A 57,671-nucleotide genomic window follows, 5' to 3' on the forward strand; every position below is an offset into this window, starting at 1 on the left:
CAACTGGCATCGGCCCGCAGTGATCTGGTGCCTGTGTATAGTTTCAATGATGAAGACCTGTGGCTGGCCAGCGGCAACACCCGCAAGGGTGGCGCATCGACGGTGCGTTTATGGAAAGACGTGATAGACAAGATGGAAAAAGAAAAGCGCATGTAAGCTATCTCAGGCACCTGCGCTTTTCTGTTTTCAGTTATGAGGTCAACAGGTCTAAGATTTTTCCGTCACTATTTTTTCTGGCACACCAAAGTAAAAACCCTGACCACAATCGATCTGGTCTGCCAATAACAATTGCAGTGATTCTTCGCTTTCCACATTTTGCGCTATCAGCGGTATCCCCATGGACTGGGCAAATTTGACGATGGCACGCAGGTGGGCGTGGCTGCTTTCGTTGCTGACAATCTGCTGTATCAAACCGCCATCGAGCTTGATATAGTCAGGTGGTATTTCGCGGATGACATTCAGTGAATGCGGGTCCAGGCCAAAGTGATCCACACCAAAGCGGATGCCGGCATCGTGCAGCAAGCTCACAAATTTTTTGGTGACTGCGTGATCTCTGGCACAACCATATTCACTCATTTCCACCGACAGGCGACCTGACAGCTCTGGTGAAAATTTCAACCGTGCCAGCAGCCAGTCACAAAAATCCTGACTCTCCATCGATTGCAACGAGACATTCACCGCAATATGCTTGAATGCCGGGTTGGGCGTCAGCAGCATGTCGATGATCAAGGTGATGACGGCCTGATCAATTTCTGGCATCAGTTGGTGGCGCAGGGCCATGGGTAAAAATTTATTCGCCGGTACCAGATTGCCGTGGGTATCCAGCAGACGGGAAAACACTTCATGGTGTACCAGTTGGCGCAATTGCAAACGCATGACGGGTTGGGCAAACAACACCCAGCGGTTTTCTGCCAGCGCATTACGGATCAGCATGCGCCAGCCATGTGAACCGGCGATATGGGTTTCGCTTTCTTCCAAACGGACGACATGGATTTGACCGGTGCCAGACTGGCGCATGGTTTCTATGGCCAGATCTGCCCGCGAAAAAATATCGGTTCGATTATGGGCAAGCCCAAATACGACCGCCCCTGCCGCCAGGCTGACCTGCCTGGATGCGCGTAGCAATACCTGGTTCAGCCTGTATTGCAACACGTCGACCAGTTGGCTGATGCCTTTCTCATCGATATCGATGCAAACTGCGGCAATCGAAGTGCCGCCTATGCGACCCAGTATGCTCGAATATTTGCTGACGACTTCACGTACCACGGTGGACACGTCGGCCAACAAGGTGTCTCCCTGCTGATAACCATATTGATGATTGAATTCTTTAAGCCCATCGAATTCAAGTACAAAAATCACCGCAGTATCGAAGCGGCCATCTTCTGATAGCAGATGATTGAAACGCAGATCGAAACCATGGCGGTTTTCCAGGCCGCTGATCTTGTCGATAAAGGCTTCACGCCGATAGGTTTCAGCTTTGGCAATTTCTTCATCAAGCAAGGCAGAAATGCGGTCTGACATATGATTCATGGCGACTACCACGCGCTGCAATTCACGCGCCTGTGGCAAAACATCGATATGCAGAAAACGTTTTTCCTGCACGGCGATGGCGACTTCTTCAATTTTTTCCAACGGACTGAGGATGATTCTCAGCAGCAGTACGGTCAGTCCCCAGACAATCAGGTACATGACCAGCATCCACAGTGCTGTATCTTTCATGGAACGCCACAGGTATTCATAGGCATAGGCCGGGTGACTGATGACGACGACCTTGCCCAACTGACGCCAGCCGGAAGAGATGAACGCTTCCCCAGGCGGAGTCTGCAAATCGAATAGCACCGGCATCCAGGTTGGTACTTTTTCTTTATTGACTGGGAGTTCTTTGCTGATGATGGCCTTGCCGGTTGGGTCCAGCACTGCTATTTTTTTGTAATAGCCGCGATCGAACAAGGTCGTGATCTGTATGTCTGCCAGAGTCTGGTCATTTTTTGCCATCGCATCTTCGAGCGGTCGAGACAAGGCGGTTGCCGCATCTTGCGCATGGGATGCCAGTTGTTGTTGCAGATAATCCCTGGTAGTCAGTACCGATAAAACCTGCAAGCCTATGAACACGGCAAAAAATATGACCGAAATTGCAAGAAGTAATTGTCGCCTTAATGTCATGTTGTCTCTTTTGGCATGGATCAAAATTTTCCGTGAAATAGCTTTACTTCATCTTGACCTGTTTTTTTACAAAAAGAACAAGAAAATAGCATTCCCTGCCAATTTGTTTTAATCAAATTGCAGATTTACTTGCAACGCAAATATTAACTGAATCGAAGCTAAACATCGCCGTATTTCCGTCGTCACAAACGGCAAAGCAGATCATCAGCGCAAAGCAACACGCCAGCTTATGATCATGCTTGGGTAAAATACGCTTTTTCAGTATTGTTTGCTGCACGCACGAAGCAACAGACTTTTCATTCAAGCCATTATTTATGTCAAACACCGATATTTTGCGCACGAAAATCAATCTGGAAACCGCCAGCTTTCCCTGGAGTGAGCTGTTACGCCACTTCGCTGGCGGCACCGTGCTGGTGGTGGCGGGTGACCAGGACCTGGTCGAAGTGGCCCTGCATATGGCAGAAGACCAGGCAGAACAGATTGCCGCCCTGCTTAATAGCGGGCAACTGGCCAGGGTCAGTGATGAGCAGGCCAAAGAATGGCTGGAACAGGACAGGCAGCTGTGGACCGTGGTGGTCAAACCCTGGATATTGGTACAGCACCGCGCTGACAGGGTATAGGGTACGATGAACTTTTAGCAAGCTCACCTTGTCTGAACCATCGTCCATTCAAGCAAAGGAGCATTATGCAATTTTTAACAGCATCAGCAAAACCCCGGTCCAGCCATGCGCTGACGGTGCTGTTGATCACGCTGTTGCACTTAGCATTATGGCAAATAATTCGCCATCCGACCTTATCTGGGAGGGCATCGGCCAGAGATGACGTGGTTCTTTATCTGAATGTGCTGAACATTATGTCTCCACGTCCCACGCCACCAGTTACGGACACCCCACCAGTCCGGATTGTCACTAGTGTCACTCCCACCAAGCCAGTTGCAGTACGTAATGCCAGACAAACACCACTGACCAGGATACCGTTGACTGCCGGGCCAACAGAAAACCCAGTCACCATGTCAGCCCCGAATGCCGGGGCTGACAATAACATTGCTGGCAACAATGACAATGCCCCCAGTCTTGACCTGAATGCCTTGCGTAGTTCTGCTGTGGCACTGGAGCGTCAGCGCAAACCTGCAGAAATTGAACAGATGCAAGCCAGCCACTGGCGTAGCAATACTCTGGAAAAGCGCCTGGGTGAAGGTACCAAAAGAGCAGAAAAAAAGGAATGCCTGAAAGCCTTTTCCGGCCTGGGTTTACTGGCTGTCATCCCACTGGCGGTGAGCGCAGTTGCAGACACAGGGTGCAAATGGTAATGCTGGCCGATGCTCGGCTATAATGCGAAATTCCGCAGCTTCACTGTGAACGGGATTTGAACGGAAAAGGACTGATGCAAAAGACTTTCCGGCATGAATTGGCGACAAGGCAGCGCATTACGGCTGCTTGCAGAGACGGTGCCAGCCTGCCATTTTGCCTGGTCCTGGGCAGGCATTTCATTGTGTCGTGCTTATCCTGATGCGGCAATTTTCAATTTTTTATCTGGATCATTCATGAAAAAAATCTCTTACCTGTTCGCCGCCATGATGCTGGCAGCATTCGGCTCTGGCTTCTCTACTGTGACCGCTGACACTGCACATGCCCAAGCTGCAGAGCCTGCTGATCCAACCAAGCAGCAAACCGTACGTGCAGAAATGGGCAAGCCGCTCAATGAGATTCAGGAATTGCTGAACGCCAAGCAATATCCGCAGGCATTGGAAAAAATCAATGCACTCGATGCGCTGGAAAAGAAAACGCCCTATGAGACGTTTGCCATCCATCGTTTGCGCGCCGTGGTTGCTTCCGGCACCAATGATTCGACCATGATGGCCACGTCGTTCGAGAACATGATCAATACCGATTTTCTGAAAGAACCAGAAAAACTGCGCCTGATCGAAGCCATGGCCGGCACCATGTTCAATGAAAAGAAATACGAACAGTCCAGGGTCTGGGCCAATCGTTATCTGGCGAAAGAGCCAGGCAACCAAAGTATGAACAATCTGGTTGCCCGCTCCTACTACCTGCAAAATGATTTCGCCAACACTATCAAAGTGCTGAACACCCAACTAGCTGAAGATGACAAAGCCAAACGTACCCCTACCCAGGAAAACCTGCGTTTGCTGGGCGGTGCCTACCAACAGTTAAAAGACAACAACGGCTATGCGATGGTGCTGGAACGCCTGCTGGCCAGCTATCCGCAAAAAGAATACTGGAGTGACTTGCTTTACCGTATCGAAAAAAGGCCTGGTTTCGCAGAGCGCCTGCGTCTGGACATGTACCGCTTGCTGCTGATCACAGATAATCTGGACGACGCCTCACAATACGTAGAAATGGCAGAACTGGCCTTGCTGGCTGGCTTGCCTGCAGAAGCCAAGAAAGCCGTGGATGCGGGCTATGCCGCCAATCTCCTGGGTGTTGGCAAAGAAGGGGCCAAGCACAAGCAATTGCGTGACCGTGTCTACAAACAGGCGGCTGATGATATCAAAAACCTGGACGCAGGCGAAGCTGCCGCAAAATCGGCAAAAACAGGTATTGGTATGCTCAACATAGGCTACAACTATGTCATTAATGGTCAGCAAGAAAAGGGGCTCGCCCTGATGGAGCAAGGTCTTGCAAAAGGCGGCCTGAAGTCTGTTGACGAAGGCAAACTGCATTTGGGCATGGCCTATCTGCAAGCTAAAAACCGTGAGAAAGCAGCAGAAATCTTTAAATCCATACAAAGTACAGACGGCGCAGCCGATTTGGGTCGTTTGTGGCTGCTGGTACCACAAGACGGCAGTAAACCTGCTGCTGCACCGGCCAAGTAACCAGTCATCGGTGGCTATGGCTGTCATGCAGCCAAAGAAAAACGCGCAATCCGCAAGGATCAGCGCGTTTTTTTACACATGTCGCATCTGCAAAACAGAAGCAGTGATACAACAAAGTTACAGCATTGCCTGCTGTAGTAATGATAAGGCCACTGCAAAATCAAGGTAAGCCAGCAACGCCGTCCACGCTGTCTCACACAGTCTCTTAATAAAAAAAGGCTGCTCTGCGGTTAGCAGAACAGCCTGTTAAATTCAGTACTGCGAGCTCTGATTACGGTACTGACACACCTTTGGAAACTGTTACATTTTCAAATTGATTTTTATTTGTAGTGATTAAGAGTGATAAGCAGATTCACCATGGCTGGTGATATCCAGACCTTCACGTTCTTCATCTTCTGGTACACGCAAGCCAATCACCAGATCAACCAGTTTGTAAGCTACCAGGGAGACAATGCCTGACCACAGGATCGTGACGCCAACAGCAGTTGCCTGTGTCGTGACCTGACCCAGGATGTCGTAAGGATCTGCAGACATTTTGTTGGTGACATAATCAAAAATGCCCTGACCGCCGAGGGATGGAGCAGCAAACACACCAGTCAACAAGGCACCCAGGATACCGCCAACGCCGTGTACACCAAATACGTCGAGGGAATCATCTGCCCCCAGCATGCGTTTCAGACCATTCACACCCCACAGACAGATGATACCTGCCAGCAGACCGATGATCAGCGCACCCATAGGGCCAACGAAACCGCAAGCTGGCGTAATCGCTACCAGACCTGCTACCGCACCGGATGCGCCACCCAGCATGGAAGGTTTGCCTTTGGACATCCATTCACCAAATACCCATGAAACGGTAGCTGCTGCTGTTGCCAGCAAGGTGTTGACGAATGCCAGTGCGGCTACGTCGGCTGCTTCCAGCGCGGAACCTGCATTGAAACCAAACCAGCCGACCCACAACAGGGATGCGCCAATCATCGTCATGGTCAGGGAGTGTGGAGCCATCGATTCTTTACCGTAGCCAACACGCTTACCAATCAGATAGGCACCCACCAGACCGGCGACCGCTGCATTGATATGAACAACTGTACCACCTGCAAAATCGAGTGCGCCTTTTTGTTGCAGGAATCCGCCTTTAACCAATTCAGTTGCCGCTGTAGCTGCATCTTTGATGGTATCTGGACCTGTCCAGAACCAGACCATGTGAGCAATGGGCAGGTAGCTGAATGTGAACCACAAGACCACGAACAACAGGACTGCAGTGAATTTTGCACGTTCAGCAAATGCACCGATGATCAAGCCGCAAGTGATGGCTGCAAATGTCGCCTGGAAGGCCACATACGCAAATTCAGGAATGACTACGCCTTTGCTGAATGTCGCTGCCGTCGCAAATGTTGCCTTGGCCGGATCCCATATCCCTTTCAGGAACAGGCGATCAAACGAACCAATAAACTTGCCACCTTCAGTGAATGCCAGTGAGTAACCGTAGATACACCACAACACAATGATCACTGCGAAGATCATGAAGACCTGCATCAGGATGGACAACATGTTTTTGGAACGAACCAGGCCACCGTAGAACAAAGCCAGGCCAGGTATGGTCATCAAAATGACCAGCAAAGTGGCGACCATCATCCAGGCGGTATCGCCTTTATTAGGTGTAGGTGCCGGTGCAGCCGCAGCGGAAGCTGCAGCCGGGTCGGCAGCAGCCGCTGGCGCAGCTGGTGCCGATGCAGGGGCCGCCACTGCCGAAGCGGCAGGTGCAGACGCTGGTGCTGAAGCGGACGCAGATACTGCGGCGACGGATGCTGCTGCAGCCTCAGGTTTGGCTGGTGCGTCTTCGGCGATTGCCATCGATGCAAAACCCAGACTGACCAGTATGGCTGTCCCTGCCACTACATTTTTTAATAGTTTTTTCATATGAGCTCCCTGGTAGCAGATCAGAGTGCGTCGTTGCCGGTTTCACCGGTACGAATACGCACAACTTGTTGCAAGTCATAGACAAAAATCTTGCCATCGCCGATTTTTCCGGTACGTGCAGCGGTTTCTATCGCTTCGATCGCACGGTCAACAATGGCATCATCCACAGCTGCTTCAATTTTTGTCTTTGGCAGGAAGTCAACGACATACTCTGCGCCACGGTACAGCTCGGTATGGCCTTTTTGACGGCCAAAGCCCTTCACCTCAGTCACGGTGATGCCCTGTACACCAATGGTGGACAGCGCCTCGCGGACTTCATCGAGTTTGAAAGGCTTGATAATTGCAGTAATCAGTTTCATGCTAGCCTCAAATATTTAAAAAGTTTTGACTGCAGACAATACCACCGTGGTTTTGCCTGTGAACTTGCCTGCCGGAGTCACGTATAGTCTCCTGTCTGCATTGGTGCCCAGTGCTGCCAGACCAAAGTTGACGCCGAAAAATTCTTTATTGACGCCAATTTTCCAGTCAGTGTAAGAATAAGCACCGTTGTTTTTGATGATTTGGCGGCCAACATGCAAACCCAGTGTATAGCCTTCTGTCACTTCAACATTCGCACCCAAATCAAGATAACCACTGTTCTTACTATTGACGAAACCGAACAGGTTGGTCACGGAATGCGAATATTTTGCGTACACTGGACCTGTGCCGATCTGACCATAAATTTCAGTTGTGTTGGCGTCAGCAAAACCAGGTACCTTGTTCAGACCATTGGATGGGTATACATAAGACAGTACGCCGACATCATAAGAAACGTCCTTGACGATCTCGCCTTTTTTACCGGCATACAGATCCCATTCGACGTCGCCGCTACCACCAGCATCCTTGGTCCATTTGATGGTTGACAACCAGGTACCAGCGTAAAAACCACTGGGATTGTGTACATAATCAGCGCCGCCTTGCAGTGCTGGATCAAGGCGAGATTGCGAAATGGCACGATAGCGGTATTCACTGACTACGCCAACGTTGAAGCTGACTTCATTATCTGGCTTGGCTTCTTCTGGCTTGGCATCTTCTGCCTGGGCAAAACCACCAAAGAACGACGTAGCAACAGCAGCGGCCAATACTAATTTTTTCATTGCGCTTCCCCCATAGTTGATTAAGATTTGAATCGGATTAAACCTTGTTGCATTCATCGCATACTTGCAGATACCACTGCCATGAACGCCTGAATTTTCTTTTCATATCCCTGTTAGCAGGAGTCGTGCCAACTACGCAATTTTTCAGGCACAGATTGAAATACCTCCGGCAAAACCAATAGCCATCGGGGGCAGATGCGCTATCATTGCCTTATGGGTAAAATGGCAAGCGAAGTGTGCGGCATCAATGCACCAATAAAATGCACTGATTTTTCTGCACAAAATTGATGCATTGAAAAATATGCACCGTTAAAGTGCACATTCAAGATAGAGGATAATAAATGAACAAGCAAAATTTCTTTAGCGACATGCAGGCCAAAGTAAATCAGGTCCTGGAAAATTCTCCCGCAAAAGACCTGGAAAAAAACGTCAAGGCCATGATGAGTCAGGGATTTTCCAAACTCGACCTGGTCACCAGGGAAGAATTTGATATACAGGCACAAGTACTGGCAAAAACACGCGCCAAGCTGGAAGCATTGGAAGCCAGGGTAGCCGCCCTGGAAGCACAACAAAACGACGAATAATCAGGTTCAGCAAACCGATGTCGCTCGCCGTCCTTAAAAGCCGCGCCCTGAATGGTATGGATGCACCACAAGTTACCGTGGAAGTGCATCTGGCCAATGGCCTGCCAGCCTTTACTATCGTCGGTTTGCCAGAAACCGAAGTCAAAGAATCCAAGGACAGGGTCAGGGCTGCGCTGCAAAATGCGCGCTTTGATTTCCCAGCGAAGCGGATTACAGTTAATCTGGCCCCGGCTGACCTGCCTAAAGAATCGGGGCGTTTTGATTTGCCCATTGCGCTGGGCATACTTGCCGCGTCTGGACAAATCCCGGCGGATGCCCTGGATCAGTATGAATTTGCCGGTGAACTTTCACTGTCGGGTGAACTAAGACCCATACGCGGCGCGCTGGCCATGACCTTTGCCATCTGCAAAAGCCAGCAACACAGCAAACAAGTACCAGCCTTTATCCTGCCACGTGCCAATGCTGATGAAGCTGCATTGGTCAGCGATGCAGCCATTTACCCAGCCGATTCATTGTTACAAGTGTGCGCTCACTTCGCCGCGCTGGGTAATGATAGCAAGCTGGTACGCCACCGCGCCCATTCGCAGGTACAGCGTCCACGCTATGCCGACTTTGCTGAAGTCAAAGGGCAATTGCAGGCCAAGCGTGCACTGGAAGTCGCCGCAGCTGGCTCTCACTCAGTCATTATGGTGGGGCCGCCTGGCACCGGTAAATCCATGCTGGCGGCACGCTTTCCCGGTATTTTGCCAACCATGACTGATCAGGAAGCGCTGGAATCGGCCGCCGTACTATCGCTGACATCAGGCTTTGCAATAGAGCGCTGGAAAGCAAGACCTTACCGGGCACCCCATCACACAGCCTCTGCAGTTGCACTGGTTGGAGGTGGTGGCACACCACGTCCGGGTGAAATTTCTCTCGCCCATCGTGGCGTACTCTTCCTCGACGAACTGCCAGAATTTGACAGGAAAGTATTGGAAGTATTGCGGGAACCGCTGGAGTCAGGCCACATTACCATTTCAAGAGCAGCACGACAGGCGGATTTCCCGGCCAGTTTCCAGTTAATAGCAGCGATGAACCCCTGCCCTTGTGGTTATTTTGGCCACAGCAACGGCAAGTGTCGTTGCACGCCGGACAACATCGCCCGCTACCAGGGCAAAATATCCGGCCCCCTGCTTGACCGTATAGACCTGCAAATACAGGTCGGTGCCCTGCCCCATGCTGATTTATTGAAACAGGCTAACGGTGAGGCCAGCGAGCATATCCACGCCCGGGTTGAGAGCGCATTTGCTCACCAGCAGCAGCGCCAGGGTAAAGCCAATAACCTGCTGTCCACCACTGAAATAGACGAATACTGCCGCCCCGACAGCGGTGCCGAACAGTTACTGCGCAATGCCATGAACAAGTTTAGTTGGTCTGCCCGCGCCTATCACCGCGTATTAAAAGTCGCCCGTACCATTGCCGACCTGGCGGGTGTCAGGCAAATAGCGGCAGCACATGTAGCTGAAGCCATACAGTATCGACGGGCTTTGAGAGAGCATTAAAAACATGGTGAGCGTATTTCATCAACAGGGGAACATGCATCTACCCTCTGTTGATGAAATGCGCTGGAATGCCCCCTGCTATTCCACATGAAAGGCGTGGCCGTGGCTGAATCCAGTTTTCAAAACAAGGCTGCTCCCGCAACAGCGGAAGCCAGGACGGGCTTGGCGGCAGAAAACAGCTTGCAAGACAATCAAAGTCTGGCAGCAAGAGGAAATTCCGTACCCAATCTCGCCTCCAATCCATACATCGCTGGCACAAATACCGCACAACTTGTCGATCAACGTCCGGTAGCCAGGCAACTCAATGCCTACAGCGACATGGCGCAAAACAGCCAGCGCGCTACCCAGCTCAAGGCCATGCAGACAATGATGGCAAACAGCGCGGGCGCAGTACAACTCAAGACCATGCAGGCGATGCTGGATGGCCGTGAAAGCACAGACGAGCCCTTGCAAGCCAGGCTGGCTGGCGAAGGTACGGCACAACGGGTAGAGCAAAGCGAGCCCAGAGCAAATAACGCCGGCTTGCCCATTCAATTAAAGGCAGGCATAGAATCGCTTTCCGGCATGAGCATGGATCACGTGCAGGTCAACTATAACTCGGACAAACCCGCGCAGTTGAACGCCCATGCCTATGCCCAGGGCAGCGACATCCATGTCGCCCCCGGTCAGGAACAGCATTTGCCGCACGAGGCCTGGCATGTTGTACAGCAGGCGCAGGGCCGGGTCAGGCCAACTGTGCAAATGAAGGTCGGGGTGCCGGTGAATGATGATGCAGGTCTAGAAGCTGAGGCCGATGTGATGGGACAAAAAGCGCTCGGTGTGGGGGCGAGCGTGCAAAGAGCAGGCATTGCAAGTGCAGCCGGCGATCCGAATCATAACCGGCAAAACGGCATGGCTTCCATTCAGCGCAAGACGTATCTGGCCAATGAAGATCAAAATATTTACGAAGATGACAAGCTGGGTACGGAATTAACTTACCTGGGTGATATGGGTGATTCACCCAAATTGCCGCTGTTTATGGATTACGCCCGCTATCAAACACTGGCCGATAGACTGCTCCAGCAATTCAAGGGTGCATTCTCAAACCCGTACTCAGGTATTCACAAGCTGGTACGCGAAGGCAAAAACGGGCCTGACACGGCACTTTGGGGGGACGCCTTGAGCAAGTTCTCCCGTGGTGTCATGGAATTGATTGTCAACAGCAAAGAAGAATTACCGAAATTTCTCAAAGAAGTCGGGGAAGTGTATGTTGAAGACACCGATGGCGTACTGAAGACACTCAAAGTTGAAGACTACCTTGTGGTAATACAGGCCCGTCTCACAGGTGCATTGGCAAATGGGCCACTGTACCGCAACGTGGGTGGGGGCTCACGCAATCCGCCAGCAGAAGGAATGTTTTTTACCAATAATAAGTCGATTACCCGGGATGGCATACTGGAGGCCATAGGGGTGACAAAGGAAGATGTCGGCAAATACGATAAGGTCAAAATTGAATATGTCGGCGACTATGACAAGGCAAAGCAGGAAATATTGAAGCTTGGCGGACACGTCTGGGAAGATGGTCTTTCTCACTTACTCTATTTATCCACCGCAAAACTGATGCGCTCAAAAAATGCACGCTTTACAGCTGCCGGGGTAAGCTATTCAGAAAAATTCAGTGAACTGACATTAGATCTGACTGACAAGAAAAGATTGGAAGACTCTTTCAAAACCCTTGGTGCACCAGTGAATAAAGGATGGCAAGCAGGTACAGTACTGTCCAAGACTGATCGCGGAGATGGTCAGGCGAAGGCGATGAGCAACTGGAACGCACTCGGCGTAGCAGCTTATTCAAACGCGATATTGGGAACCAGTTACCCTCTGGCCCAAAATTGGGAATGGTTACACCTGCAAGGTGCGCAGATTGGCGGTGTCACCGATTCCACCAATCTGGTTGCCGGTACGTTTTCAACCAATTCTGAAATGATACCGCACGAAAACCGTATTGCGCACTGGGCGAACCAAGGCCCCAAAAAAATGAAAGTACGTTTCTCATCCGATCGGGGGAACGGCGTACTTTCACAATGGATTAAAATTGACATTGCGGCAGAAAATCATCCCGAATTGGGGACCGTCAGCGAATCGGATCCCCTAAGTATCGGCTTTAATGCACATTCCGCCGCCGTCGCTGATCGTCTTACAGCGAAACTGCAAGAATTTCAACAGAAAAACAAAAAAGAAAGCCTGCAGCCCCCTTTGATAGAGGAAGAAGAATATCCGGACCTTGCAGATATCGGCAACAAAACTTCTTCGGATATGAACGATGTCGATATGAATATTGGCAAAGAACATTCATGAAACAAATGACATCCAGTAACTTTTTTGGACCAGGCCTGTATCACACACAGTAGCTATATTTGCTTTGCGGGGATGAAGCCACTTGCTGAAGCATTGAATTCCCCATCTACGTAACCAGATAGGGAATAGTTAGCTACATCAGGAGATGGCCATGTCCCCGCAGGAAACCCAGGTTTTACAGAATTTTCTTGATCAGTTGGTGAAAGTGCAAGGCATCAGCAAGGATGTGCAGGCACAGAGCTTGATTAATGATGCTGTCAGCAAACAACCTGACGCCAGTTATTTGCTGGTGCAAAGGACTTTGCTGCTGGATCAGGCACTGTCGCAGGCAAATAGCCAGATCGCCAGCCTGCAGGCAGAAGTAGGTGAATTGCAGGCGGGCAAGAATAAGGGTTACGGCAATCCTGCCAGCAATTTCCTTGACCCTGCGACCAGTGCCTGGGGTAACAGTTCCAGCAGCCGTCCCTTGCAGTCAGCGACCGCTGCAACGTCGGCCACTGGTGCTCCCTTACCGGGTTATAGCGGCATTCAACCACCACCGTTGCCTGTCAACGCGATGGCGGCGACACCGGCTTCCAGTTTCTTTGGCGGTACTGGCGGCAGCATGCTTGGCACGGTTGCAGCAACGGCTGCAGGCGTGGCGGCAGGTGCATTTTTGTTCCAGGGTATAGAACATTTGATGGGCAACCAGTCACATCAGCAAATGGCTGATAGCGGCAGCGGTGCCGCACAATTGAACCAGAGTGGTAGCGACTTGTTACCTGGCTATTTTGACAAAGCCCCTGAGAGGCATGAAACGCCTGAGGTGCCGACAGTGGATGACACACAATCTGCCAGCCTGACGGATGACTTTGATGATGACATGGCGGATTTCTCCTGAAACCTTGCCGACGACCCACCTCCTCCCTGTCCTCCACTACTTCGCAAGTAACAAAGCTTGCAAATTGATTACGGCGCTGTAACAACTTCGTTGATACAGCGTCGTTCAAAACACCCCTTTTTTCTCTGCCTGACAAGGTTTGAAGTCTTGTTGTTTTTTAAAGATTTTCAGGCATAAGCATGCTGACACTACGTTTGCGGCCAGTGGCCTCGCAGACTTAAGCACATTTCCGGGGAAATTTATCCCAATGGCAACTTTCTACCGAAAGATATCGCCAGATGTGCGTTGTTACAGCGAGTTACCAATTTTCCTTAAAATTTTGTATTTCAGGTATCCCAATGCTGTGGCCAGCGCGTTAATGGCTGATATCCATACTGATTGGATAGCACCGGTATTCTTTTTGTGTTATGCGAAAGAGGGTAAAAATGAAAATTCAACAGACCATGTGGCACTTGCTGAGTGCCAGCCTGATAGTTTTGCTGGCAGCATGTAGCACCAATCCGCAACAAGCCAGCAATGGTGCCGGCAACAAATACCAGCCTCCAGTCGGCAACACCCTGACGCAGGCAGCTATCCAACCTGAACAATTACTGAACCGCATTACCTGGGGTAGTAACCCCACTGCCTTGCAAGCCTTGCAGACAGTTGGCCCGGATCGATATCTGGATCAACAATTGCGTGGACGTACGGCTGTCTTACCTGCCCCCATCCAGGCACAAGTTGATACGCTGACCATTTCCAGCCGGCCATTTGAAGACATCATGCGTGATCTGGAAGCGAAGCGCATCGCGGCAGACCAGCAAAAAGGTACGGACGACAAACTGAACAAGGAATACCAGCAAGAGTTGACCCGACTGGCACGCGAAGCAGCCACGCGTTCGCTGTTGCGTGATGTGTATTCCCCGAACCAGTTGCAAGAGCAGATGAGCTGGTTCTGGATGAATCACTTCAATATCCACAGCGGTAAACACAATGTCCGCGCTATGCTGGGTGATTTTGAAGAACAGGCGATACGTCCGAATGCGCTTGGTAATTTCCGTGACCTGCTGCGCGCCACGGTCATGCATCCTGCCATGCTCCGGTATCTTGACAATGAACACAATGCCGTTAACCACATCAATGAAAACTATGCACGCGAGCTGATGGAATTGCATACCATGGGCGTCAATAGCGGCTATACCCAAAAAGATGTACAAGAACTGGCACGCGTGCTGACCGGTGTCGGCATCAGCATGAATAAAGACACGCCGCGCATGAAGCCAGAACTGGAAAAGCTTTACTACCGTAAAGGCCTGTTTGAATTCCAGCCGCAACGTCATGACTTTGGTGAAAAGCAGATTCTGGGCAAAACCATCAAGGGTCGCGGCATGGCAGAACTGGATGAAGTCTTGCTGATGCTGTGCAGACAACCTGCCACCGCCAACTACGTCAGTCAGAAACTGGCGATCTTCTTTGTCTCTGATACGCCTTCCAAGGCGCTCATAGATAAAATGGCGAACCGCTTCCTGCAGACTGATGGCGATATTCCATCGACCTTGCGAGCCATGTTTGATTCACCTGAATTCATTGCTTCGCTGGGCAAGAAGTTCAAAGACCCTATGCACTATATGCTGGCATCGGTACGCCTGGCGTATGACGGCACTACCATCGTCAATACCGGCCCCATGCTGAACTGGCTGAATATGATGGGTGAGCAATTGAACGGACGCCAGACACCTGACGGCTATGCCCTGAATGAAAGCGCATGGGCCAGCTCCGGCCAGATGACGGTGCGCATTGATATTGCCAAGTCCATCGCCAATGGTAACCCAGCCCTGTTCAAGGCAGACAACCAGCCCGCACCACAAGAGAAGCCACCACAACCAGCACTGGCGGTATCCAATTATGTCAAAAGCTGGACCAAGCAATTCAGCCCGTCTACCCAGACGGTCCTGAGCCAGGCAAATACAACACAGGAATGGAATACCTTGTTTCTTGCCTCCCCCGAAATGATGCGCCGTTAATCTTTTCATAGAAAGATCAAGGATATGAACCGCCGTGACCTGTTGAAAGCGATGGCCTTGTTGCCATCCACCGCCATGCTGGGTATGAGCAGCCATGTAATGGCAGCACCCGCCACCCAAAACCGCCTGCTGCTGGTGTTTTTGCGTGGTGGCTATGATGCCAGCAATTTGCTGATCCCCACTTCCAGCAACTTTTATTATGAAGCCAGACCAAACATCGCCATCCCCCGGCCCGGCTCCGCACCTGATTCAGCACTGGAACTGACTGCCGACTGGGGTCTGCATCCGGCGCTGAAAGACACTATCTACCCCATGTTCCAAAACGGAGAAGCCAGTTTCATCCCGTTTGCCGGCATTGACGACCTGTCACGCAGCCATTTTGAAACCCAGGACAGTATAGAACTGGGACAACCATTGACCGGTAGCCGTAATTTCCATTCTGGGTTCATGAACCGCCTGGCAAAGATATTGAGCAACAACAGCAAAGTTGCCGCCATGTCCTTTACTGATCAATTGCCTATCGCCATGCAAGGCACTGCCCGCATCGCCAATACCGCTTTACGCAACGTCAACAAGCTCAATGTTGATCAGCGCCAGCGCGACATGATCTTGCAGATGTATGGCGATACCAGTCTGTCACAAACCGTCAAGGATGGTTTTGCCATGCGCGAAGAGGTTGCCAAGGACTTGCAGGATGAAATGAACAGCGCCAATCGCAATGCCATTTCCACCAAGGGTTTTGAGTTGGAGGCGCAAAGAATAGCCAAGCTGATGCGGGATAAATATGCACTGGGTTTCATCGATGTGGGTGGCTGGGACACCCATGTGAATCAAGGTGGTGTCAACGGTACCCTGGCCAGCAAATTTGAAGAACTGGGACGCGGCCTGGCTGCCTATCGTACTGAAATGGGCGATGCCTGGCGCAACACCACAGTGGTGGTCATTAGTGAATTTGGACGCACTTTCCGTGAAAACGGCAAGCACGGTACAGACCATGGCCATGGCAGCGTATATTGGGTACTGGGTGGCGGCGTTAAAGGTGGTCGTATTGCCGGTGAACAGATCGCGCTGGAGCAAGGCAAGCTGTTCCAGAACCGTGATTACCCCGTGCTGAACGAATACCGCGCCGTGCTGGGTGGCTTGTTCACCAATATCTATGGGCTGAGTACGGCGCAGGTAAACCAGATATTTACGGGTGTCAAAGCGCGTGATCTGGCTTTGGTGTAATGGTACCCATGTCAGTAATCACTTCTTCATGCAGGGGCAGGTCGATATAAAAATGGGTGCCGCTTGCCTCAAATGCAGACTCCATGTAATAACCGATCTCGCCATGCATTTGCCGGATGATGGCCTGGGAAATAGCCAGGCCTAATCCGGTTCCGCCCTTGGCACGGGTATCAGAAGAATCTGCTTGCGAGAACTTCTGGAACAGGCGTTCGCGGAAATTTTCCGGGATGCCACTCCCTTGATCGACCACTTCTATACGCACGTTTTTCCCGTGGCGAATTTCGGTCAGCACACGAACGGCGGTTCCTTCTGGCGAATACTTGCAGGCATTCGATAAAAGATTCGCCATCACTTGCTGGAAGCGCCCCGCGTCGACCATCACCTGGGCATTTGTGATGTGTCCATCAAATACAATTTCTGTTCCTACGCTGTGAGCAAAAGCCTGGTTATTATTCACCGCAACCTGCAACAGCGTGTGCAAATTCAGCTGTTCAAATACAAAGTCCATCTTGCCAGCTTCAATTTTCTGAATATCCAGCAAATCATTGATCAACCTGGTCAGGCTCTCGCTGTTCTTGTGCGCCATGCCAAGCAAGGGGGCAATCTTGTCCGGTACAATTCCCACAGCGCCACCGACAACCAACCCCAGTGCGCCACGTATGGCAGTGAGCGGGGTACGCAATTCATGACTGACGGTAGAGATGAACTCGCTCTTCATACGCTCCATTTTGCGCCGTTCCGAGATATCCCGGACAATGACGATCAGCTTGCGTCGGCCTGCATGGTAATACTCGCTGATGGCCAGTTCAGCAGGAAACAGGCTACCATCCTTGCGCATTCTTTCCACCTCGGTACGCAGACACCCTGTTTCCAGAAATTCACTGCGACTCATGGCCAATCCCAACAAATCAGGTTGCCCTGGTGGCGAAAAAAACTTGCCGTTCTTGCCCACCACTTCACTGGCAGGATGCCCATAAATAGCAACGGCAGCAGGGTTCAGTGCCTCTATCTTGCCGGTATCATCAATCATGATGATACCGTCCGCCGCATTCTGGAAAATGGCTTGCAAGCGTTCCGATGAATCCTTGAGGGCAATCTGCTGTTCCGTCAGATTTTTCAACAAATGGGCCTGATTGCGGTTGATGATTTCGGCCTGCTGTTTCAATTCCGTGGTGGCGAGTAAATCCTGCTCCCTTTTTTCCAGCAAATTAACCAGCACGCTAAATGCCGCCACCAGCGCCAAAATGCCACTCATGGCAACCACTACAATACCGGTCGTGATCTTGCGCCAGTCAGATAAATATAAATCTTCATCTACTGAAAAATTGATGATCAAGGGATATTTTTGTAGCGACTGTATGGCAGCCATGCGCGTCACATGCTTGCCGCCTTCCCCCATGCGGGACGCATCAGTGATGATGACGCCAGATTTCAGTTTTTGGTTGTGCACCAGTTCATAGGTACTGCCGGTCAGGTTTTTCATGCCCATGATTTCGCCACGTTCTGGCCAACGGGCCAGATAGGTAAAGTCATTCCTGAGCAGGCTTATCGAAGCATGTCCTTCGGCACTGAGTTTTTCATAGAACTGCGAATAAAATGAAGGCGACATCCCCAGAATAACGACGCCAATAAATTCACCGTCACTGCCAGTGAGCCGATGGCTGAGGAAAAACATCCATTTACCGGTAGTCTTGCTACGTACTGAAGAACTCAGGTAGATCCCTTGCACAGGATTGTCACGCTGAATCATGAAATAGTCCCGGTCTGCCAGGTTATATGTCGGCGCGGGGAAATTGCGGGAGGTATTGATCACGTTACCATTCACATCCAGCACCGATATGACTTCGACAGCTGGCGACACACTAGCCTTCTCGCGCAGGAACTGATGAAATTCATACGTCGATAATTTAGCAGACAGGTATTCAGCATTGACGCTCCAGCGGTCCTGTATGCGTTCTGAAATACTGTCCAGCGCGGTATAAGCAAAATCCATTTGCTGGCTGACAGTTTCAGTCAAAACAATACTAAAAGTCTCAGTCTGTTTTTCCCATTTGCCGATTTCCTGCGCCCGCAACATCCATACTGCACTGGCAGCGCCCAGGACGATTGCCAACACCAGACACGCAGCAAGCGCGATGGCCAAACGACTGGTTGGTAATCCTGTTTGCTTCATTTCAATCCGTCCGCTGACGTTAAGTACGCCATATTATCCGCAATATAGGGTTCGTAAATTTTGCCACACAGACATGTTGCCTGATTTTTACGCTTGGGGGAATGCCTGACTTTGCTGCATCAGCAATTTGATCGCTTTGCTTCCCCACTATCAACGACAAGAAGTCGTCATTCTGGAGTCGTCAGTAGTGATGCTCGCATCCCCTACTTTACGCGAAAAATGTAGATGACCAATGAACGCTGCAACAGTGATAATTTCATTATCAAATAACTAATTTTATGAATTCCGTGATGTTGTTGTCGTAAAAAAGCTATACCAATTGTTAAGAAAATGCCTGGAGATTCCCTCTGCAATGCATGACTGCAGATGATTTACTACACTTTCCTGACAGAAACGAACGTATTTCTGTTAAAACCTGGCAAGAAATGTTACGGTTTTACTATCTGGCAAAAACAGAACAGTTACAACAATAATCATGACCTGGCAAAACAGCATGGAACAGGTCTGCAACATATCCGATCCAGGAAAGGGAGCAAGCAAAATGAAGACAAGCGCGTTAATAACTACTTTGGTAACTGGTTTGCTACTCTGTAGTGCCTCGGCTCATGCAGGTACCGGGATACTCAGTTGCGAAGCCTTGAAGGAAAAAATCGCAACCAAGCTTGAAGGCAAAGGTGTCAATAACTACACCCTGCAAGTCGTCCCAAAAGATACAGAAACAAAACACCGCGTCGTTGGTTCTTGCGAAGGAGACAAGAAAAAGATTATCTATAAAAAGGAGAAAGCAGGCACTAAAGCTGAAGAATAAGTAAAGCCCTGCTGTACCCAAAACGCATTGCATTCACAGAAATGCAATGCGTTTCATTTTTTATTTGTGTATCAAACTTCGGTATCCAAGTCTTTCATCATATAAAACGCCGCACCGGTATAACTGACCAGCTTTTCAGCCTGCTGCTGATCCAATTCGGTTTGCTCGACAAATCCGCAGTGTTGCCAGAATGCTCTGGTACTTTGTACCGACACCAGGCACACATGCTGCCAGTTTTGCCTGCGCGCATAGGCAAAAGCATGGGCCAACATGGCCTGCGCCAAACCCTTGCCGGCATGCGCCGGGTCAACTGCAAGATCATGCAAATACAAAGCATTGGGCTGGCTGGCAGGGTTGAATACCTGTCCGAGTGCAGAAATACGAGCGCCGATACTGGGATAAGCGGCCAAATATGCCGTGATGCAGCCGTCCTGCTCTGCCACCCATGCAGTGTCAGGTGCACTTTGCAGGCGCTCCGCCAACAACGACAACGGCTCCACCATGTCGGCTACGTAGGCCAAAGACTGGATAGCAAATACTGCGGCCAAATCTTGCGGCAGCATATTGCGCACCTGCCAATTCATGTAGCTTATTTCTCTGCCTTTGCGCTGGCCGACGCACTGGCGTCTTCGGTCTTGCCAGGCGGCTCTGATTTGGTCAGCTCTGGCTTGACCACATCTATCTTGTTTTCGCGCATATAGTCATTCATTTCTTTCCAGCCTGCATACACAGCGGCACGTGCAGCGTCAGGATTCAGAGCATAGCAGTCTTCGATAGCACGCCCGGCATGACGGCATGCGCTGCCGGTCGCTCTGGCGTCCGACTCCTTGGCGGCCGCCTCTTTTGCCGGATCAGGCAACCCCAGACGATCGCAAGCGCTCAGCGATACCAATATCAATAATGAAATTCCAAGTGTGTGGCGAAGTGACATCGTGGCACCAGAATAATGAATAAAAAACCATAGTCGAAATCAGACTTGCCCTCATGATACTCTAGTGTATAGCTGCTTTGACAGCAGTGATCACAAAGACATGTTGGTAGATGGCTTGCCTGGTACTCAAGGTTTACGGCTATTCTGTCCCGGACTTAAAAAACAGGCTAAAGCCTGAACAAAGGAATTATCATGTAGGCTTGATTGCTGACCATGCTTTGCGTTCACAATCTACAAGCACATATAATAAAAATACAATAATTTACGCCTAAAAAAACAGTAATTCCGATGAAAATTTCGATCAAAAGCATTCTCTTAAGTTCTGCCCTCTGTCTGGTAGCCTGCAGCCCCAAATTTGACTGGAGAGAAACCCGCAGCAATGACGCCCCATTTTCCATCCTGATGCCTGGCAAAGCTCTCAGCGATACCAAAACCATGCAACTGGATAGCCTGGAAGTAAAAATGAATATGCTGGCAGGTGAAGCAGGCGGCGTCAGCTTTGCCGTTGGCAGCACCCAAGTAGCCGATGCTGGTAAAGCTGGCATCATCATGGAAGCCATGAAGAAAGGCATGATACGTAATGTCCAGGGCACTGCTGACAATACCCAAGTCACCCCTTCAGGGGATGTGGAAGTGCGTGGTAAATTGCGCAACGATATCCCGGTGCTGATGGTAGGCCGTTTCGTGATACGTGGCCCCTGGGTATATCAGATTGTTATACTGGGGCCGGAAAAAGCGGTCAGTCGCGACGTCATTGATACGTTTATGACTTCGTTCAAAACAAACTGAAACAACGCCTGAGTAAATTAGGATTATGATGTAGTTATACGAACTGATTTATTGCTTTAAGTGAGTTCGTATAACTACATCATAGCTACCCATAAAGAGGAGAGATGTCCATGCTGATCACATTCAAGTCCAAAGCTGCTACAGAAATCACCATGTACAAAGAGCATGCGCGTCGCATCCTGGATCTGATACAGAAAGATGTGGAGCGCGGCGTGATTACACCGCAGGAATTGCCACAAGCCATACAGAAGATAGAAGCTGCAGTCGCAGACAGCAAAGCCCACCCGATCTCGGATGAAGTGAATCGTGACGTCAATGCGCATCACAATGAAAACGGGGATGACAACGAGCATGAAGCGCCGGAACCTGTCAGTTTTGCTACCCGTGCCTTCCCGATACTGGAGATGCTGCATGCAGCCAACAAGATGCAACGTGATGTGATGTGGGGCGTGTAAAACCATGACTTCCCATGTAGAAAATACCCGGGAATTCGATCTGGAGGCCACAGACGGCACTCCCATTTTTGTGCGTGACTGGCCATTGACCAAAGTAGCTAATTTGGCATCAGACCTGCCGCAAGGTGTGTTGATCATGCATGGCCTGGGTGAACATTGCGGGCGGTATGCCCATGTCGCACGGTTTTTCAATGCCCTGGGCTTTGTTGTCAGAACCTATGACCATCGGGGACATGGCAAATCCGGTGGCACCGTCGGCGATGTACCCGATGACCAAGCCATACTGCACGATGCACAAGTAGTGCTTGCCGACTTTCGCCAGCAACTGTCCGGCCCGCCCATTTTGCTTGGGCACAGCATGGGTGGTCTGTTTGCAGCCCGCTTTGCCCTGGAAAACCAAAGTGAACTACGTGGCCTGATCCTGTCTTCACCAGCACTGGCAATACGCATGTCAGGTTTCCAACAAGGCTTGCTGAAAACCGCATTTCGCCTGATACCGGGTGTAGGTTTACCAAACGGCTTGCAAACCCGTTATCTATCGCACGACGCAGAAGTCGTGCAAGCCTATAAAAATGATGCTTTGGTCCATGGCAAATTAAGTGCACGCTTGTTGACCAGCATGCTATCGGCCATGACCTATTGTCACGAACATGCAGCAGAACTGCATTTACCTTCACTGTTGATGGTGGCCGATGAGGACCACCTGGTCGATCCTGACGGTAGCAGACGCTTCGCGCAGAAAGTGAATGAAACCTGGCTCAGCACCCATTTTTATGCAGGCTTTTATCACGAAATATTCAATGAACTTGACGCCACCCGGGTTTTTGATGACTTGCGTACCTGGCTGGAAGCTCAGCAATTTACCCCACTCGAAATGACTCAGAAAGCAGCTTGAACCGATCATGCCATTGGTCATTGCTGTCAGCGTGGTTCGTTTTTAATCGCGGCATAAGCCAGAACTCACCTCCCCCTGTTTATGAAATGAGTTCTACATAATCCAGGTTTACCTGCGCGGGCTGTTACACTTACGTGTCGGTTCAGACCTAGCCAATTCTAAATATGCAAGAAAACACAAGAAAAACACTGGGGAAACCCCAAAAACCTGCACGCCAGGATGCGCGCCCAACCGTGCGCCCTGCTGCACCAGCCCCAGAATTTCAGCCTGTCGACATCAAGCCTGATTCGCTGGCATTTTGTCTGGTAGGTGCGGCACAAGCCGTCAGCTATGTGCTGGAAGGCACAGCCGTGCCCATGGCCCTGTCACGTGTGTTTACCCAGACCAATGCACTGCCGCAGGCACGTGGCGCTATCCAGGATATTTCTTACCGTACCATGCGCCAGGTAGGCCGGGTCGATGCCCTGATCAAGGTCATGGCCAGCAAAACCCCGGAACCGGCCTTGCTATACAGCTTGTTGTGCTGTTCCCTGACTTTGCTAATTGGCAACGAAGGGGAAGAACAAGCTGCCTATGAAGAATTCGTTGTGGTCGACCAGGCAGTTACTGCCGCCACCTCCAGCCCGCATATGGTGTTTGCCAAGGGCATGGTGAATGCCGTGCTGCGCCGTTTCTTGCGCGAAAAGGACGAATTGCTGAAGCTGGTCATGAAACAACCGGCCGCCACCTGGAATTATCCCCAATGGTGGGTAGACCAGTGCAAGGCAGCGTATCCGCAAGACTGGCAAGCCATACTGACCACCGGTAACTACGCGCCGCCCATGACTTTACGGGTCAACCGTCGCGCCACTACGGTAGCAGCCTACCTGGAGTTGCTGGCATCGAAACAAATTGCCGCCAGCCAGGTCGGCCCGTCTGCTGTCAAGTTGGCAAGACCCACGCCGGTACAACATATCCCTGGCTTCGAAGAAGGCATGGCATCGGTACAGGATGCTGCTGCCCAACTGGCAGCACCATTGCTGGACGTACAAGACGGCATGCGTGTGCTGGATGCCTGCGCCGCTCCCGGTGGCAAGACCGGGCATTTACTGGAGTTGGCCGATATTGAGCTGCTGGCGCTGGACACCGATCCGGCACGCATACAACGCATACATGACAACCTGGCAAGATTAAAGCTGTTCGCCACCATCAAGGATGGCGATGCCAGCCGCTCTGGCTGGTGGGATAACAAGCCATACGACCGTATCCTGGCTGATGTGCCCTGCACCGCCTCTGGCGTGGTGCGACGTCATCCGGACAGCCGCTGGCTGCGCCGCAAGACGGATGCAGCGCAGCTGGCCGCCCTGTCTGCACGCATCCTGGACAATCTGTGGCGCATGTTAAAGCCGGGCGGCAAGATGCTGATGGTCACCTGCTCTATCTGGCCTTTGGAATCAGAAACCCAGGCTGCCGCCTTTGTCACCAGACATGGTGCCATACGACTGGATGCACCGGGTCAAATGTTGCCAACACTGGCAACAGCGTCCGCTGGCAACAACGAACATGATGGTTTGTTTTATGCATTGTTTCAAAAACCACTGCAAAATTAACGAATGCCAACAAGTTCAAGCTATCATTAGCAGACTTTTGATTTCGTACTGATTGCATGATCCGACGCTCAACCTTCCTGCTACGCCAACTGTTGCTGACGTTTCTGTTAGCCTTGTTGGCATTGGCGGGCCCGTCCGTCAGTCATGCAGCAGATGTGGAAGTCAAATCCGCCAAGATAGAATCCAGTGAAGAAGGTTACCGGCTGGCAGCTGTGTTTTCCATAGAACTGAGCGATGGTCTGCGTAAAGCCATCAAGGAAGGTATTCCGGTATCCTTCACGACTGAAGTAGAACTGACCCGTTCACGCTGGTATTGGGTGGATGAAAAAGTCGTACGCAGCGAAAATACAGTCAAAATCGCCTTCAATGAATGGACGCAGCAATACACTGCCATTGTCAATAATGGCTTGCAACAAACCTTTCCATCCCTTGATGCCGCGTTGAACCTGGTGCTCAGGCCCAGTCGCTGGCTGATCGCTGAAAAATCACTGCTGGCCAACGGTGCCACTTATAACGTCGCCGTACAGTTGCGCATGGGTCTGTCCAAGATACCGATGCACTTCCAGATTCCGACTTTCAACGACAGCAACTGGAGCCAGAAGACGGAGTGGAAGCGCTTTTCCTTCAAGGCTGACGACAAGTGACAAGATTTTTGCGGTATGCCCTGATTATCGGCGGTGCTCTGATGAGCATACTGCTATTCTTTCTGACTACCGTTTCAGAAAATTCCTCGCGCTTCGAACGCTATTATGAATGGCTGCTGGACGCCAATGCGATTGTTGCCCTGGCGCTGCTGATCCTGGTGCTGACACTGGTCTGGCGTTTGTTCAGGCGTTTCCGCACGCGGGAATTTGGCTCACGCCTGATGACCCGGCTGGTGGTCTTGTTTGCTCTGGTCGGCATCTTGCCCGGTACCGTCATTTATGTGGTGTCAGTACGCTTTGTGTCACTGTCTATCGAATCCTGGTTTGACGTCAAGGTTGAATCGGCACTGGATTCCGGCAAAAACCTGGGTTTGACGGCACTGGATTTTTTACTGGCCGATTTGCAAACCAAGGCACGCGACATGGCGTCGGAACTATCCGACCCGACCGAAAGCTCTATGTCGATCCACTTGTCACGTCTGCGTGAAAGAATGCAGATACAAGAAGCCACCATCGTCAACGGCAAAGGCCGGCTGATCGCCACCGCCAACGAAAACGTAGGTAGCCTGCTGCCCGAATTACCTACCCCGGAAATGCTGCGTCAGGTCAAGTTGTCACGTTATTACGCCGCCAGGGATGAAAAAATCGCCCCGGCAGATTCTGAAACCGCCAGTGCCGCCAATGCCAACCGCGGTGCCAGTCACCCGACTCTTGCCGCAGAACCAGCCAGGATACTGCGCTCGCGGGTGGTAGTGCCGATACGCGGCAGCAGCTGGATTTCCCTGCAAAATGAATCACTGTATCTGCAACTGATACAGCCCGTACCTGCCAATCTGGCCATGCATGCGGAAGCGCTGAGCAGTGCCTCACGCGAATACCAGGTGCGCTCTATTGGCCGGGTAAACCTGAAGAAAATGTACATCATCACCCTGACACTGACACTGTTGCTGGCCATAGTGGCTGCCATTACCAGTGCTTTCCTGATTTCAGGTGAACTGGCCAGACCTTTGCTGCTGCTGGCTGAAGGTACCAAGGCAGTGACTGAAGGTAATTTCTCGCCACGACCGATTGTCACCAGTACCGATGAATTGGGTAGCCTGACCAAATCCTTCAACACCATGACCAGACAGCTGTTTGATGCCCGTGCAGCAGTGGAAAAAAACCGCAGCGAACTGGAAAACGCCAAAGCTTACCTGGAATCGGTATTGGCCAATATGTCAGCCGGGGTGATGGTGCTGGACCAGGGTGGCCATCTGGTAACCTGCAATGAATCGGTGGAACGCATATTGCAGCGCAAGCTGGAAAATGAAATCAACAAGCCGCTGGCCGAAATCGACGGCATGCAAGCCTTTGCCTTCGCCATTTCCAAAGCGTTTTCTGAACAACATGCGCAGTCCGCCGCAGGTGGTGAAAACGAGCGTGAGCAGCATTGGCAGCAACAGATAGAAGTGCCCCGCCCCAATACCGGAAAAAAAATCGCAACGACAGGTGATAACGCCGCCGCCGAAGAAGAACAGAGTATTACCCTGCTGGCGCGCGGTTCACATTTGCCGGTGGCGTCTGGCAGCGGCTACGTGGTGGTGTTTGATGACATCAGCAATATCATTTCCGCCCAGCGCTCTATCGCCTGGGGTGAAGTAGCACGCCGTCTGGCCCATGAAATCAAGAATCCGTTGACGCCGATACAGTTGTCGGCTGAACGTCTGCAAATGAAATTGCAGGATAAACTCAGTGACAGCGATGTCCTGATCCTGAACAAGAGCACAACAACAATTGTCAATCAAGTCACTTCCATGAAACGCATGGTGGATGATTTCCGCGATTATGCACGTACACCGCCAGCGGTTTTGATGCCTTTGAACCTGGCTGGCCTGATTGATGAAGTACTGCATTTATATATTACTGGCGACGGCAGAGACGCAATACGTGTGACGCTGGCCCCCGATTTGCCGCTGATAATGGGGGACGCAACTCAGTTACGGCAAGTAATTCACAATCTTTTACAAAATGCCCAAGACGCGGTTGCCGACAATATGAATCCCGAATTTGTGCCGCGCATCGACGTCATCACCGATGTGGTGCGTTACACAGGAACAGACCAAATCGCCCATTCTGCGGTACGGCTGTCAATTATCGATAACGGCCCGGGATTTTCGAGCAAAATTCTGAGTCGCGCATTTGAACCCTATGCCACTTCCAAGCCACGAGGCACCGGTCTGGGGCTGCCAATGGTGAAGAAAATCATCGATGAACATGGCGGTAGAATTGATATTCAAAATCGCAGCGATACAAACGGTGCAAAAGTAGCGATTTTGCTGTTAAAGTTAGCACCGGATTCAAATACAGTGTAAGACAGGGTAAGTACGCAGTATTTGAGCAAACCATCCTTCTGATGTTCCCAAAAGAGGAATGCAGACAAAAAGCAGTCGGGTCATTTTGAATTTTTTTATCCGGCAGAAGGTAGGCGGCAATTTCCGGAAACGGAATGGTGGCAGACAAGCGCAGGAAATGAACGGCAAGAAGCACCCAAGAAAACATAGAGGCAGTAATAGGGTAGATTTATGGCAAACATATTGGTCGTAGATGATGAAATGGGGATCCGGGAATTGTTGTCAGAAATTCTTGGGGATGAAGGACACGTAGTCCAACTTGCTGAAAATGCACAGCAAGCACGCCAGGCCCGACAGGAAGCGCGGCCAGACCTGGTTTTGCTTGATATCTGGATGCCTGACACCGATGGCGTGACACTGTTGAAAGAATGGCAGCGCGATGGCTTGCTGACCATGCCAGTCATCATGATGTCTGGTCATGCCACCATTGATACCGCTGTTGAGGCGACCCGTATTGGTGCCCTGAATTTCCTGGAGAAACCTATTGCCCTGCAAAAATTGCTGAAAGCAGTACAACAAGGCCTGACCCGCAGTTCAGAAACACCAAAACCGGCGGCACCAGCCCTGCGCGTGATCAGCAATGACAATGCAACCACACCAACCATGTCTGGCAGTTTTGGCAATGCAACGCCGGCTTATGAAGCGCGTCATTTTTCAGCAGCACAGCCAGTAGTGGCAACACCGAATAACCAGTTTTCCAGCCTGTCTTTTGACCTGCCACTGCGCGAAGCGCGGGATGCCTTTGAGCGTATCTATTTTGAGTATCACCTGAACCGCGAAGGCGGCAGCATGACGCGCGTCGCCGAAAAAACAGGGCTGGAACGTACTCACCTGTATCGCAAACTCAAGCAACTGGGTGTAGAGTCGATGAAATACGCCAAACGTGGTGAGTAAGTTTGAACATCGCGAAAGCACAATTACATCTGGTACATGGCGGTAGTTATACTCAAAGGGAGGCGGCGATTGCGGCCTCCCTTTCCCGTTTACCTGCATCCCCAAGCAATGCTGTGATTCTTGAAGGCTTGCCCGATGGGCAGGATATCTTGCTTCCCTCTGTCAATCTGTACATCAGCCGCATTGCTCCGGGTTGCTTTTGTTGCATAGGTAATATCAGCCTGCGTGTCACCCTGAATCGCACCCTGCGTCAAAAACCAGCCCATATCTTCCTGAGTGTCGCCAGCGATGCCCATCTGGATCAATTGAAGCTCACCTTGCAAGAACCAGCCTATGGCAACTGGTTGGAGATCAGCAGCCAGTCAGGCTTGTGAACCAATGTTAAGTACCCCTAAAGTTCAGAGGTTGCCGTGCCGTAATACTTCATGTAAGCCAGCATCACATAAAAAGAAGAGTACCCGAGGAAGCGTTACGCAGTAGCTCCATCAAGTACTATTCTTGAAATTCGCTGTCGTCAGCACCATGTCTGCTCTATGTACGGTAACCAGAGGAAAACTTCCTCCAGCCAGAAAGGATGCACAAAATGAATCTTATTTATAACAGCGAACAATATAGCGTCATCGAGTATGTCGCTGATTCCGATCACGAAGCCTTGCGCTTCGGCGGTTATGAAATCACTGACAAGGCAGTACGGCGCGAGTGGTTCATTGGTGGCCCGTTGGCGATCAATTTCCGCAAAGATGTCACTGACCTTATCGCTTCCGAACCCAGCATAGAAGAAATCGACGATTTTCTCGGTCAATTTGATGGCTATATGGGTCAGAGCGTTTTGCTGCACTAATCCAGATCCTGTGCTGCCATGGCAAATATGCATGGCAGCCTTGCCTCCTTCCTTCATCATCTGCATCAATTGCTGCCCTTTGCTCAGCGGGATTGAGCACACCGCAGCCGAATAACATTTAACGATATGCCACAGGCGATACAGGACATCATGCGCACCTGATACCTGCATCGTGATCGCAATGTTATTTTAACCAATACTTGGCTGGCATGAATGATGCATCCTCCGCTGATACGAAACGGATATTGCACTACACTGGTCGAAGCTATCCAACATTCCTTATTCTTGATTCAGGTCTGACTTATGAGTACTACGCTCCATGATTTTATCCGCGGCCTGCCGAAAGCCGAATTACATCTGCATATAGAAGGTTCACTGGAACCAGAACTGATGTTCGCCCTGGCACAAAAAAATAGCGTACAACTACCCTACGCCACGGTGGATGAAGTGCGTGCTGCCTATGATTTTGAAGACTTGCAGTCATTCCTGAACCTGTATTATGCCGGCGCTGCCGTGTTGCAGACCGAACAGGATTTCTTTGACCTGACCCACGCCTATATCCAGCGTGCACTGGCTGATAATGTACGCCATGTGGAATTATTTTTTGATCCGCAAACCCATACCGCACGTGGCATTCCCATTGCCACCGTATTTGCAGGCATCGCCCGCGCCTTGCGTGAAGCACGTGCCAGCCATGGTTTTTCTGGTGCGATGATACTGTGCTTCTTGCGTCATCTGAGTGAAGAAGACGCCATCGCCACGCTGGAAGCAGCACTGCCCTTGCGTGATCAATATGCCGACCTGTGGACAGGGGTTGGACTGGATTCTGCCGAAGTCGGCAATCCGCCAGAAAAATTTGCCCATGTATTTACGATTGCCCAGGCCATGGGGTTTCGCCTGGTCGCCCATGCTGGTGAAGAAGGGCCTCCAGCCTATATCCACGCTGCACTGGATATCTTGCAAGTTGAACGCATAGACCATGGCGTACGTGCCGAAGAAGACCCTGCCCTGATGGCGAAGCTGCAGCAAAACCGCATGCCGCTGACCGTCTGCCCGCTGTCGAATCTGAAGCTATGCGTGGTAAAGGATATGCGTGATCACAACCTGGCACGCATGCTGCGGGCCGGCTTATGTGTGACTATCAATTCCGACGACCCAGCTTATTTCGGTGGCTACATGAATGCGAATTACATCGCCACCGCCGATGCACTGCAACTCAGCAAGAATGAATTGCTGCAACTGGCACATAACGCTTTTGAAGCTTCATTTGTCACGTCTGAGCAGAAAAAGATCTGGATGGATGAACTGGATGCGTATGCTGCCAGCACACATTAATTCAAATCACATTCTTTTCCAGCAACGGGCTGCCATCGAGTAAACGTTGCACTGACAAAGGCGACAAATCCAGGCTGCTGTAAACACCGTCCACCAACAGTTCTGCCATGCCGCGCCCGACAGCGGGTGCGTGTTGCATGCCATGGCCACTGAAACCATTTGCCAGCATCAAATTCGATAACTGCGGGTGTGCGCCGATGACGGCATTCTGGTCAAACACATTGTATTCATAGTAACCGGCCCAGGCTCTTTGCATGCGTAAAGCTTCAAAAGCGGGAACGCGATTGGCCATGATTTGCCAGACCGTATCAAACTGATCGTAATCGGCTTCCAGCGGCGCATCATCGGGATCATTTTCTGGCGGCAAGCCACATATCCAATGCTGCCCCTCTGGACGTAACCACAAACCGGATGGATCAATGATAAGCGGACAAGCGGGTGTCAGCGCCGGACTGGACACCACAAATACTGTGCGCGTGCGACCAACCACCGGTAAATCAAACCCCGTGTCAGCCAACAAGGAACGCGCCCATGCACCAGCCGCGTTCACTGCCCAGTCACAGGTAATGACGGTACCGTCCCGCAAACGCACACCCTGCACTTTGCCCTGGCTGTGTTCAAACCCTTGTGCATCAGCCTGAATATAACGAACACCCAGGCTGCGTGCCTTGCGACGAAATGCCATCAGCAAGGCATAGCCGTCAAACCAGCCTTCGCCATGTAAGCCTAACGATCCCAGCGCTAAATCCTCCACGTTCAACCAGGGGAATCTGCGTTGCAGTGCATCTTGTTCAAACAGGGCAACATCAACCTGCTCTGCCTTTTGTATCCGATGATTGTCTCGCAGTGTGTCGGTACCTGCCGCCGTCGCCAGATACAGGTAACCGTGTTCTGTTAAACCCAATTCTGGCACCTCGCCATCCACTGCCAGATGCTGATGCAGTTCACGCAGGAATGTGATGCCGAACTGCGACATCTGTATATTCAGCGGGGTGCTGAATTGCTGACGTATGGAACTGGCCGACAATGCGGATGAAGCATGGGTATAAGTGGGATCCCGCTCAAGCACGGTCACCCGGCCCTGAAAATGCGAATGCACTGCAAGAAAATAGGCAATCGCACTACCGATGACACCACCGCCAACAATCACTATATGTCTGTTATCCATTCCGATTATCCCATCCCGGATGTTTAAAAACGCAGACCAAATCTGCGGCGGTAATCCTTGGGCGTCACCTGCGCCCACTGTTTAAAGATTTTACTGAAACTGGAGACATCTTCATACCCGCAGCGCGCTGTAATATCTTCCAATGACAGGCGAGTGGTTTCCAGCAAGGCCTTGGCACGTTCCACCCGCAGTTGCTGTACATAGTGAATCGGACTGAGATTGGTCGCATCCTGGAATCGCCTGAGCAAGGTACGCTGGCTGACATGACAATAGCTGGCCAGTTCTGCCATGGTCCAGCGTTGATCCAGGCGCTGGTTCAGCCAGCGACGTGCACGCTCTATCACTGCATGCCCCTGATCCTGCATCATGGCCTTGGCGATATAGGGGGCCTGGCTATTCCGGTTGGCATCCACCACCAGAATTTTGGCTGTCAACTGACGTAATTCTTCACCGGCGAAATGCGCCACCAGCCACAGCGACAAGTCGATATATGAAGTCACTCCTCCAGAAGACACCAGCTTGCCATCCTGGACAATCAGTTCTTCTGCCTCCAGCAAGACTTTGGGGAAGTGCTTGCGGAAATAGGCGCTCAACCACCAACTGGTGGTGGCACGCCGGCCATCAAGTTTGCCCGTCCTGGCCAGCAGGCTGGTGCTGGAACAACTGGAAATCAGCAGGCGATCGCGTTGCAGATATTCATGCAGCAAAGCCTGTTCTGGCCCCAGTTCTGCCATCAAGGCATCAAGTTGGCTGCTGTCCCTGTGGTCAATACCGGGCACCATCAACGCATCCAGTTTTTGTGTAGCTATGTCGCGCGCCTGAAAATGCAAGCCACCAACTTCTTGCATGATGTCACCACGGGCGCTGACCCAGAAAGCGTCGAACTGTACCGGTCTGGCACCTGCCGGGCGTATACCAGCCAGGGTATTCGCAATAGAGAATACGTCTATCGGCATCACAGCACCGCTGCGCAAACAGCCGGGATACACCAGCACACCGATACGGATAATATTGTCAGCAATCGTCATATGGCTAATTCAAACCTCTTTTTGTCGATTCAGCCAATGGTACAACTTTTCCGTGACCGCCACAATCAAGGCTCTTACTAACCGGCTGTGCACTGTGAATCACTCACAGCACACAGCCACCACCAGGAGCCAGCATGCCCTTCGTACAAATACACACCATCAAAGGAATGTTAAACGCCAATCAAAAACAGTTATTGCTCGAAAGAATTGCCGATGTCATGGTCGACATCGAGGGTGCAGGTGACCCTGAATTCAGGAAATCGATCTGGATCAACATACAGGAGAGTGAAGCAGAGAGCTGGTTCATGAGTGGCTTGCACCCTTCCACACGGCAGATCAAACAATTCCTCGCTGTCAGGAATGCATGTGCCACAATTAGCGAAGAGGTTGCCAAATGATGGCCTTCCCTGCCCTGTCCAGTTTTGTGCTGGCCTTGCTGGCCCTGTTTTTAAAAGCCAGCCTGTTAAGTGCCCTGCAGGTCATCAGCCGCATACGCAGTCGCCGCTACCTCTTGTCAGAAGATGCAGGCATGTTTGGCCTGCGTCCGGTAGAGGCCGAGTCTGAGCTGGTGCAACGCTGCGCCCGCGTGTGGCGCAACGATGTCGAAAACCTGCCGCTGTTCCTGGCGCTGGCGCTCAGCTATGTCTTGCTGGGTGGCGACGCATACAGTGCCAACTGGCTGTTCGGCAGCTATGTGCTGGTACGCTATCTGCATACCATCGTCTACCTGCGTGGCTTGCAGCCATGGCGTGCCATGCTGTATCTGTCGGGCATGGCGGTATGCTGGATGATCGCTGTGGGCAACCTTCACCACATTCATCTGTAAAGCGGTATCCTGCTACTTCCTTGCTATTTTTCTGCATCCTGAGAGGCGCATATGGCTTTCATTGGTCCCGATGTCACACTTGACCGTCCCGTATATGTGCATGACACGGCACAACTATATGGCAAGATCAGCGTGGGGCAGAATGCCTCCATCTGGATCAATGTGGTGGCCAGGGCCGAGCATAAGGAAATCATCATCGGTCCGTACACCAATATCCAGGACTTTGTCATGCTGCATATTGGTGACCAGACACCGACCATCATAGGCAGCCATTGCTCGATCACCCATCATTGCACTATCCATGGCTGTACCATAGGGGATAGCTGCCTGATAGGCATCAATTCCACCATCATGGATGGCTGCGTGATCGGGGATAACTGCATTATTGCCGGCCATAGCTTCCTGAAGGAAGGCACGGTCATTCCCGACAATTCCATCGTCATGGGTACCCCTGGCAAAGTCGTACGTACCCAAAACAATTATGTGCGCAATCGCCTGAATGCCTATATGTACTATAAAAACGGTCTGGCTTACGCCACCGGCGAATACCGCGAATGGGCCAGGGAAGATTTCCCGACAGAAATCATGGCAGAAATTGACAGACTGAATACCCAGCTTACTTTGGAAAAATGACAATTTAAGTTAAAACCCGGCCAGAAACCGCATACCAGGCCGACTTGGGATTGACACACACCAGGCAAATATACAAACTGAAAGCCTTGGCCTGCGCGCCTGCCTTAGAACCTGTTCACGATCTGTAGCGAGCGGGCGTCAGCGGGGTCAGGGCAACATAAAATGCAGCGCAAAAAGCGGAATGTACTCTAGTACATGAGCATTTTGAGCAGCGCATGAGCCTCGATCACGCCTGCGCAGTAAGATCGTGAGCAGGTTCTTAGTTCGAAGTGAAAGGGAAACCGTGTCGAATACCCTGAGCAAATTCTTTAACCGCCTGTTTGGTGGCGGTGACCAGGTACCGGTAAGCGCCAGCCAGGGAAATCCGCCTGCCGCTGTGCCAGAACCGGTAATGAGCGCAGCGGCAGCACTGGTCAAGGCAACCACGCCAGCAGTAACGCCAGTATCAGCACCTGCTATGGCCAGGACCGATCCGGATATGTCACCCTCCGTCACGCAGCCAGCCGAGGTATTGACCAGCGTCCCGCCTGCTGCCGAAGCAACACATGCAGAAAAACTCGTCGCATGGAAACCTGCACTGCCTATCGACAGTCTTTACTTTGACTGGATCATGGGCTATCCAGGTGAAGGCGGTAACTTTGAAACTGAACAAACCATACTGCAAGCCTTGTACAAATTGCTTGCATCTGACCTTAACGATGCCGTCATTGTGCCGCGTGTGCCCAGCGTCATCCCGCAACTGCTGAACAGCCTGCGCAGCAAGACCATTTCTGCCGGTGAATTGTCGCGTCAGATTGTCAAGGATGTGGTACTGGTTGGTGAAGTCATCAATACTGTCAACAGCGCCCTGTACAACCCGGCTGATCGCATCAACAGTCTGGAAAAAGCAGTGATGATACTGGGTGAAGAAGGCTTGCGGTTGGTGATAGCCAAAGTCGCCTTCCGTCCCATCATCAATCTGAATGCCGGGCAATTTACCCGTCGTGCGGCACCGCATATCTGGAACCAGTCAGAAAAATGTGCGGTCGCCTGTCATACCCTGGCCCGCAATATGGATCCTTTCCATGCCTTTTTGACGGGTCTGATGAAAAACGTCGGCCTCATCATCGCCTTCCGCTTGCTGGACCAGACTTGCGAACAGGGTAAATTCAAATATTCCGCCAGTTTCCAGCCCATCTTTTCTTCCGTGGCTGCCACCCTGTCGTACCGCATCGCCCAACGCTGGGAATTTCCAGAACATGTCATCCTGGCCTTGCAACAACAAGCTGGCGGACGCAAGCCCATAGAATGGAGCCCATTGGGACGTTTGCTGCACACTGCCGACCTGATCAGCAAGATGCGCCTGCTGGTCAACCATGCACAATTGAGCAGTAGTGATAAAAAACTCAGAATAGGTCTGAACCCGGATGAAGTCAGTTGCTTTGATCTGCTGAATGAAATCCAGCTGTACGACACTACCGGTGTACAGCAGCAACCGACTGAATTGAAGGAAAATTAACTTCAGCCGCTGGTTCGCACGCCTGTTGCCAGACTTGTATGGGACAATACGGCCCCTGCCCGGATATTGCTTGCTTCAGGACGCAACCGGCGACACATCAACAAACGGCATCAGCAAACTGGAAGACAGACCATGCATATTCCCGGCCTTGGAACACTGGACAAAGATGAAGAAAGTGGCTGGTATGTCAGCCAGACAGTCGTGGTCCCTGCACTGAATCAGCATGCATACACCTTCCTGCTGGAAGGTTATGATGATGCTGACGAAACGACACAAGCCGCCTATCAAAGTGCCATCAAGCATTTCATTGAGATTGATCCATCTGTCCTGAGCAAGGCAGAAACTGACATATTTGCCTATTACCAGGACACCGTCAGTTACCGTAAATCCGAAAAACTGGATGTGGTACACATCGCCAAAGCAGCTGATGTCTGGCAACACATACAATTTGGTGATGAGGCCCTGATTTGCCAGCGCCCGAATGGTGACAAGACCGTATATGTGTCTATCGAATGCGATTGCGACTGGGAAGTAGAACAGGGCTTGCAAATCGTCTTTCGTCAGGGACAGGTCATCAGCAAGGTCGGGCCTTTCGATGACTTTATGAGCAATGCAGATGCCTATGGCGAACCCGGCCTTGATAAAGTTATTTATCAAAGCCGTGGTTAATCAGGGCATCAGGATTGGGCAAATCAACGCATTGAAAAACTAGCTCCACAAGCAATCGCCACCCGGTTCCACGCATTCATGACACCAATGACAAAAGCGAGTTCAACCAGTTCTTTTTCTGTGAAATGTTTCGGCAATTCTTGTTGAAGATCTTCGTCAACATGCTTGATGGCGATGCATGTGAGCGCTTCACTCCATGCCAATGCGGCCCTTTCACGCTCGCTGAAGCAAGGTGCTTCACGCCAGCATACCAGGCTGTTCAGGCGTTGAAAATTGTCGCCATGTTCCAGCAGGTCATGTGCATGTTTGTCGACGCAAAACGCACAGCCATTGATTTGTGAAACCCGCAAGAAAACCAGGTCAATGAGAGCCTTGCCAAGGCTGCTGGTATCGAGGACAGTATTGACGCCAGCCAGGGCTTGATACGCTGCTGGTGCAAGGCCAGGGAAATTCAGTTTGAGTGTCATGATAATGCTCCAGGTTAAAAAATGAGAAAAGTCCAATTACTTTCTTCATCTATAAGACGCTGGAGAAAATCTATTTGTGACAGCTTGATTGAATAATCTCTTAATTATTTTTCGCTGGTATGCTCATACCCTGATATGCCTGTAATTTATCCGGATTGCGGATGGTATACAGGTCGAGGATTTTTTCGCCATCGCTGACGATGGAAATCGTGGCATCAAACTTGCCGTCAATGAAGCGCAGCAAACCGGGCTCGCCATTGATGTTGACTTCGACAAACTGCATGCGTTGAGGGAAATTTCTGGCAATTACATGGAACAAACGGGAAATGCGACTTGCACCGTGCAGAATGCGGTTGACCGAAGACACCTTGCCACCACCGTCGCCTATCATTTGCGCGTCATCAGCAAACAAGGCATTCAGGGCCTGTAAATCACCACTTTGCGCTGCCAGGGTAAAGCGCAGCAACAATTGGCGATGATCATCCCGGCTGACCTGGAAACGGGGTTTATCCTGCTGTACCCGTTCTTTTGCACGGTGTACCAGTTGCCGGCAGGCTGCCGCGGTCTTGTTGAGCATACCGGCCACTTCCGGGTAGTCAATATCAAAGACCTGATGTAACAGAAAGGCAGCCCGTTCTTCTGCTGACAGACGCTCCAGCATGGTCAAAAAAGCCAGTGAGACATCGCTACTAAACTCGGCCATCAGCTCCGGCGTCTGGCTATCCACTTCTATCATCGGTTCGGGTAACCAGGGGCCGGTATAGTTTTCACGCTCGCGCTTGAGCACGCGCAATCTATCCACGCAAAGGCGACTGATGACGGTGACCAGCCAGGCCTGGGGTTCACGGATTTGAAGTACCTCAGCTTCACTGAGCGCATGCCAGCGCAGATAGGTATTTTGCACCATGTCTTCCGCCTCGGCGCGAGAAGCCAGCATGCGATAGGCAATGCCGAACAGGCGGGGTCTATGGTCAGTAAAGCTTTGGAGACGGTTCATCATGCTCGCATTCCAGATTAATCATGATGATAAGACGAAACAGCTTAACTGTTTGTGACAGCTAATTTAAAAAAATTTTCATAAATTACGTCTTTTCTTTCAAACTGAAAGCCATCAAAATCTGTGACGTATGCCAGCAATTACATTGGTGGCACGGTCCGCTGTACTGATCTTGTCACTCATCAACACCCCCTAGGGTTGGATGCTGGACTTTTTGATAGAAGGCACCAGAGCAAACGGCGCATTGAAGCACAGGGCATTCAAACCGATGTTACGAGTGCAGGTATCACCCGCTTTTTCACCAAACTGGTGATGCATATTCGAATTGAAGCCATCACAGGTCATCCTGCTTTTGCTTCAGATTAATACGCTGTATCAGGACTCTAGCAAAAGCATAATGGCACCAGGTTTTAGCCAGTCTCCAGATTGCGCGCCAACTCGCCGCCGCTACCGAGCCAGAATTCCCGATCAGCCTGACGCACCCGCTCGGCCGCATGCGCCATGTGTTCGGCAGCGGCGATCCGGGCTAAATCCGGCTCACGTGCGGCAATCGCCCTCACAATTTTTTCGTGTTCCTCGCGTACCTGATTCGCGAAATCTGCACGCCGCGCTTCATTGGCACGCGTCACCTTGACTGCAGCACGAGCAGATTGAGCGAACATTTCCAAAAATTTAACCCAGTACGGGTTGCCGGTCGCTTCGGCAATGCTTAGATGGAAGCGTACATCTTCCTCGACCCCGCTGACGCCAGACGCCTCTGCCTCCTCAATGCGCCGCAGGGCATGCTCAATTTCCGCCAATTGCCCCGGTGTACGTCGCACTGCAGCCAATGCCGCTGTTTCCGATTCCAACCCGCGACGCACTTCGATCAGGTTCAGCAGTGATTGCACAGACTGCTCGGTCAACTCGTCATCCGTGGCAACCGGCGGACCTTCCATCTGGCAGATGAAGGTGCCGCTACCTTTACGTGTGCTGAGTATGCCTTGCTCCTTGAGCAAGGCGATTGCTTCCCGCAGCACAGTGCGGCTGACACCGAAATGCTGGGCCATCGCCGTCTCGGACGGCAGCCGTGTACCCGGTGCCAAACTATCGCTACGGATTTTTTCCAGCAACTTGTCCGCGACACGCGAACCCAGCGTGCCAGCAGCAAAGTCGCCATGGTCGGGATCGGGCAGATTAAAAATCATCGTTTGGTTCACGTAATCCATTCTTTTTATTACCAATTGCGCAACAACAATTTTTCTGATTGCAATAAAACAACTCTACCAGGACTTACGCAAACTGTCCCAACAGGGCGACAGCTACGAAGGCAGCACCTTTAAGTACGACAAGGAGCTGCAACGTAGCTGGGGCGGTTTTGCGTAAGTCCTGTCTACGTTAATAACTGTCCACCATTATACAAATAATACAGCTTGACTGACTCAAAGTAGACAGCTAATATACATCTAAACATATTATATACAACTTGCCGAAGGCACACAGAGGCCAATATAAACCAGGCAAGAGATCGTTTCATAACCAACGTCAGGAGACAACGATGACGATTTCCGGAACACACCCAACCGGGCTGGACAAGCTCGCCTCCCCCCTTTCAAGTACTGACGAGGCCTCGGTCTATAGAAAAGTAACGTGGCGCATTGTGCCGTTTCTCATGCTCTGTTACATCGTCGCGTATCTTGACCGCGTCAACGTCGGCTTCGCCAAGTTGCAGATGCTGAATGACTTGAAGTTCAGCGAAACCGTCTTCGGTCTCGGTGCCGGGGTCTTCTTCATCGGCTATTTCTTGTTCGAGGTTCCCAGCAACGTCATCTTGCACCGGGTCGGCGCACGGGTCTGGATCGCCCGTATCATGATCACCTGGGCGGTGATTTCCGGGGCTTTCATGTTTGTCAGCACACCGGCCACTTTTTACGTCATGCGGTTCTTGCTCGGCTTGGCCGAGGCGGGTTTCTTTCCCGGAATTATTCTGTACCTGACTTACTGGTATCCGGCAGCGCGACGCGCACGCATGGTATGCACCTTTATGACGGCAATCCCACTCGCCGGTGTAATCGGCGGACCACTATCCGGCTGGATCATGGAATCGTTTGCTGGCATTCATGGGTGGACCGGGTGGCAATGGATGTTCATTCTTGAAGCAGCGCCAGCAATCATTCTCGGTATTGCGGTCCTGTTATATCTGGACGATGGTATTCAATCAGCAAAATGGTTGAACGAATCGGAGAAGCGCTTGTTAACAGAGCGCATCGATCAAGACGCCAAAGGGAAGGTCGCGCATCCTTCGCTGCGCGCAATGTTTGGTGATGGCCGTATATGGCTGATGGCATTGATTTATTTCTGCTGCGTGATGGGCCAGTACGGCTTGACGTTCTGGATGCCAACACTGATCAAGACGGCTGGCATCAAGGGTGTATTCAATATCGGCATGTTTACCGCGATTCCTTATTCGGCGGCCGCGATCACCATGCTGCTGCTGGGTCGCAGCTCGGACCAGCATAGCGAACGTCGCTGGCATCTGGTGATTCCTATGCTGCTGGGTGCGGTCGGCTTGATAGGTAGCGCGCTGGCCGGTACCACCAATACGGAAATTGCAATCGTATTTCTGACCATTGCAGCTGCTGGCGTGCTGTCATCGGCTCCGCTTTTCTGGAGTCTCCCAACGGCCTTCCTGGATGGCGTGGCCGCAGCAGCTGGCATTGCGGCAATTAATTCGGTAGGCAACCTGGCCGGTTTCGCCAGCCCATATCTGATCGGCGCGATCAAGGATTTGACGCAATCCACCGACATTGGCATGTATGCCTTATCCGGTGTGCTGGTGGCCGGAGCGATTATCGTGCTGAGCTTACCGGCGCGGCTGGTGAACCGTTAAGCATGTCGGCCCGGCAGCAGCAAATTTCGCCGGGCCCTGGGACATTCAATTTTTTTCTGAAGCAGGAGCAAATCAAATGGTAGAACAAATTAACTGCGTCGGGGTCGTTGGCTTAGGTGCGATGGGCACGGGCATCGCGCAATCGCTGTTGCGCGCAGGCTTTGAAGTGCATGTCTGCGACGTACGGGCAGAAGCAGTACAGAAATTGGTCGATGCAGGCGCCCATGCGGCCACCTCGCCAGCCGCGCTGGCCAGCAAGGTCCAGGCGTTGCTGATTGTCGTCGTCAATGCACAGCAAACCGAGCAGGTGCTGTTTGGTGAAAACGGTGCTGCGGCCAATATGAAGCCGGGTGCGGTCGTGATCGCCAACGCCACCGTTTCTCCCGAATTCGCCGAAGCACTCGGTGCACGACTGCTGGCATCTGGCCTGCGATTTATCGATGCGCCGATCTCGGGCGGCGCCGCGAAAGCTGCGTCGGGCGAAATGTCTGTGATGGCGGCAGGCGCGCCGGAAACATTTGCAATCTGCACCAGGCTCTTCGATGCGATCTGCACAAAACTGTACCGTCTTGGCGATCAGCCCGGACAGGGTTCGAAAGTGAAGATGATCAATCAACTGCTGGCAGGTGTGCATATTGCAGCGGCGGCGGAAGCGATGGCGCTTGGCTTGCGTGCCGGTTGCGACCCCGATGCGCTGTATGAAGTGATTTCAAACAGCGCTGGCAGCTCGTGGATGTTCCAGAACCGAGTGCCGCATATTCTGGCTGGCGATTATACGCCGCTGTCTGCGGTGAACATCTTCGTCAAGGACTTGGGCATCGTGCTGGACTATGCGAAGAAAGGCATATTCCCACTGCCACTATCGGCCACTGCACATCAAATGTTCATGCAGGCATCAGCAGCAGGTTATGGTGGTGAGGACGATTCGGCAGTAGTAAAAATATTCCCTGGCATTACCTTGCCGTCTGTTAAATCCGTGTCGAAAGCAACTTGAAGGGATCAACATGCCTGTATTACTTGGATGCATCGCCGACGATTTCACTGGCGGCACCGACCTGGCCGGCATGCTGGTGAAAGCCGGCATGCGCACAGTGCAACTGATCGGGGTGCCAACGGGACCTGTGCCAGATGATGTCGATGCCATCGTCATTGCACTGAAGTCCCGCACCAGCCCGGTCAAGAGCGCAGTCGCTGAGTCGCTGGCGGCGCTAAGCTGGCTGCAGCAGGCAGGCTGCCAGCAATTCTATTTCAAATACTGTTCAACCTTCGATTCCACACCACGCGGCAATATCGGTCCAGTGACTGAAGCGCTGATGCAAGCGCTGGACACCGATTTTACGATTGCATGTCCCGCTTTTCCCGCCAATGGACGCACGATCTACAAGGGATACTTGTTTGTCGGCGATGAATTACTCAGTGAATCAGGCATGCGTAACCATCCGCTGACGCCGATGACTGACGCCAGTCTGGTGCGGGTGCTGCAGCGACAGGTAAGCAGCAAGGTTGACCTGGTGGATTTCAGTGTAGTTGACCAGGGTGCAGCCGCCATTGAACAGCGTTTTACAACATTACGCGGGCAGGACTGCCGCTTCGCCATCGTCGATGCAGTATCGAACCGCGACCTGGAATCTATCGGTGCCGCCTGTGCCGACCTGCCACTGGTGACTGGCGGCTCCGGCATTGCATTGGGCTTACCAGAGAATTTCCGCCAGCGCGGCTTGCTGGCGCGGCACAATGCAGCCGACCGGTTGCCCGCCGCAGGCGGGATGCGGGCGGTAATCGCTGGCAGTTGCTCAGTTGCCACCCAACGGCAGGTTACCGTCATGTGCGAACAGGCATCAGCATTTCAAGTCGATCCGCTGCAACTGGCGCGCGGCGACGACGTGGTAGGCGCAGCGCTCGACTGGGCAGCCGCACATGTCGGCCAGAATCCGGTACTGATTTATGCGACGGCCACACCGGAAACGGTGCGTGCCGTGCAGGCGCAATTGGGTGTCGATCATGCAGGCAATCTGGTCGAGCAGGCACTGGCTGCCATTGCGCTTGGCTTGGTCAAACTCGGCATCGGGCAACTGATTGTTGCCGGTGGCGAAACTTCGGGTGCAGTGGTCAAGGCGCTGGGTGTCTCCGGCTTGCGGATTGGCCCGGAAATTGATCCGGGTGTGCCGTGGACGATGGCCTTGCAGGAACAAGGGTCCGGCCCGCCGCTTGCGCTGGCGCTTAAATCCGGCAATTTCGGCAGCCCGGATTTCTTCCTTAAAGCATGGAGCTGCCTGTCATGAGCGTCGCAATTCACAACAATCCGGAAGAAGGACGGCAGCGCGAGCAAATTGTCGAGTTCGGCCGTTCGCTGTTCGAGCGTGGCCTGACCGCCGGCAGCAGCGGCAACCTCAGTGTGCGGCTCGACGATGGTTGGTTGCTGACGCCCACCAACGCCAGCCTGGGTCGGCTCGATCCCGGCCGCCTGTCCAAACTCGGCTGGGACGGCAAGCTGATCAGCGGCGAACCACCGTCGAAAGAAGCATTTTTGCACCGTGCGATGTACCAGCAACGCCAGCGCGCTGGCGCGATCGTGCATCTGCACTCGACACATGCCGCAGCCGTATCCTGCATGTGCGGGCTGAACCACGCCGACTGCATTCCGCCACTGACGCCGTATTTCGTCATGAAGATTGGACGCCTGCCATTGGTACCTTACCACCGCCCGGGCGATCCCGAACTGGCCGGTGCCATAGGCGCGCTCGCCGCCGCACATTCTTCAGTGCTGCTGGCCAATCACGGGCCGGTAGTATCCGGAACGACGCTGGAAGCAGCTGTGTATGCTGCCGAAGAACTGGAAGAAACCGCCAAATTATTTCTGTTGCTGCGTGGGGTCACAACCAGGCCCCTCAATGCTGGACAGATCAATGAACTGAAGTCGGTCTTTGGACTCGACATTTAATCCGGAATATCCCATGCCAAAATTTGCCGCCAATCTGACGATGATGTTCAATGAGGTCGCTTTTCCGCAACGCTTTGCTGCGGCTGCCAAGGCCGGTTTCAAGGCTGTCGAATTTCTGTTTCCTTACGATTACCCCCCGCAAGACGTGGCGTCATGGCTGAAGGAAAACCATTTGGAAAACGTCTTGTTCAACCTGCCCCCGGGCGACTGGGCGGCGGGCGAACGTGGCATTGCGGCGCTGCCCGGACGCGAAGACGAGTTTCAGGCTGGCGTTGCAAGGGCCATCGAGTATGCGCTGGCGCTGGGTACCAAACGGGTGCATATGATGGCGGGCCTGATTCCAGCAGGCGCAGACTTGCGGATTCACCGCGAAACCTTCCTGGGCAATCTGCGTCATGCGGCGCGTGAAGTCGGCAAGCACAATCTGGATCTGTTGATCGAACCGATCAACGGACGTGACATGCCCGGTTACTTCCTCAACTCGCAGGCGCAGGCACATGCGCTGCGCGAAGAGTCCGGTGAAGCAAACGTCAAAGTGCAAATGGATTTTTATCACGCACAAATCGTCGAAGGCGATCTGGCAACGACGTTTAAGAAATATGTGACCGGGATCGGCCATGTGCAAATCGCCAGCATCCCCAGTCGTAATGAGCCGGACGATGGCGAAGTCAATTATCCCTACCTGTTCCGCATGTTAGACGCACTCGGCTATGAAGGCTGGGTCGGCTGCGAATATCGTCCGCGGGGACGTACCGAAGATGGCCTCGGCTGGCTTGCCACAACAAACGTAGCAGGACGTGAACAATGAAAGTACTCATCACTGGCGGTGCCGGATTTCTTGGGCAACGGCTGGCGCGCCAGCTACTGTCGCTTGGCCAGTTGAGCGACAGCAGGGGCACAGTACAAGCGATCAATCAAATTGTGCTGGCCGATGTGGTTCCTGCACATGATTTTGGTGATCCCCGTGTTCATGTGGTCACCGGCGACATTGCCGATGGCGCATTGCTGCGCCAGATAATCGACACCGATACAAGGTCGATTTTTCACCTGGCAGCCATCGTCAGCAGCCAGGCTGAAGCCAATTTCGAACTCGGCATGCGCATCAATCTGGATGCCTCTCGCCTGTTGTTGGACATTTGCCGCGAATTGGGACACCAACCCAAGCTTGTGTTCACCAGTTCGGTCGCGGTTTATGGCGGCACATTGCCGGAGCTCGTGCAGGACACAACCGCGCTCAACCCGCAGTCGTCATATGGCACACAAAAAGCAATTGCCGAATTGCTGTTAAATGATTTCAGCCGGCGCGCCTTTGTCGATGGACGCGTGCTGCGCCTGCCTACCATCAGCGTGCGTCCTGGCAAACCGAACCAGGCGGCATCCTCGTTTGCCAGCGGCATTATCCGCGAACCGTTGAACGGCGAATCTTCAGTTTGCCCGGTTTCACCCGAAACTCGCCTATGGCTATTGTCGCCACGTCGTGCGATTGACGGGCTGATTGCCGGACATGAATTGGCACCGCAATCCCTAGGCACCAGCCGCACCATCAACCTGCCTGGCGTATCGGTCAGTGTCGGTGACATGGTGGCCGCACTTGAAAAAGTGGCAGGGCCGGAAGCGGTTTCCCGTATCAGTTTCGCACCCAATCCAGACATTGAGCGGATTGTGAAAAGTTGGCCCGGCGCTTGGGACACGTCAAGGGCATATGCGCTGGGTCTTCGTGCAGATACCGATTTTGAAGCCATTATCAGGGCGTATATTGAAGATGAAATGAGATGAGCAGCCGGGAGATGTTGCGGAGATTCAGAATCACAATTAGGGAATACAAAAAAACCGCATGCTTCTTCAACATGCGGTTTTTTCTTATGCTCACAAATCAACACATCAGAATCTGTGACGTATGCCTGCAATCACACTGGTGGCACGATCTGCTGTACTGATCTTGTCACTCATCAACACCCCGTAGATATCGGTACGCTTGGACAAGTTATAGTCATAGCCAGCCGACAAGGTATCGCGCTTGAGATCGGTATTGGCTGTCAATGTGCCATTGCGCTTGGTATTGGCATAGGCCAGCAAGATATCGCCACCACCTGCCGGAATCTTGGCACCCAGGGTGTAAATCTTGTCATCCATTTGCTTGCCTGCTGCGGTGTCATTCTTGCTGGATATATATGTCGCATACAGCTTGGCCGCAGTCAGGTCATAACTGGCACCCACAAAATACGAAGTCTGGTTATTAATGGAAGCAAAGTTCACCGGTGCAGCTGTGGCATCGACAATCGCAGAACCACCCGTAGGATTGGATACCTGCACTTTTTGATAGAAGGCACCCAGCGCAAGCGGACCATTGAAGTACAGGGCATTCAAACCGATATTGCGGGTGCCGGTATCACCAGCTTTTTCACCAAACTGGTAATGCATATTGGAACTGAAGCCATCGAAATTGGGCGTGGTATAAATAACTTCATTGCTCCAGCCGGAATCACCCGCGGCTGAATTGGCCCAGGTGCGCGCAGCAAAACCGCCAGAAGGCACATACCAGTGCAAGATCAGAGGTGACACGTCAAAAGAATCACCATAGGGATTAAAAATCACTACCGGCAAAAAGCTGGGGGCGAGGTCACGGCCCAGTGAAACGCGGCCAAAGCTGCCGGACAAAGCAATGTTTGCATCACGCGAAAACAGGGTGTCGCCACTAAAGCGGCCAGACTCACCCGTATCCGCACGCAGGAAAGAAGTCAGTGCAAATTCCGCTTTCAAGCCACCGCCCAGATCTTCCACTCCTTTAAAGCCAAGCCATGATGTCGTCATGCCGCCAGGTGTGATGGCAGCGGCGCTGGCTTTGTCGCCACTCATTTTGACCGAGCCCACGGACAGATCGACCAAACCCTGCACCGTGACACTGGATTGTGCCAGTACACTACCGGCCAGCAGACAAGATGCAACAGCCAACGCCATGTGTTTCATTTGCATTTTCATCTTTCTTCCTCTTCATCAGTTTAAATAAATAATCCCATCGCTCAAGGTTCTGGTACTGCTGGTCTTGCGGTTTGAAACGGGTGTACCTGCATCCAGTGCTGGGCGATGTCAATGCGGCGGCAGATCCAGACCTTGTCATGTGCCTGCAGGTAATCCAGAAAACGTTGCAAGGCGCGGAAACGCCCAGGTCGCCCCAATAGCCGGCAATGCATGCCGATGGACAGCATCTTTGGTGCATTGTCGCCACCTGGGTCACCTTCGGTGTACAGCACGTCAAAACTGTCTTTCAGGTATTCATAAAAATGGTCGCCAGTATTAAAACCTTGCGGGGTGGCAAAACGCATGTCATTGCTGTCCAGCGTATACGGCACCACCAGGTGCGGCTTGCTTTCACCATTGCTGGTGCTCACTTCGGTCCAGAATGGCAGGTCATCGCCGTAATAATCAGCGTCATAGGCAAAGCCACCATGCTCAACCACCAGACGGCGAGTATTCGGTGAATCACGCCCTGTGTACCAGCCCAGCGGGGCTTGGCCCGTCAATTCCCGCAGTATCTGTACCGCCTGCTCCATATGTTCTCGCTCGGTCGCTTCATCCATGCCCTGGTAATGTATCCAGCGCAGGCCGTGGCAGGCGATTTCGTGACCGAGCTCTCCAAAAGCAGTGGTCAATTCCGGGTGGCGCTGCAAGGCCATCGCCACACCAAAGACGGTCAGAGGTAACTGACGCTTTTCAAATTCACGCAAGATGCGCCAGACACCAGCGCGAGAACCATATTCGTAGATGGATTCCATCGACATATGGCGCGCCTCATAAGCGGCTGCACCAACGATTTCAGACAAAAACTGTTCGGATGCACGATCACCGTGCAAAACGCAGTTCTCGCCACCTTCTTCATAATTCAGTACAAACTGCACCGCTATCCTGGCTTGTTTCGGCCATTGCGCATGGGGCAGATGACGACCATAGCCTATCAGGTCACGTGGATAATCATTGGGTGTGGACATGCTGGTGCTCTCCGGGAAATGCTGGACAGGCTTTGCCTGCCCCTGTTTGTTCTGATTTGCGTACGTACTGAATGCAAATGACGTGCCATCTTGCCAAGCTGCTGCCACGCATGAAGGGACCTGCCCCTATTTTTCAGTCATGAAACATGATTGTCAGCAATTTTCTGGCAATGTTTATACTGTTTTTAGTATAAGTTCTATTCGCAATTTGTTAGCTATGAATACAGTTTTTATCATTAATGCCGCAACACTCTGCCTGACCTTGCTAACATGCCAGCATGCGCCTGCAATCCATTGACCAATTCCTTATTCAGCCTCCACAAACAGAAAATCTGCAGGGCTTTCCCCGCTTTTTGCTGGAATTCTGGTATTTCGGCATCAAGGAAGTACGTGCCTGCCTGTTTGTAGGCGTGTTTTTCGCGTCCATATTCATCGTACCCAAGGCTGGCCTGTTTGGCCTGCCACGCTATGACGTATTGTTTTTAATCGCGATCCTGATACAAGCTGGCATGGTCTGGAGCAAACTGGAAACCATGGATGAACTCAAAGCAGTCACGCTGTTTCATCAAGAACTCATTTCATCAATAGGGGTGAGATGCGCTTGCCTCATTGACACTTTGCGGGCGCATTGCAGCGCGAGGTTGTTACGTCACGCTTGCTAAGGCACCAGCCTTAGCTGCAAGTGTCACCCTTACGCCTTGCACTGCATCCCGAATCGCCTTGCTCGCACTCATCCCTATTGATGAAATGAGTTCTAGCGGGTTTTGCACTGGAAGTATTCAAGGTGTCTGGCCAGATACAAAGCTGGGCGTATCCGGAATTTGGCTATACCAAACTATGGGGCGTGCCACTGTTCAGCGGTTTCATGTACGCCGGTGTAGGTAGTTACATCATCCAGGCATGGCGTTTGTTTGACTTGCGCATACGGCACCATCCACCTTACTGGATGGCTGCCCTGATAGGCATACTGATCTACCTAAATTTTTTCACTCACCACTATATCGGTGACTATCGCTGGTATCTGGCCGCTTGTGCGCTGGGGCTATATGCGCGTTCATCAGTAGTATTCCGACCACTGGACCGTGACCGCAGCATGCCTTTATTGCTGTCCTTTGTCCTTATCGGCTTTTTTATCTGGCTGGCAGAAAACATGGGGACTTTCTTTGGTATCTGGCGCTACCCAAATCAATTGGGAGCCTGGTCCACCGTCCACTTGGGAAAATGGAGTTCATGGTCTTTGCTGGTGATCATGACCTTTACCATCGTTGCCCATCTTAAGCATATAAAGCAGCATATTCACATCGCAGAATAAGCATTGAAATAAGCTATGCAAGATTACAGGCAAAAAAAAGCCCGCAATGTTTGCGGGCTTAAATCCAAACCTTAGGAGGTGTTGGAGGAGACAGTTCCTACTTTAATGCGCTGCAACATATTTGTATGCTTTATTCTTGATATATCTGGTATACGTAAAATGAATATCTCTATCAGTATCAATACCAGTTCTAAAATTCCTCTAGAGAAATCCTTTTGAACAGAGATACCAGTTAACAAACAACATGCTGGATAATTTTTGTTATCAGTCCAGTTTTCCTGTAAATTTGTCTTGCAGTGCATCCAAATAAGTTCAATCCAGGAATTTTGCCATGATGAAATCGTCAATATAGTCAGCGTCACTACTGCGTTTGTAAAACTGTCGCAACCGACCTTCGGTCTCAAATCCCAGACGCTGGTAAAACGCCAGTCCACGCACATTGTCGGACTCAACAATGATTTCAATCCGGCGCAGACCCTCATTCTGCAAGGCAAGCATGGCTTCTGCCAGCATGGCCTGGGCAACGCCCTGCCCCTGAAACTGCGGCGCAACAGCCAAGGTACCCAGTTGGGCGACATGCGATGCGCGTCCGTTGAAGCGGCTGATTTTATAAAAACCGGCAATGACCTTGTCCACCAGATAAACATAAAAACCGCGACTGGCAAGCAATTCGTCAAACACTCTCAAGAATTGCTCTAATGACATGGGGTCGTATCCCAGGTAAGGAACCACATCTGCATGCATATAAATCGCATGAACGGCGTTGATATCTCTGGATTCAGCCAGTCTTCTCATAGGAGATTCCCTAATAATAGAGGATCATTGAATGCCCATATCTTTTGTCATGCAGGCATGCTTGTCACAGGCCAGATGATACTTCCGAGCAATGAATAAAGAGAGAGAAAAGCAAAAAAAAAACCCGCAAGTGATTGCGGGCTTAAATCCAAACCTTAGGAGGTGTTGGAGGAGACAGGTGTAACTATATCGCAGCGCAGCAAATTCACCAACATCTATTTTCGTATATCAAACATTCACAAAATGCATATTTGTGCATACCAAAACCGGTGGTGCATTTTTAGATATTACATATAAAAATGCTATATGCCCTTCATATTGCCAAATCTGACCTGCTATTCACAAAGATCAAAAAAAAACCCGCGACCTTGCGGTTGCGGGTTAAATCCAAACCTTAGGAGGTGTTGGAGGAGACAGGTACTACTTTATCGCAGTGCAGCAAATAAATCACCTTTATTTTTTGTATACCCATTATCACCGATGCAAATATCACACAATTTTACTTACCAGCTATTCGGTACATGTTGTTTCAGGGCTGAATGCCATGTCTTTCTTTACTATTAAGACAAAATTGCCAGATCAGGCATTCAAATGACAGGCAGAAAAATGCAGCGGAGCGATCTCTTTCAGTTCCGGTTCTTCGACGCTACACCTGGGCATGGCATGCGGGCAACGTGGATGGAAATGGCAGCCAGCCGGAGGATGCAGGGGTGACGGGATTTCGCCCATGACGGCAACGAAGTCTATCTTGCGCACTTCAAGTCTGGGGGCGGAAGCCAGCAAAGCTTGGGTATAAGGGTGATTGGCATGCCCGAAGATTTCAGATGTTGGTGCCGATTCCACGATACACCCCAGGTACATGATGGCGACCCGGTCAGACACATGTCTGACCACACCCAGATCATGGCTAATGAACAGGTAAGTAAGATTGAGCTCATCGCGCAGACGTATGAACAGATTCAGCACTTGCGCCTGTATCGATACATCGAGTGCCGCCACGGCTTCGTCGCAGACCAGTAGTTCCGGCTTGACGGCCAAAGCACGGGCAATACCGACACGTGCACGCTGGCCGCCCGAAAACTGATGGGGGAAACGTCGTAATACCGCCGGGTCCAGCCCCACTCTTTGCAAGATCTGTTCTACATAGTCCGTTTGTTCACCTGACTTGATCAGGCCATGTACCACAGGAGCCTCACCGACGATGTCGAGCACACGCATGCGGGGATTCAGCGAGGCATACGGGTCTTGAAATATCATCTGCATGACCAGCTTCATCTGCTTTTGCGTAGCCTTGTCTGCCAACGCCAGGTCATTGCCGCGCCACCAGCGTGTGCCATCTGACAAGCTATGTAGGCCCACAGCCATGCGGCCAAGTGTCGATTTACCGCAGCCAGATTCACCGACCAGACCCAGCACTTCGCCAGCACGCAAGGACAAATCAACACTGTCCACAGCATGCACAATATCGGGTGCGGCAGCAGCCCCCAGCCATTGGGCCAATCTGCCGGTCAGATCGCCGGGTTTGGCAAAACGCTTGCTGACACCGCGCAATTCCAGCAAAGGTGTGTCGTCAGTTGGCATGGATTTATGCATTTCAGACATATATGACTCCTGCTGTCACACTGTCTATATTGTTCATCGGATGGAAGCACAGCAGGCTGCGCCCATCGATATGTTGCACAGGCGGTACCTGCTCACAGGCGGTACTGGCACGCTCGCAGCGATTGCGAAAAGCGCAGCCAGGTGGCAGATTCAGCAAGGAAGGTGTAGCCCCGGGTATCTGGCGCAGGGTCTGACCATGCAGGTTACGCGAGGGTGAAGAGGCAATCAGACCGTGGGTATAAGGGTGCAAAGGCTGTTCCAGCACCTGGCTGACCGTACCGCTTTCGACGATCTTGCCGGCATACATGACGCTGACAGTATCCGCCAGCCCGGCGACTACCGACAGGTCATGGGTAATCCAGATCAGGGCTGTGCCGGATTCCCTGCACAGTTTCTGCATTTCATACAGTATCTGTCCCTGTATGGTGACATCCAGTGCCGTGGTCGGTTCATCGCAAATAATCAGTTCTGGTTCATTCAAGAGTGCAATCGCAATCGCCACCCTTTGCCGCATGCCACCAGAAAACTGATGCGGATACGCCAGCAGTCTTTCATCTGGTGAGGGGATACCTACCTTGACCAGAGCGGCGCGTGCCATGTCCCGCGCTTTTTCACGACTCACATCTTGGTGGGCAAAGACGGCTTCCATCATTTGGGTATCAATGCGCAAGACCGGGTTCAGGGTCATCATCGGGTCCTGGAAAATCATGGCAATGCGATTTCCACGAATTTGCCGCATGGCTTCTGCCGATAGCTCACGCAAATCCTGCCCCTTGAACAAGACTTTGCCCGCCGCGACTTTACCCGGCGGGTCAATCAAGCCCATGATCGAATACGCAGTCATGGATTTACCAGAACCGGATTCGCCGACCAGACCCATGATTTGCCCGGGCTGCACGCTGAAGCTGACATTATTCACCGCACTTACCGTACCGGCACGGCTGGCGAATTCAGTCTGCAGATTTTGTACTTCCAGTGTCGCAATCGTCATAGTGTGCTCCACCTATTGCGTCTGCAAGCGTGGGTTGAGCACATCGCGCAAATGATCCGCAACCAGATTGATGGACACCACTGTCAACAACAAGGCCAGGCCAGGGAAGAAGCTGATCCAGTATTTACCAGACAGCATGTATTGAAAGCCATTGGCGATTAACAAGCCCAGTGAAGGTTCAGTCACCGGCAAACCCAGCCCGAGGAAAGACAAAGTCGCTTCCAGTGAAATGGCTGAAGCCACCTGCAGGGCCGCAATCACGATCAACGGTGGCAGGCAGTTGGGCAATAAATGACGCCAGATAATACGGGCTGGCGACAGGCCCAGGCCAACTGCGGCCTCTATGTATTCCTTGCGTCTTTCCACCAGTGCTGCGCTGCGTGCCGTGCGTGCATAATATGCCCACTGCACCAGTACCAGCGCCAGGATGATCTTGCTCACGCCCTGCCCGGTCAAGGCCAGCAAGATCAAGGCAATCAGGATAGAAGGAAAGGATAACTGTATATCAGCGACACGCATGATCAGCGCTTCCACACGCCCCCCCGAATAACCGGCCAGCAAACCCAGGCCAAGGCCAATGAAGAGCGCAATCACGGTGCTGGAAAAACCAACGATGAGTGAAATCCGCAGGCCATAAAAAATCGCCGACAGCATGTCGCGCCCCTGCTCATCCGTACCCAGCACGAAGTAATGCAGACCATCGGCAGACAGTTTGCCCGGTTCCAGTCGTGAATCCATAACGTCAAGTGCCATCAGATCATAAGGATTTTGTGGTGATATCAGCGGCGCAAACAGGGCCACCAAGACCAACAGCAATAACACCAGACTGCCCATTGTAGCGATGCGGCTGGCAAAAAAATTGCGCAGAAAACGTCGCAACGGCGTTTCAGCAATGGATGTAGAAGTTTGGCTGGTCGACGTCATAAAAAGATTCAAGCCTGGTAATCGGACAGGCGCACACGCGGGTCCAGCAAGGAATACAGTACATCCACCACCAGATTGATGAGTATGAACAGGCTGACGATCAGCAACAGATAAGCAACGATGACCGGCCGGTCCAGTACCCGTATGGAATCAATAATCAGCTTGCCCATGCCGGGCCAGGCAAATATGGATTCAGTCACAATCGCAAAGGCAATGATGGAACCGAATTGCAGAGCGATTACCGTCACTATCGGTATCAATATGTTTTTCAGCACGTGCACGCCGATGATGCGGCTATTACGCAAGCCCTTGGCACGGGCAAAGCGCACATAATCCTGCAACAAGGCTTCTTGCGCGCCGGAACGTGTCAGGCGTATCACCATGGCGATATTGAACAGGGCCAGATTCATTGCAGGCAAGAGCACATGCCTGAGACCATCGATAGTCAGGAAACTGACCGGCACGCCCAGCAACAGCACCGTTTCACCGCGCCCGCTGGATGGTAGCCAGCCCAGTTGCACCGCAAATACCATGATCATCATCAAGCCCACCCAGAAGGTGGGCAAAGAAAACCCGAGTATGGAAATGGCCATGATACTTTTACCAGCAAAGCTGTCAGGCCGCAGCCCCGCCAGTAGCCCCAAGGGTATGCCCAGTACGATGGAAATCAGGATGGCGAACACGGCCAGTTCCAGCGTCGCCGGCAGGCGTTCCAGTATCAGGCCCAGTGCTGGTGTGGCATGGGCAAAAGATTGCCCCATATCGCCAGACAAGGCATTGCGCAGGAACAGCCAGTATTGTTGCGGCAAACTCTGATCCAGGCCAAAGGCAGCGATGATGCGTGCCCGTTCGATCTGATCTGCATCCGGGCTGATCAGCACATCTATAGGATTGCCTATCGCATACACACCAACAAACACCAGCAACGACATCACCAGCAAGACAGCCAGGCTTTGCAGCAGGCGACGCAAGATAAACATCAACATCCGTCAGACCTGCTCTGCGCGCGCGGGCAGGCAGCGTGCCGCGATTGCCGCAGCACTGTCTTGGTTGAACTCTGATTGGCGGATATCTTCATCATTGATGATCTAATTCTTTCTTTGTCTGTGGAAATCAGTGCGTGACAGACGTGACTTGCATGTTTTGCAGGATTTTACAGGCTTTGCTATTGAGTCGTGCGGCTGGGCGAAGCCGGGTAACTTTCTTGCCGACGGTCATCAATGCTACTACCTCCGTCATCAGACAGGCAAACCCATTTTCGTAAAATGGATATGCGGTCCGTGACTACAAGCCTGCGTGGAATCTGGTATCTTTCTCTAATACGGAGAAAGACATGCAAACAGGCTCATGAATGGAGCTTAGGCCATGCTTTTTCATCGACAGGATGATATCCTGACAAGAATAATTGTGTGTTCCTGACCATGTGCCTGTCCATGGCAACAATACGCAATACGGAGACAATTATGAAACTGATCGATCCCATAGTGCAATTCCATGCTGAAATCCAGCAAATCCGACGTGATATTCATGCGCATCCCGAGCTGTGCTATGAAGAACACCGGACTTCCGAAGTGGTGGCGCAAAAACTGCAAGCCTGGGGCATACCGGTGGTGCGTGGCCTGGGCGGCACCGGCGTACTGGGTATACTGAAAAATGGCAGCAGCGAACGTGCCATAGGCTTGCGGGCCGACATGGATGCCCTGCCCATGCAAGAAATCAATACCTTTGCCCATACTTCCCAACATGAAGGAAAAATGCATGCATGCGGGCATGATGGCCATACCGCCATGTTGCTGGGTGCGGCACGTTACCTGTCGCAATACAAGGACTTTGACGGCACCGTCTACCTGATTTTCCAACCCGCGGAAGAAGGCGGTGGTGGTGCCAGACGCATGATAGCAGATGGCCTGTTCGACAAATACCCGATGGATGCCGTGTTTGGCATGCATAACTGGCCTGGCGTGGCAGTTGGCACCTTTGGCGTCACAGCCGGCCCGATGATGGCTTCATCAAATGAATTTGAAGTCGTTGTCAGGGGCAAAGGTGCCCATGCAGCCCAGCCGCACAAGGGCATAGACCCGATTATCGTGGCGATACAGATCGCCCAGAGCTGGCAAACCATCGTCAGCCGCAATGCCAGCCCGCTTGAGTCTGCCGTGGTATCGGTGACGCAAATCCATTCCGGCAGTGCTACCAATGTCATCCCTGACGATGCAACGCTGATAGGTACGGTGCGTGCTTTCAGTACGGAGATGATCGATCTGATAGAAAAACGCATGCAGACCATCGCTGAACACACGGCAGCAGCTTTCGATGCCCAAGTGGATTTCCAGTTCAAGCGCAATTACCCGCCATTGATCAATCATGCCAAAGAAACCGCTTTCGCAGCCGAAGTCATGCGCAGTGTAGTGGGCGACGACCATGTTGACGCTCAGGTGGAACCTACCATGGGGGCAGAAGATTTTGCCTTCATGCTGCAGGCTAAGCCGGGCTGTTATGCCTTTATCGGCAATGGCGATGGTGATCACCGCGACATGGGTCATGGCCTGGGGCCTTGCAATCTGCACAACCCTAGTTATGACTTCAATGACGATTTGCTACCCATAGGTGCAACTTATTGGGTCAGGCTGGCCGAAGCCCACTTGAAAAAAGCAACTTAGGCAGCCATTTAGTTCACCAGAATCATCTTTACCGAATCATTCACGCCCAACATTAACTAAGACTTCTTAAAAAGACCTCTATGGCCGACGACAAAGACAACAACGATGTACAACGTAGCCCTTTTCTTGAAGAAAAGGCCTTTAAATCCCGTACCGTGCTGGTATTTGGCACCATCAACGACAAACTGGCTGCGGAAGTCAGCAAGCGTCTGATCGCCCTGGCGGCAGAATCAAAAGATCCGATCACTATCCTGGTTTCTTCCCCGGGCGGTCACGTGGAATCCGGCGATGTCATTCATGACATCGTCAAGTTCATTGATGCGCCAGTCAATATGGTGGGTACCGGCTGGGTAGGCAGTGCAGCAGTCAATGTTTTCCTGTCGGTGCCTAAAGAACGTCGTGTCTGTCTGCCAAATACACGCTTCCTGATTCATCAACCTAGCGGTGGCTGCGGTGGTCAGGCAACCGATATCGCCATCCAGGCACGTGAAATCGTCAAGGTACGCGAACGCATCGCTGCCCTGATCGCCAAAGAATCTGGCCAGACACTGGAAAAAGTCACGGCTGATATCGACCGCGATTACTGGATGAGTGCCACCGAAGCCAGCGAATATGGCCTGGTATCACGCATTATCGTCAAACAGACCGAGTTGAGCTAATTTCCGACCGCAGACTTGTTCTGAGTCAGTTCAAGCAAAGCAATCCGCATGGCCAACATGCAGATTGCTTTGTTAATGCCATCTAAAACTCTTCCCAATCGTGATGCTCACCGCTGGCCACAGGCGCTTTCGGTGAAGTACCAACTGCATTCGCTGCTATGGAAGGACGCGCTGCTCTGACTATGGGTTTCAAAGCTGGCTGTACGGTACGGGTCATTGTCGGGATAGCCAGCCGGGAGACCGCCTGCCGTGGCTTGTCGCTGGATTGATCCAGCTTGAAAATACTCACCACCTGACTCAGGTTAGCGGCTTGTTCCTGCAAAGCAGCTGCCGCAGCAGCAGCCTCTTCCACCAGTGCTGCATTTTGCTGGGTAACCTGGTCCATTTGGATGATGGCAGTATTAATCTGGTCTATGCCTGAACTCTGTTCTGACCCGGCTGCTGTGATTTCGCTGATGATGTCACTCACCCGTTTCACACTTTCCACCACTTCTTTCATGGTGGCACCAGCCTGGTCCACCAGGCGTGTGCCCTGATCGACTTTTTCTACCGAATCATTGATCAGGTCCTTGATTTCCTTGGCGGCACTTGCCGAACGCTGGGCCAGATTGCGGACTTCAGACGCCACCACGGCAAAACCACGTCCCTGTTCCCCGGCGCGCGCTGCTTCTACTGCTGCGTTCAATGCCAGGATATTGGTCTGGAAGGCAATCCCATCTATAACAGCAATGATATCGACGATTTTTCTCGATGAGGCATTGATGGACCCCATGGTATCAACCACTTGCGATACCACGTCACCGCCCTTTTGCGCCACCGCCGAAGCTGAATAGGACAGTTGATTGGCCTGACGCGCATTGTCACTGTTTTGTTTGACGGTCGACGTCAGTTCTTCCATCGACGATGCAGTTTCTTCCAGCGAGCCAGCCTGGCTTTCCGTACGTGCAGACAAATCCATATTACCGTTGGCGATTTCTGTTGATGCCGTCGCAATCAGGTCAGTACCAGTACGCACTTCACTGACGACCGACAGCAGATTGCCGTTCATGTCCTTTAGCGCCTGCAATAACTCGCCGGTTTCATCCCTGGTTTTTACTTCAATATTACTGGTCAGGTCGCCAGATGCCACCGTTTTGGCAACCCGGACTGCTTCCTGCAAAGGACGAGCAACCACTCTGGCTATCGAGTAAGCCAGCAATAAACCCAACACGATGGTCACCAGGATCAAGCCCAGTATCAAGGCTCTGGAATTGGAATAGATGGCCTCCCCCAAGC

The 57,671-nt window shown here is 51.9% G+C and carries 56 protein-coding genes and 1 pseudogene (2 of these 57 running past the window's edge); 37 read left to right on the forward strand and 20 right to left on the reverse strand.

The genetic code is table 11. From position 1 onward, the window contains the following. Window positions 1–156, forward strand: the 3' end of a protein-coding gene (locus AC1RVX_RS00525) for a transglutaminase-like cysteine peptidase (RefSeq protein ID WP_493214635.1). The gene continues 546 nt to the left of window position 1, outside the view; the window shows 156 of its 702 coding nt (coding positions 547–702); the start codon falls outside the window, past its left edge; its stop codon occupies window positions 154–156. A gap of 51 nt (window positions 157–207) precedes the next feature. Here AC1RVX_RS00525 and AC1RVX_RS00530 read toward each other — a convergent pair whose 3' ends face one another. Continuing rightward, window positions 208–2,163 carry a bifunctional diguanylate cyclase/phosphodiesterase gene (locus AC1RVX_RS00530; RefSeq protein WP_493214636.1) on the reverse strand — a complete coding sequence of 652 codons (1,956 nt, stop codon included), beginning with the start codon at window positions 2,161–2,163 and terminating at the stop codon, window positions 208–210. A 314-nt stretch (window positions 2,164–2,477) separates the two neighbouring features. On the opposite strand from AC1RVX_RS00530, the gene AC1RVX_RS00535 reads away from it, so the two are divergent. The 3 genes from AC1RVX_RS00535 to AC1RVX_RS00545 all read left to right on the forward strand — a co-directional run bounded on the left by AC1RVX_RS00535 (window position 2,478) and on the right by AC1RVX_RS00545 (window position 4,999). Then, complete coding sequence (locus AC1RVX_RS00535; RefSeq protein ID WP_493214637.1) at window positions 2,478–2,783, forward strand: DUF2288 domain-containing protein; 306 nt, start codon at window positions 2,478–2,480, stop codon at window positions 2,781–2,783. 65 nt (window positions 2,784–2,848) lie between these two features. Further along, entirely contained in the window at window positions 2,849–3,472 is a 624-nt protein-coding gene (locus AC1RVX_RS00540) for a hypothetical protein (RefSeq protein ID WP_493214638.1), read from the forward strand. A 234-nt stretch (window positions 3,473–3,706) separates the two neighbouring features. Continuing rightward, a complete protein-coding gene (locus AC1RVX_RS00545; RefSeq protein ID WP_493214639.1) occupies window positions 3,707–4,999 on the forward strand; it encodes a hypothetical protein in 1,293 nt (430 codons plus the stop codon). A 333-nt stretch (window positions 5,000–5,332) separates the two neighbouring features. Here the strand turns inward: AC1RVX_RS00545 and AC1RVX_RS00550 are convergent, their stop codons facing one another. The 3 genes from AC1RVX_RS00550 to AC1RVX_RS00560 are packed head-to-tail and all read right to left on the reverse strand — an operon-like array spanning window position 5,333 to window position 8,055. Then, window positions 5,333–6,919, reverse strand: coding sequence for an ammonium transporter (locus AC1RVX_RS00550; RefSeq protein WP_493214640.1), 1,587 nt, complete (start codon window positions 6,917–6,919; stop codon window positions 5,333–5,335). Window positions 6,920–6,939: 20 nt separating this feature from the next. After that, a complete protein-coding gene (locus AC1RVX_RS00555) occupies window positions 6,940–7,278 on the reverse strand; it encodes a P-II family nitrogen regulator (RefSeq protein WP_110254759.1) in 339 nt (112 codons plus the stop codon). 15 nt (window positions 7,279–7,293) lie between these two features. Further along, window positions 7,294–8,055 carry a TorF family putative porin gene (locus AC1RVX_RS00560; protein ID WP_493214641.1) on the reverse strand — a complete coding sequence of 254 codons (762 nt, stop codon included), beginning with the start codon at window positions 8,053–8,055 and terminating at the stop codon, window positions 7,294–7,296. Between the two features lie 341 nt (window positions 8,056–8,396). Here AC1RVX_RS00560 and AC1RVX_RS00565 point away from each other — a divergent pair, with 341 nt between their 5' ends. From AC1RVX_RS00565 to AC1RVX_RS00590, 6 genes are all read left to right on the forward strand, one after another. Continuing rightward, entirely contained in the window at window positions 8,397–8,639 is a 243-nt protein-coding gene (locus AC1RVX_RS00565) for an accessory factor UbiK family protein (protein WP_422983912.1), read from the forward strand. A gap of 17 nt (window positions 8,640–8,656) precedes the next feature. Beyond that, window positions 8,657–10,180: a YifB family Mg chelatase-like AAA ATPase gene (locus AC1RVX_RS00570; protein ID WP_493214642.1), complete on the forward strand. Its 1,524-nt coding sequence runs from the start codon at window positions 8,657–8,659 to the stop codon at window positions 10,178–10,180. A gap of 87 nt (window positions 10,181–10,267) precedes the next feature. Next, entirely contained in the window at window positions 10,268–12,517 is a 2,250-nt protein-coding gene (locus AC1RVX_RS00575) for an eCIS core domain-containing protein (RefSeq protein WP_493214643.1), read from the forward strand. A gap of 151 nt (window positions 12,518–12,668) precedes the next feature. Next, the gene (locus AC1RVX_RS00580; RefSeq protein WP_493214644.1) at window positions 12,669–13,397 is read left to right on the forward strand and encodes a DUF2076 domain-containing protein; all 729 of its coding nucleotides are present in this window, start codon (window positions 12,669–12,671) and stop codon (window positions 13,395–13,397) included. Between the two features lie 425 nt (window positions 13,398–13,822). Further along, complete coding sequence (locus AC1RVX_RS00585; protein ID WP_493214645.1) at window positions 13,823–15,400, forward strand: DUF1800 domain-containing protein; 1,578 nt, start codon at window positions 13,823–13,825, stop codon at window positions 15,398–15,400. Window positions 15,401–15,424: 24 nt separating this feature from the next. Continuing rightward, window positions 15,425–16,627 carry a DUF1501 domain-containing protein gene (locus AC1RVX_RS00590; protein ID WP_493214646.1) on the forward strand — a complete coding sequence of 401 codons (1,203 nt, stop codon included), beginning with the start codon at window positions 15,425–15,427 and terminating at the stop codon, window positions 16,625–16,627. Here AC1RVX_RS00590 and AC1RVX_RS00595 read toward each other — a convergent pair. Then, window positions 16,599–18,800 carry an ATP-binding protein gene (locus AC1RVX_RS00595; protein WP_493214647.1) on the reverse strand — a complete coding sequence of 734 codons (2,202 nt, stop codon included), beginning with the start codon at window positions 18,798–18,800 and terminating at the stop codon, window positions 16,599–16,601. The genes AC1RVX_RS00590 and AC1RVX_RS00595 overlap by 29 nt on opposite strands. Window positions 18,801–19,275: 475 nt before the next feature. Here AC1RVX_RS00595 and AC1RVX_RS00600 point away from each other — a divergent pair, with 475 nt between their 5' ends. Next, window positions 19,276–19,608 carry a DUF1161 domain-containing protein gene (locus tag AC1RVX_RS00600; RefSeq protein WP_493214648.1) on the forward strand — a complete coding sequence of 111 codons (333 nt, stop codon included), beginning with the start codon at window positions 19,276–19,278 and terminating at the stop codon, window positions 19,606–19,608. Between the two features lie 71 nt (window positions 19,609–19,679). Here AC1RVX_RS00600 and AC1RVX_RS00605 read toward each other — a convergent pair whose 3' ends face one another. Next, window positions 19,680–20,171, reverse strand: a complete 492-nt coding sequence (locus AC1RVX_RS00605) for a GNAT family N-acetyltransferase (RefSeq protein WP_493214649.1) — start codon at window positions 20,169–20,171, stop codon at window positions 19,680–19,682. Between the two features lie 26 nt (window positions 20,172–20,197). Next, window positions 20,198–20,539, reverse strand: a complete 342-nt coding sequence (locus tag AC1RVX_RS00610) for a hypothetical protein (protein WP_493214650.1) — start codon at window positions 20,537–20,539, stop codon at window positions 20,198–20,200. 288 nt (window positions 20,540–20,827) lie between these two features. Here AC1RVX_RS00610 and AC1RVX_RS00615 point away from each other — a divergent pair, with 288 nt between their 5' ends. The 10 genes from AC1RVX_RS00615 to AC1RVX_RS00660 all read left to right on the forward strand — a co-directional run bounded on the left by AC1RVX_RS00615 (window position 20,828) and on the right by AC1RVX_RS00660 (window position 30,371). Beyond that, window positions 20,828–21,328, forward strand: coding sequence for a hypothetical protein (locus AC1RVX_RS00615; RefSeq protein WP_493214651.1), 501 nt, complete (start codon window positions 20,828–20,830; stop codon window positions 21,326–21,328). 110 nt (window positions 21,329–21,438) lie between these two features. Next, window positions 21,439–21,783, forward strand: a complete 345-nt coding sequence (locus AC1RVX_RS00620) for a DUF1840 domain-containing protein (RefSeq protein WP_493214652.1) — start codon at window positions 21,439–21,441, stop codon at window positions 21,781–21,783. Window positions 21,784–21,787: 4 nt separating this feature from the next. Continuing rightward, a complete protein-coding gene (locus tag AC1RVX_RS00625; protein ID WP_493214653.1) occupies window positions 21,788–22,678 on the forward strand; it encodes an alpha/beta hydrolase in 891 nt (296 codons plus the stop codon). A gap of 164 nt (window positions 22,679–22,842) precedes the next feature. Beyond that, window positions 22,843–24,267, forward strand: a complete 1,425-nt coding sequence (gene rsmB / locus AC1RVX_RS00630) for a 16S rRNA (cytosine(967)-C(5))-methyltransferase RsmB (RefSeq protein ID WP_493214654.1) — start codon at window positions 22,843–22,845, stop codon at window positions 24,265–24,267. 56 nt (window positions 24,268–24,323) lie between these two features. Then, entirely contained in the window at window positions 24,324–24,911 is a 588-nt protein-coding gene (locus tag AC1RVX_RS00635; protein WP_493214655.1) for a DUF4390 domain-containing protein, read from the forward strand. Continuing rightward, complete coding sequence (locus AC1RVX_RS00640) at window positions 24,908–27,262, forward strand: sensor histidine kinase (protein WP_493214656.1); 2,355 nt, start codon at window positions 24,908–24,910, stop codon at window positions 27,260–27,262. Before AC1RVX_RS00635 ends, AC1RVX_RS00640 begins: the two co-directional genes overlap by 4 nt. Window positions 27,263–27,472: 210 nt before the next feature. Then, entirely contained in the window at window positions 27,473–28,195 is a 723-nt protein-coding gene (locus AC1RVX_RS00645) for a response regulator (RefSeq protein WP_493214657.1), read from the forward strand. A gap of 2 nt (window positions 28,196–28,197) precedes the next feature. Beyond that, complete coding sequence (locus AC1RVX_RS00650; protein WP_493214658.1) at window positions 28,198–28,569, forward strand: GTPase; 372 nt, start codon at window positions 28,198–28,200, stop codon at window positions 28,567–28,569. Between the two features lie 209 nt (window positions 28,570–28,778). After that, window positions 28,779–29,036 (forward strand): BTH_I0359 family protein, encoded by a 258-nt coding sequence (locus tag AC1RVX_RS00655; RefSeq protein WP_493214659.1) that lies wholly within the window; start codon window positions 28,779–28,781, stop codon window positions 29,034–29,036. 303 nt (window positions 29,037–29,339) lie between these two features. Continuing rightward, window positions 29,340–30,371, forward strand: coding sequence for an adenosine deaminase (locus tag AC1RVX_RS00660; protein WP_493214660.1), 1,032 nt, complete (start codon window positions 29,340–29,342; stop codon window positions 30,369–30,371). A gap of 1 nt (window position 30,372) precedes the next feature. Here the strand turns inward: AC1RVX_RS00660 and AC1RVX_RS00665 are convergent, their stop codons facing one another. Further along, the gene (locus AC1RVX_RS00665) at window positions 30,373–31,539 is read right to left on the reverse strand and encodes an NAD(P)/FAD-dependent oxidoreductase (protein WP_493214661.1); all 1,167 of its coding nucleotides are present in this window, start codon (window positions 31,537–31,539) and stop codon (window positions 30,373–30,375) included. Between the two features lie 23 nt (window positions 31,540–31,562). After that, complete coding sequence (locus AC1RVX_RS00670; protein WP_493214662.1) at window positions 31,563–32,567, reverse strand: GlxA family transcriptional regulator; 1,005 nt, start codon at window positions 32,565–32,567, stop codon at window positions 31,563–31,565. Window positions 32,568–32,701: 134 nt separating this feature from the next. Here AC1RVX_RS00670 and AC1RVX_RS00675 point away from each other — a divergent pair, with 134 nt between their 5' ends. The 5 genes from AC1RVX_RS00675 to AC1RVX_RS00695 all read left to right on the forward strand — a co-directional run bounded on the left by AC1RVX_RS00675 (window position 32,702) and on the right by AC1RVX_RS00695 (window position 36,193). Then, complete coding sequence (locus tag AC1RVX_RS00675) at window positions 32,702–32,965, forward strand: tautomerase family protein (RefSeq protein ID WP_493214663.1); 264 nt, start codon at window positions 32,702–32,704, stop codon at window positions 32,963–32,965. Next, window positions 32,962–33,393, forward strand: a complete 432-nt coding sequence (locus AC1RVX_RS00680) for an MAPEG family protein (RefSeq protein ID WP_493214664.1) — start codon at window positions 32,962–32,964, stop codon at window positions 33,391–33,393. Before AC1RVX_RS00675 ends, AC1RVX_RS00680 begins: the two co-directional genes overlap by 4 nt. 51 nt (window positions 33,394–33,444) lie before the next feature. Beyond that, window positions 33,445–34,026, forward strand: a complete 582-nt coding sequence (locus tag AC1RVX_RS00685; RefSeq protein WP_493214665.1) for a gamma carbonic anhydrase family protein — start codon at window positions 33,445–33,447, stop codon at window positions 34,024–34,026. Window positions 34,027–34,309: 283 nt separating this feature from the next. Further along, complete coding sequence (locus tag AC1RVX_RS00690) at window positions 34,310–35,524, forward strand: HDOD domain-containing protein (RefSeq protein ID WP_493214666.1); 1,215 nt, start codon at window positions 34,310–34,312, stop codon at window positions 35,522–35,524. A gap of 132 nt (window positions 35,525–35,656) precedes the next feature. Next, a complete protein-coding gene (locus AC1RVX_RS00695; protein WP_493214667.1) occupies window positions 35,657–36,193 on the forward strand; it encodes a DUF6985 domain-containing protein in 537 nt (178 codons plus the stop codon). A 23-nt stretch (window positions 36,194–36,216) separates the two neighbouring features. Here AC1RVX_RS00695 and AC1RVX_RS00700 read toward each other — a convergent pair whose 3' ends face one another. Both AC1RVX_RS00700 and AC1RVX_RS00705 read right to left on the reverse strand, forming a co-directional pair. Beyond that, on the reverse strand, window positions 36,217–36,660 hold the full coding sequence (locus AC1RVX_RS00700; protein WP_493214668.1) for a carboxymuconolactone decarboxylase family protein: 444 nt from the start codon (window positions 36,658–36,660) through the stop codon (window positions 36,217–36,219). A 100-nt stretch (window positions 36,661–36,760) separates the two neighbouring features. Continuing rightward, window positions 36,761–37,657 (reverse strand): RNA polymerase sigma-70 factor, encoded by an 897-nt coding sequence (locus AC1RVX_RS00705; RefSeq protein WP_493215144.1) that lies wholly within the window; start codon window positions 37,655–37,657, stop codon window positions 36,761–36,763. Window positions 37,658–37,780: 123 nt separating this feature from the next. On the opposite strand from AC1RVX_RS00705, the gene AC1RVX_RS00710 reads away from it, so the two are divergent. Further along, window positions 37,781–38,023 carry a hypothetical protein gene (locus AC1RVX_RS00710; RefSeq protein WP_493214669.1) on the forward strand — a complete coding sequence of 81 codons (243 nt, stop codon included), beginning with the start codon at window positions 37,781–37,783 and terminating at the stop codon, window positions 38,021–38,023. Window positions 38,024–38,067: 44 nt separating this feature from the next. On the opposite strand, the gene AC1RVX_RS00715 is transcribed toward AC1RVX_RS00710, so the two are convergent. Beyond that, window positions 38,068–38,856 carry a FadR/GntR family transcriptional regulator gene (locus AC1RVX_RS00715; protein WP_493214670.1) on the reverse strand — a complete coding sequence of 263 codons (789 nt, stop codon included), beginning with the start codon at window positions 38,854–38,856 and terminating at the stop codon, window positions 38,068–38,070. A gap of 338 nt (window positions 38,857–39,194) precedes the next feature. Between AC1RVX_RS00715 and AC1RVX_RS00720 the strand changes: the two genes are divergently transcribed. From AC1RVX_RS00720 to denD, 6 genes are all read left to right on the forward strand, one after another. Then, the gene (locus AC1RVX_RS00720) at window positions 39,195–40,526 is read left to right on the forward strand and encodes an MFS transporter (RefSeq protein ID WP_493214671.1); all 1,332 of its coding nucleotides are present in this window, start codon (window positions 39,195–39,197) and stop codon (window positions 40,524–40,526) included. A gap of 76 nt (window positions 40,527–40,602) precedes the next feature. Further along, window positions 40,603–41,520, forward strand: a complete 918-nt coding sequence (gene ltnD, locus AC1RVX_RS00725) for an L-threonate dehydrogenase (RefSeq protein ID WP_493214672.1) — start codon at window positions 40,603–40,605, stop codon at window positions 41,518–41,520. Window positions 41,521–41,530: 10 nt separating this feature from the next. After that, complete coding sequence (otnK, locus tag AC1RVX_RS00730) at window positions 41,531–42,808, forward strand: 3-oxo-tetronate kinase (protein WP_493214673.1); 1,278 nt, start codon at window positions 41,531–41,533, stop codon at window positions 42,806–42,808. After that, window positions 42,805–43,467 (forward strand): 3-oxo-tetronate 4-phosphate decarboxylase, encoded by a 663-nt coding sequence (gene otnC, locus AC1RVX_RS00735; protein WP_493214674.1) that lies wholly within the window; start codon window positions 42,805–42,807, stop codon window positions 43,465–43,467. The genes otnK and otnC overlap by 4 nt, the downstream gene beginning before the upstream one ends. Before the next feature lie 13 nt (window positions 43,468–43,480). Then, window positions 43,481–44,275 (forward strand): 2-oxo-tetronate isomerase, encoded by a 795-nt coding sequence (gene otnI, locus AC1RVX_RS00740; RefSeq protein ID WP_493214675.1) that lies wholly within the window; start codon window positions 43,481–43,483, stop codon window positions 44,273–44,275. Continuing rightward, the gene (denD, locus tag AC1RVX_RS00745; protein ID WP_493214676.1) at window positions 44,272–45,243 is read left to right on the forward strand and encodes a D-erythronate dehydrogenase; all 972 of its coding nucleotides are present in this window, start codon (window positions 44,272–44,274) and stop codon (window positions 45,241–45,243) included. The genes otnI and denD overlap by 4 nt, the downstream gene beginning before the upstream one ends. Window positions 45,244–45,348: 105 nt before the next feature. Here denD and AC1RVX_RS00750 read toward each other — a convergent pair whose 3' ends face one another. Continuing rightward, a complete protein-coding gene (locus tag AC1RVX_RS00750; RefSeq protein WP_493214677.1) occupies window positions 45,349–46,446 on the reverse strand; it encodes a porin in 1,098 nt (365 codons plus the stop codon). A gap of 41 nt (window positions 46,447–46,487) precedes the next feature. Continuing rightward, window positions 46,488–47,453: an allantoinase PuuE gene (puuE, locus tag AC1RVX_RS00755; RefSeq protein WP_493214678.1), complete on the reverse strand. Its 966-nt coding sequence runs from the start codon at window positions 47,451–47,453 to the stop codon at window positions 46,488–46,490. A 278-nt stretch (window positions 47,454–47,731) separates the two neighbouring features. On the opposite strand from puuE, the gene AC1RVX_RS00760 reads away from it, so the two are divergent. Beyond that, window positions 47,732–48,115: a DUF817 family protein gene (locus AC1RVX_RS00760; RefSeq protein WP_493214679.1), complete on the forward strand. Its 384-nt coding sequence runs from the start codon at window positions 47,732–47,734 to the stop codon at window positions 48,113–48,115. A 92-nt stretch (window positions 48,116–48,207) separates the two neighbouring features. After that, window positions 48,208–48,765, forward strand: a pseudogene (locus tag AC1RVX_RS00765) (DUF817 domain-containing protein); the annotation flags it as partial. A 312-nt stretch (window positions 48,766–49,077) separates the two neighbouring features. Here the strand turns inward: AC1RVX_RS00765 and AC1RVX_RS00770 are convergent. The 5 genes from AC1RVX_RS00770 to AC1RVX_RS00790 all read right to left on the reverse strand — a co-directional run bounded on the left by AC1RVX_RS00770 (window position 49,078) and on the right by AC1RVX_RS00790 (window position 54,063). After that, complete coding sequence (locus AC1RVX_RS00770; protein ID WP_493214680.1) at window positions 49,078–49,560, reverse strand: GNAT family N-acetyltransferase; 483 nt, start codon at window positions 49,558–49,560, stop codon at window positions 49,078–49,080. A gap of 579 nt (window positions 49,561–50,139) precedes the next feature. After that, entirely contained in the window at window positions 50,140–51,162 is a 1,023-nt protein-coding gene (locus tag AC1RVX_RS00775; protein ID WP_493214681.1) for an ABC transporter ATP-binding protein, read from the reverse strand. Next, window positions 51,155–52,153, reverse strand: coding sequence for an ABC transporter ATP-binding protein (locus AC1RVX_RS00780; protein ID WP_493214682.1), 999 nt, complete (start codon window positions 52,151–52,153; stop codon window positions 51,155–51,157). The genes AC1RVX_RS00775 and AC1RVX_RS00780 overlap by 8 nt, the downstream gene beginning before the upstream one ends. Window positions 52,154–52,165: 12 nt before the next feature. After that, window positions 52,166–53,077, reverse strand: a complete 912-nt coding sequence (locus AC1RVX_RS00785) for an ABC transporter permease (protein WP_493214683.1) — start codon at window positions 53,075–53,077, stop codon at window positions 52,166–52,168. 8 nt (window positions 53,078–53,085) lie between these two features. After that, window positions 53,086–54,063 carry an ABC transporter permease gene (locus tag AC1RVX_RS00790; protein ID WP_493214684.1) on the reverse strand — a complete coding sequence of 326 codons (978 nt, stop codon included), beginning with the start codon at window positions 54,061–54,063 and terminating at the stop codon, window positions 53,086–53,088. A 477-nt stretch (window positions 54,064–54,540) separates the two neighbouring features. On the opposite strand from AC1RVX_RS00790, the gene AC1RVX_RS00795 reads away from it, so the two are divergent. Both AC1RVX_RS00795 and AC1RVX_RS00800 read left to right on the forward strand, forming a co-directional pair. Next, window positions 54,541–55,737: a M20 aminoacylase family protein gene (locus tag AC1RVX_RS00795; protein WP_493214685.1), complete on the forward strand. Its 1,197-nt coding sequence runs from the start codon at window positions 54,541–54,543 to the stop codon at window positions 55,735–55,737. Between the two features lie 80 nt (window positions 55,738–55,817). Further along, the gene (locus tag AC1RVX_RS00800) at window positions 55,818–56,396 is read left to right on the forward strand and encodes an ATP-dependent Clp protease proteolytic subunit (protein ID WP_186946032.1); all 579 of its coding nucleotides are present in this window, start codon (window positions 55,818–55,820) and stop codon (window positions 56,394–56,396) included. 82 nt (window positions 56,397–56,478) lie between these two features. On the opposite strand, the gene AC1RVX_RS00805 is transcribed toward AC1RVX_RS00800, so the two are convergent. Further along, window positions 56,479–57,671, reverse strand: partial view of a methyl-accepting chemotaxis protein gene (locus AC1RVX_RS00805; protein WP_493214686.1) — the 3' portion only. It continues 541 nt past the right edge of the window; only the last 1,193 of its 1,734 coding nucleotides appear in the window; the start codon falls outside the window, past its right edge — the gene reads right to left on this strand; its stop codon occupies window positions 56,479–56,481.

This window comes from Undibacterium sp. GW821-FHT11B02, from assembly GCF_058808955.1.

Coding starts and splice junctions, on each gene's coding strand:
- AC1RVX_RS00660 (WP_493214660.1), top strand. CDS start 29,340: ATGAGTACTACGCTCCATGATTTTATCCGCGGCCTGCCGAAAGCCGAA.
- AC1RVX_RS00795 (WP_493214685.1), top strand. CDS start 54,541: ATGAAACTGATCGATCCCATAGTGCAATTCCATGCTGAAATCCAGCAA.
- otnK (WP_493214673.1), top strand. CDS start 41,531: ATGCCTGTATTACTTGGATGCATCGCCGACGATTTCACTGGCGGCACC.
- AC1RVX_RS00570 (WP_493214642.1), top strand. CDS start 8,657: ATGTCGCTCGCCGTCCTTAAAAGCCGCGCCCTGAATGGTATGGATGCA.
- AC1RVX_RS00680 (WP_493214664.1), top strand. CDS start 32,962: ATGATGGCCTTCCCTGCCCTGTCCAGTTTTGTGCTGGCCTTGCTGGCC.
- AC1RVX_RS00550 (WP_493214640.1), bottom strand. CDS start 6,919: ATGAAAAAACTATTAAAAAATGTAGTGGCAGGGACAGCCATACTGGTC.
- AC1RVX_RS00620 (WP_493214652.1), top strand. CDS start 21,439: ATGCTGATCACATTCAAGTCCAAAGCTGCTACAGAAATCACCATGTAC.
- AC1RVX_RS00750 (WP_493214677.1), bottom strand. CDS start 46,446: ATGAAAATGCAAATGAAACACATGGCGTTGGCTGTTGCATCTTGTCTG.
- AC1RVX_RS00700 (WP_493214668.1), bottom strand. CDS start 36,660: ATGACACTCAAACTGAATTTCCCTGGCCTTGCACCAGCAGCGTATCAA.
- AC1RVX_RS00685 (WP_493214665.1), top strand. CDS start 33,445: ATGGCTTTCATTGGTCCCGATGTCACACTTGACCGTCCCGTATATGTG.
- AC1RVX_RS00600 (WP_493214648.1), top strand. CDS start 19,276: ATGACCTGGCAAAACAGCATGGAACAGGTCTGCAACATATCCGATCCA.
- AC1RVX_RS00695 (WP_493214667.1), top strand. CDS start 35,657: ATGCATATTCCCGGCCTTGGAACACTGGACAAAGATGAAGAAAGTGGC.
- AC1RVX_RS00675 (WP_493214663.1), top strand. CDS start 32,702: ATGCCCTTCGTACAAATACACACCATCAAAGGAATGTTAAACGCCAAT.
- AC1RVX_RS00785 (WP_493214683.1), bottom strand. CDS start 53,077: ATGACGTCGACCAGCCAAACTTCTACATCCATTGCTGAAACGCCGTTG.
- otnC (WP_493214674.1), top strand. CDS start 42,805: ATGAGCGTCGCAATTCACAACAATCCGGAAGAAGGACGGCAGCGCGAG.
- AC1RVX_RS00645 (WP_493214657.1), top strand. CDS start 27,473: ATGGCAAACATATTGGTCGTAGATGATGAAATGGGGATCCGGGAATTG.
- denD (WP_493214676.1), top strand. CDS start 44,272: ATGAAAGTACTCATCACTGGCGGTGCCGGATTTCTTGGGCAACGGCTG.
- AC1RVX_RS00560 (WP_493214641.1), bottom strand. CDS start 8,055: ATGAAAAAATTAGTATTGGCCGCTGCTGTTGCTACGTCGTTCTTTGGT.
- AC1RVX_RS00770 (WP_493214680.1), bottom strand. CDS start 49,560: ATGAGAAGACTGGCTGAATCCAGAGATATCAACGCCGTTCATGCGATT.
- AC1RVX_RS00555 (WP_110254759.1), bottom strand. CDS start 7,278: ATGAAACTGATTACTGCAATTATCAAGCCTTTCAAACTCGATGAAGTC.
- AC1RVX_RS00595 (WP_493214647.1), bottom strand. CDS start 18,800: ATGAAGCAAACAGGATTACCAACCAGTCGTTTGGCCATCGCGCTTGCT.
- AC1RVX_RS00635 (WP_493214655.1), top strand. CDS start 24,324: ATGATCCGACGCTCAACCTTCCTGCTACGCCAACTGTTGCTGACGTTT.
- AC1RVX_RS00590 (WP_493214646.1), top strand. CDS start 15,425: ATGAACCGCCGTGACCTGTTGAAAGCGATGGCCTTGTTGCCATCCACC.
- AC1RVX_RS00605 (WP_493214649.1), bottom strand. CDS start 20,171: ATGCTGCCGCAAGATTTGGCCGCAGTATTTGCTATCCAGTCTTTGGCC.
- AC1RVX_RS00705 (WP_493215144.1), bottom strand. CDS start 37,657: ATGAACCGTCTCCAAAGCTTTACTGACCATAGACCCCGCCTGTTCGGC.
- AC1RVX_RS00665 (WP_493214661.1), bottom strand. CDS start 31,539: ATGGATAACAGACATATAGTGATTGTTGGCGGTGGTGTCATCGGTAGT.
- puuE (WP_493214678.1), bottom strand. CDS start 47,453: ATGTCCACACCCAATGATTATCCACGTGACCTGATAGGCTATGGTCGT.
- rsmB (WP_493214654.1), top strand. CDS start 22,843: ATGCAAGAAAACACAAGAAAAACACTGGGGAAACCCCAAAAACCTGCA.
- AC1RVX_RS00610 (WP_493214650.1), bottom strand. CDS start 20,539: ATGTCACTTCGCCACACACTTGGAATTTCATTATTGATATTGGTATCG.
- AC1RVX_RS00615 (WP_493214651.1), top strand. CDS start 20,828: ATGAAAATTTCGATCAAAAGCATTCTCTTAAGTTCTGCCCTCTGTCTG.
- otnI (WP_493214675.1), top strand. CDS start 43,481: ATGCCAAAATTTGCCGCCAATCTGACGATGATGTTCAATGAGGTCGCT.
- AC1RVX_RS00760 (WP_493214679.1), top strand. CDS start 47,732: ATGCGCCTGCAATCCATTGACCAATTCCTTATTCAGCCTCCACAAACA.
- AC1RVX_RS00580 (WP_493214644.1), top strand. CDS start 12,669: ATGTCCCCGCAGGAAACCCAGGTTTTACAGAATTTTCTTGATCAGTTG.
- AC1RVX_RS00575 (WP_493214643.1), top strand. CDS start 10,268: ATGAAAGGCGTGGCCGTGGCTGAATCCAGTTTTCAAAACAAGGCTGCT.
- AC1RVX_RS00585 (WP_493214645.1), top strand. CDS start 13,823: ATGAAAATTCAACAGACCATGTGGCACTTGCTGAGTGCCAGCCTGATA.
- ltnD (WP_493214672.1), top strand. CDS start 40,603: ATGGTAGAACAAATTAACTGCGTCGGGGTCGTTGGCTTAGGTGCGATG.
- AC1RVX_RS00530 (WP_493214636.1), bottom strand. CDS start 2,163: ATGACATTAAGGCGACAATTACTTCTTGCAATTTCGGTCATATTTTTT.
- AC1RVX_RS00565 (WP_422983912.1), top strand. CDS start 8,397: ATGAACAAGCAAAATTTCTTTAGCGACATGCAGGCCAAAGTAAATCAG.
- AC1RVX_RS00655 (WP_493214659.1), top strand. CDS start 28,779: ATGAATCTTATTTATAACAGCGAACAATATAGCGTCATCGAGTATGTC.
- AC1RVX_RS00625 (WP_493214653.1), top strand. CDS start 21,788: ATGACTTCCCATGTAGAAAATACCCGGGAATTCGATCTGGAGGCCACA.
- AC1RVX_RS00535 (WP_493214637.1), top strand. CDS start 2,478: ATGTCAAACACCGATATTTTGCGCACGAAAATCAATCTGGAAACCGCC.
- AC1RVX_RS00545 (WP_493214639.1), top strand. CDS start 3,707: ATGAAAAAAATCTCTTACCTGTTCGCCGCCATGATGCTGGCAGCATTC.
- AC1RVX_RS00720 (WP_493214671.1), top strand. CDS start 39,195: ATGACGATTTCCGGAACACACCCAACCGGGCTGGACAAGCTCGCCTCC.
- AC1RVX_RS00670 (WP_493214662.1), bottom strand. CDS start 32,567: ATGACGATTGCTGACAATATTATCCGTATCGGTGTGCTGGTGTATCCC.
- AC1RVX_RS00540 (WP_493214638.1), top strand. CDS start 2,849: ATGCAATTTTTAACAGCATCAGCAAAACCCCGGTCCAGCCATGCGCTG.
- AC1RVX_RS00780 (WP_493214682.1), bottom strand. CDS start 52,153: ATGACGATTGCGACACTGGAAGTACAAAATCTGCAGACTGAATTCGCC.
- AC1RVX_RS00775 (WP_493214681.1), bottom strand. CDS start 51,162: ATGTCTGAAATGCATAAATCCATGCCAACTGACGACACACCTTTGCTG.
- AC1RVX_RS00790 (WP_493214684.1), bottom strand. CDS start 54,063: ATGTTGATGTTTATCTTGCGTCGCCTGCTGCAAAGCCTGGCTGTCTTG.
- AC1RVX_RS00800 (WP_186946032.1), top strand. CDS start 55,818: ATGGCCGACGACAAAGACAACAACGATGTACAACGTAGCCCTTTTCTT.